This is a genomic window from Pseudomonas campi, from assembly GCF_013200955.2.
GTDB lineage: Bacteria > Pseudomonadota > Gammaproteobacteria > Pseudomonadales > Pseudomonadaceae > Aquipseudomonas > Aquipseudomonas campi.
Genome location: NZ_CP053697.2, coordinates 227,167 through 281,826, shown reverse-complemented (window position 1 = coordinate 281,826; position 54,660 = coordinate 227,167). Strand labels below are relative to the sequence as shown.

The following is a 54,660-nucleotide window of genomic DNA, read 5'->3' as shown; positions in this document are numbered from 1 at the left end:
GGGTGGATGACGCCTTGCTCATCCACCAGAGCGCCGCTCGGTGGATCGATGAAGCGCGATCCACCCTACCGAGGCCCTGTACCATTCGCCCGGCCAATGGTGCTTCTGTTTTACCCCGCCACGCTCTAGCCTGACGTTTTAAGCCCGCATAACCGCCGATGAACAACGACTTCCAACCCGCCTGGTGGCTAGGCAATCCGCACCTGCAGACTCTCTGGGGCTCGCTGTGCCGTCACGCGCCGCTGCTGCAACGCCAGCGCGAACGACTGTGGCTGGACGATGGCGATTTTCTCGACCTCGACTGGCATGGCCCGCACGAAGCCAGTGCGCCGCTGGTACTGGTGCTGCACGGCCTGACCGGCTCCTCCAGCTCGCACTACGTGCTCGGCCTGCAACAGCAGCTAGCGGCCCAGGGCTGGGCCAGCGTGGCGCTGAACTGGCGTGGCTGCTCGGGCGAACCGAACCTGCTGCCACGCGGCTACCACTCCGGCGTCAGCGAAGACGTGGCGCGGGTAATCCAACACCTGCAGGCCCAGCGCCCATTGGCGCCGCTGTATGCGGTGGGCTATTCGCTGGGCGGCAATGTGCTGCTCAAGTACCTCGGCGAAAGCGGCGAAGACTCCGGCCTGCAGGGCGCCGTGGCGGTTTCCGTGCCCTTTCGCCTGGATCACTGCGCCGAACGCATCGATCGCGGCTTCTCCAAGGTCTACCAGGCGCACTTCATGCGCGCCCTGGTCGCCTATGTGCGCGACAAGCAGCAACGCTTCGTCGATGAAGGCCACCACGAGCGCCTGGCGGCGCTGGAAGCTCTCGGCCCACTGGAGGGCATGCGCACCTTCTGGGATTTCGACGGGCGCTTCACTGCGCCGCTGCACGGTTACGCCGATGCCGACGACTACTATCGTCGCGCCTCCAGCCGCTATTACCTGGACCGGATTCGTACGCGCGCGCTGATCATCCAGTCCAGCGACGACCCCTTCGTTTTCCCCCACAGCGTGCCGCAAGCTCACGAACTGTCAGCCAGCACCCAGCTGGAACTGCATGCGCGCGGCGGTCATGTCGGTTTTATCGGCGGCTCATTGCGCCAGCCTGATTACTACCTGGAGCGGCGCATTCCCCTCTGGCTGGCCGGACGCCAGCCTGCGAACTGAAGGCCGGCTAGACCTGGTCAAGTGCCATGCCACACCGGCTCTAGCGGCGCAGCCTGCCTCCTTGATACGTGCAGAGGTCATTCAGCTCACACTTTCAGAAGTGCTGAATCCACATGCGCAGCGTCTGCGGTAATCTCAGCCCAGCACTGCCGGCAGTCTTCAGCCAAGCAGTCAAATCCACCGATTGCTCACGAGCCGGACAGCAGCTGGAAAGACCTGCGCTGCCAACGAACGCACAGGACACGCCACCAGGCCTTTGTCATCCGATTGCAAACAGACAACCTCAGCATGCTCGACGGACAACGGCGCAACCTGTCGATCGAGATCGCCAAGCGCCGCCGATACGCCCTGTTCGGCGCCAGGAAAACCTGTGTGCGGATCCTGCCGGCAACGCCGAGGGGCTTTCTGACCGGTCTGCTCGGACGGTTTCGTGACTGAGGTGCGTGCCTGATGAAGATTGCTATTGCCGGTCTTGGCTACGTCGGCCTGTCCAACGCTGTATTGCTCGCCCAGCAGCATGAAGTGGTCGCCCTGGATATAGACGCGCGCAAGGTCGCAATGCTCAACCGCCGGCAATCACCGATTGCCGACGCCGAGCTGGAGCGCTACCTGCGCGACAAACCACTCAACTTCCGCGCCACTCTGGACAAGCAAGACGCATATGCCGGGGCAGATTACGTGGTCATCGCCACGCCATCGGACTACGACCCGCAGACCGGCTGTTTCAACACCCAGTCCATCGAAACGGTGATCGACGACGTCATGACCATCAACCCTGACGCGGTCATGGTCATCAAGTCGACGGTGCCGGTGGGCTACACCCTGAAAACCAGCCAGCGGCTGGGCTGCGACCAGCTCATTTTCTCGCCGGAGTTTCTCCGTGAAGGGCGCGCGCTGCATGACACCCTGCACCCGTCACGCATCGTGGTCGGCGAGCGCTCCGGCCGCGCCCAGGTGTTCGCCGACCTGCTGCAACAGGGCGCCATCACCCAGGACGTGCCGGTTCTGCTGACCGACGCCACGGAAGCCGAGGCCATTAAGCTGTTCGCCAATGCCTACCTGGCCATGCGCGTTTCCTACTTCAACGAGCTGGACACCTATGCCGCCACCCATGGCCTGGACAGCCGGCAGATCATCGAAGGCGTCGGCCTCGACCCGCGCATCGGCAATCACTACAACAACCCATCCTTTGGCTATGGCGGCTACTGCCTGCCAAAGGACACCAAGCAGCTGCTGGCCAACTACCGCGACATCCCGCAGAACCTGATCCACGCGATTGTCGAGTCGAACAGCACGCGCAAGGAATTCATCACCGAGGACATCCTCAGGCGCCAGCCACGCACCGTCGGGGTCTTCCGCCTGATCATGAAAAGTGGCTCGGACAACTTCCGCGATTCCAGCATCCAGTGCGTCATGCAACGCCTGAAGAGCAGAGGCATCGAGATCCTGATCTACGAGCCGACGCTAGAGCAGGCCGAATACGATGGCTCGCTGCTGATCCGCGATCTCGAGCAGTTCAAGCGCGAGGCTGACGTCATTCTCAGCAACCGCATGACTGCGGCCCTGCAGGATGTGGCCGGGAAGGTCTACACCCGCGATCTGTTTGGCTGCGACTAGCAGGCCTACCTGACGGGCACCCCGTCTCAGCCCAGCACCTGCTCCAGCGGCACATGCAGGCGCTGCAGCAGGGCCGTCACCGCCGGGCGCGCGGCTGGGCTGACGTGACCACTTTCCAGCGCCAGCACCTGATAGATACCGCGCCGCATCAGCTCTTCGCTGAGGTCGCCAGGGTTGCTGCGGATCGAGCAGAGGAAGCGCACCCAGGAGGTGAGGATGATCCAGCTGTTGAAGGTCAGCGCCTCGACCTGCTCATCATTCATGTCCAGGATGCCGCTTTCGACGAAACCTTTGTATACCGAGGTGGCGCTGGCCATGCAGCGGCGGGCGAAGTCCCGGTAGCGCGCGGCCAGCTCGGGGTCGGTTTCCAGCAGGTGTTCCAGGTCGCGATGGAGGAAGCGGTAGTGCCACATCGCCGCCAGCAGCGCTTCCAGGTAGAAGGTCTTGTCCTCCACCGTCAGCGCGCGCCCGTCGGGGCGGCGCAGGAACATGTCGACGCGGCTTTCGTACTGGGCAAACAGCTCGGCGATGATCGCCTGCTTGTTGCGGAAGTGGTAATACAGGTTGCCCGGCGAAATCCCCAGGTGCGCGGCGAGGTGATTGGTGGTCACGCTGCGCTCACCCTGGGCGTTGAACAGCTCCAGGCTGGCTTCGATGATGCGCTCGCGGGTTTTGTTCTTCGGGGCCATGGTTTGGTTCGACAGGCGGAAAGAAAGTAAAAGTACAGGGCTGCGGATCATCTGACGACCGGGCAGCAGACTATTTGACACTTTAGAGCAATTACTCTAGAAATGGCATCTGTCTTTTCACTCCACCTCGTGAGGATACCTTCATGGTTGCCGATATCGCCTACCTTCAGCAGAGCCAGCAACAGATCAACCAGCTGGAACCCCTGCTGGGCGCCCAGCGCGCCGCCTATCGCAGCAACCCGATGCCCGCGGCCGAGCAGCGCCGCGCCTGGCTCAAGGCCCTGCGCGAACAGCTCCTCAGCGAGCAACAGGCACTGATCGATGCCGTCTCCAGTGATTTCAGCAACCGCGCAGCCAGCGAAACCCTGCTGGCCGAGATCATGCCCAGCCTGCACGGCGTCGACTACGCCAGCAAACGCCTGGGCAAGTGGATGAAACCATCGCGGCGCAGTGTTGGCGTGGCCTTCCAGCCGGCCAGCGCCAAGGTGGTGTACCAGCCACTGGGCGTGGTTGGCGTGATCGTGCCGTGGAACTACCCGCTGTACCTGGCCTTCGGCCCGCTGATCGGCGCCCTCGCGGCCGGCAACCGGGTGATGATCAAGATGAGCGAGTCGACCCCGGCCACCTCACAGCTGGTCAAGGACCTGCTGGCCAAGGTCTTCCCCGCCGACCTGGTCAGCGTCGTGCTGGGTGAGGCCGACGTCGGCCAGGCGTTCTCCCGCCTGCCCTTCGATCATCTGGTGTTCACCGGCGCAACCAGCATCGGCAAACACGTGATGCGCGCCGCTGCCGACAACCTGGTGCCGGTGACCCTGGAACTGGGCGGCAAGTCGCCGGCCATCGTCAGTGCCGACGTGCCACTGCAGGACGCCGCCGAACGCATCGCCTTCGGCAAGACCATGAACGCCGGGCAGACCTGCGTGGCACCGGACTACGTGCTGGTACCGCAGGAGCGCGTGGAAGGCTTTATCGCCGCCTACCGCAGCGTGGTGCAGCGCTTCTACCCGACGCTGGCGAACAACCCGGACTACACCGCGATCATCAACGAGCGCCAGCTGAGCCGCCTCAAGGGCTATGTCAGCGACGCCGAAAGCAAGGGTGCGCAGGTCATCCCGCTGCTCGGCGACGATCAGGGCCGGCGCATGAGCCACAGCCTGGTGTTGAATGTCAGCGACGACATGAAGCTGATGCAGGACGAGATCTTCGGCCCCCTGCTGCCGATCGTGCCGTACCAGCGCATCGAGGACGCCTTCGCCTACGTCAACGACCGCCCGCGCCCGCTGGCGCTGTACTACTTTGGCTACGACAAGGCCGAGCAGCAACGCGTGCTGCACGAAACCCACTCCGGCGGCGTGTGCCTCAACGACACCCTGCTGCACGTGGCCCAGGACGACATGCCGTTCGGCGGCATCGGCCCTTCCGGCATGGGCCACTACCACGGCCACGAAGGCTTCCTGACCTTCAGCAAGGCCAAGGGTGTGTTCATCAAGCAGCGCTTCAACGCCGCCAAGTTCATCTACCCGCCCTATGGCACCGGCATCCAGAAACTGATCAACAAACTGTTCGTGCGCTAAGTCACCGGGGTGAAAACAACAATGAACGACACCTCCCTCGCCGCGCCGCAGCTGTCGCGCCGCGGCCTGCTCAAGATCGGCCTGTTCGGCACGGCCGTCCTCGCCACCGCCGGCGTCACTGCCACCCTTAGCGGTTGCTCGGCCAGCGTGCCGGCCAGCGGTTTCCAGGTGCTGCGCGCGAGCGACATGCCATTCCTGCGCGCGCTGATTCCGGTGGTGCTGGAGGGCGCGGTGCCCGCCGACGGCATGCCGGCCGCCATCGAAGGCACCTTGCAAAGCATCGACCTGAGCCTCAGCTACCTGTCGCCGGAACTGCTCAAGCTGACCGTGCAGCTGTTCGACGTACAGGCCATGGCGGTGACCCGCGGCCCGCTGACCGGCATCTGGGGCAGCTGGGAAAATGCCAGCGCGGCCGACATCCGCCACTTCCTCGATCGCTGGCAGAACAGCTCGCTGGACCTGCTGCGCATGGGCCACGCCTCGCTGCTGCAACTGGTGCAGATGGCCTGGTATTCGCGCGCCGAGTCCTGGGGCCATTGCGGCTATCCCGGCCCGCCGCCGTACGCGCTGTAAGCCTGTGCACGCCCTATAACAAGAGAATCGACATGCCCGTACCTGACATTTTCCGTGAAGGCCTGGCCAAAGGCTGGGTCACCTACGACGGCTCGCGCCTGGAAAAAGACCTGCTGCTGGAAGCCGACGTGGCCATCGTCGGCAGCGGCGCGGGCGGCGGCACCACCGCCGAAATCCTCAGTGCCGCCGGGCTCAAGGTGCTGCTGATCGAAGAAGGCCCGCTGAAGACCAGCAGCGACTTCAAGATGCAGGAGGCCGATGCCTACCCGCAGCTGTACCAGGAAGGCATCGGCCGCATGAGCAAGGACGGCGCCATCACCATCATGCAGGGCCGGGCGGTAGGCGGTACCACCTTGGTCAACTGGACCTCCAGCTTCCGCACCCCGGAGCCGACCCTGCAGCACTGGGCCGAGGCGCACAACGTCAAAGGCCATGGCGCCGAAGAGATGGCCCCCTGGTTCGCGCAGATGGAACAGCGCCTGGGCGTCGCTCCCTGGGCCATGCCGCCGAACGCCAACAACGCGGTGATCAGCGCCGGCTGCGACAAGCTCGGCTATGCCTGGAAGATCATCCCGCGCAATGTGCGCGGCTGCTGGAACCTCGGTTATTGCGGCATGGGCTGCCCGGTCAACGCCAAGCAGTCGATGCTGGTCACCACCATCCCGGCGGCCCTGGACAAGGGCGGCAGCCTGCTTTATCTGGCGCGTGCCGAACGCCTGCTGTTCGACGGCGAGCGCGTCGCCGGCCTGGAATGCTTAGGGATGGATGAACGCAGCGTGGCGCCCAATGGCCGCCGCATCATGGTCAAGGCGCGCCACTACGTGCTGGCCGGCGGCGGCATCAACACCCCGGCCCTGCTGCTGCGCTCGCAGGCGCCGGACCCGCATGAGCGCGCGGGCAAGCGTACCTTCCTGCACGTGGTGAACTTCTCCGCAGCGCAGTTCGAACAGGTCATCAACCCCTTCTACGGCGCCCCGCAATCGGTGTACTCCGACCACTTCCAGTGGACGGACGGCGCCACCGGGCAGATGTCCTACAAGCTCGAAGTGCCGCCGCTGCAGCCGGCGATTACCGCCACCATGCTCGGCCGCTTCGGCGTCGACAACGCCCTGCGCATGGAGCAACTGCCGCACACCAACGTGATGCTGGCGCTGATGCGCGACGGCTTCCACCCGGACAGTGCCGAAGGCACGGTGGAGCTGCGCGGCGATGGCACGCCGGTGCTCGACTACCGCATGACCGACTACACCTGGGACGGCATCCGCCGGGCCTTCCACAGCATGGCCGAGATCCAGTTCGCCGCCGGCGCCAAGGCCGTGCTGCCGCTGCACGCCGATGCCGACTACGTGAAAAGCCTGGCCGAGGCGCGCAGCCTGATCGACCGCCTGGATCTGGCGCTGTTCCGCACCCGCCTGGGCAGTGCCCACGTGATGGGCGGCTGCGCCATGGGTGAAGACCCGCGCATAGCAGTCACCGACAGCCTGGGCCGCCATCACCAGCTGGAGAACCTGTCGATCCACGACGGCTCGCTGTTCCCCACCAGCATCGGCGCCAACCCGCAGCTGTCGATCTACGGCCTCACCGCCAAACTTGCCACGCTGCTGGCTGAACGCCTCAAGGCCTGAGGCCGCCCATGAACAAGCTGATCGCCGCCCTGCTGCTGGTCGCCGCTGTCATCCACCTGCTGCCGCTGGCCGGCGTGCTGGGTGGCGAGCGGCTCAACAGCCTGTACGGCCTGACGCTGGACGAAACCAACCTGCAACTGCTGATGCGCCACCGCGCCGTACTGTTCGGCCTGCTCGGCACCTTGCTGGCGACCGCCGCGTTTCTCCCGGGGCTGCGGCCACTGGCCCTGGGCGCCGGCTTGCTCAGCGTACTCAGCTTTCTCCTGCTGGCCTGGGGCGAGCCCGGCTACAACGCGGCCGTGCGCCGTGTGCTGCTGGCCGACTGGATCGCTCTAGCCTGCCTGTTGCCGGCACTCGCCCTGCACCTCTGGCAAGGCCGCACCCTCTCCGGCTAAGAACCTGTTTACGAACTCCTGACTGTCGGCCATACCGCGTTAAAAACGGCCTCGGAATGCTCATTTACAGCCCGTAAACTCCGCTTCCTCGGCCGTTTGATTCGCTGGCGCTCACCCTTCGGGCCAGCCTACGGCTGTTACTCCCGTTGGTCGTTGCGCCTTGTCTGGCTCTAATTCAGAAGCCCGTAAGCAGGTTCTAAGTCCACTGGCTTGGCCCTGGCGACCTGCTGCGCTACCATCCGCGACTCCTACCGCTCCGAACAGGACGATGCGATGAATCGAGTGTTGTACCCGGGCACCTTCGACCCCATCACCAAGGGCCATGGCGACCTGGTCGAGCGAGCCGCGCGCCTGTTCGACAGCGTGATCATTGCAGTGGCTGCGAGCCCGAAGAAGAACCCGCTGTTCCCCCTGGAGCAACGCGTCGAACTGGCCCGCGAAGTCACCAAACACCTGCCGAATGTCGAGGTCATGGGGTTTTCTACCCTGCTCGCACACTTCGCCAAGGAACAGGGCGCCAATGTGTTCCTGCGCGGCCTGCGCGCGGTCTCCGACTTCGAGTACGAGTTCCAGCTGGCCAACATGAACCGCCAGTTGGCGCCGGACGTGGAAAGCATGTTCCTCACCCCCTCGGAAAAGTACTCCTTCATCTCCTCGACCCTGGTGCGCGAAATCGCCGCCCTCGGTGGCGATATCAGCAAATTCGTCCACCCGGCAGTGGCCGAAGCTCTGGCTCAGCGTTTCCCGCTCTGAGACCGACACGGGCGGGGCGGCCACAGGTCGCTCCGCGCATGGCGTACAACCCGCCAATCCGGCACAATTCCCCCTCACTTGCTTAAGAATGTCGCGGCCATGGCCACGGCAGGAGTTGTTCCATGTCCCTGAAGATCACCGACGACTGCATAAACTGCGATGTCTGCGAACCCGAGTGCCCCAACGCCGCCATTTCCCAGGGTGAGGAGATCTACGTGATCGACCCCAACCTGTGCACCGAATGCGTTGGCCATTACGACGAACCGCAATGCCAGCAGGTCTGCCCGGTGGACTGCATCCCCCTCGACGAAGCCCATGTCGAGAGCAAGGACGAACTGATGCAGAAGTACCTGATCATTACCGGCAAGGCCTGATCCCGGTTTGAGCGTCCATACTGAGTGACCGAGGGCCCGCGGGATGCGGGCAGACTGCAATCCCACTCAAGACTTCCCTGCCATGACTTTGCCGATCCGCCTGCTGGCTAGCCTGCTGCTGATCTCTGCGCTGGGCGCCCAGGCCGCCACTGCACCGCAACAAGCAGCCGTCGCCACTGCGCACCCCGCCGCCACCGTCGCCGGCCTGGAAACCCTGGCCCTGGGTGGCAATGCCTTCGATGCCGCCGTGGCCATCAGCGCCGCGCTGGCGGTGGTCGAACCCTACGGCTCGGGCCTGGGCGGTGGCGGCTTCTTCCTCCTGCGCCAGTCCGGCGAGCAGCCGACCTATCGCTTCTTGGATGCCCGCGAGCGCGCCCCATTGGCCGCCCATCCCGATCTCTACCGACGCGATGGCCAGGTGCAGCGCGAACTGTCGCTGAACGGTGCGCTGGCCGCCGCCATTCCAGGGCTACCCGCCGCGCTGGTGGTGCTGGCCGAGCGCTATGGCAAGCTGCCCCTACGCGATTCGCTGGCACCGGCCATCCGCCTGGCCCGTGACGGGGTCGGCATCGACCGGGTCTATCGCGAGCGTGCCGAGTGGCGCCTGCAGGCCCTGCAAGCCGACGCAGAGAGCGCGCGGATCTTCCTTGAACAGGGGCGAATCCCTGCCGAATTCGGCCTGCTGCGCCAGGCGGACCTGGTGCGTACCCTGGAACGCCTGGCCCGTGACGGCCATGCCGGCTTCTACGGCGGGGAAACCGCACAGAAACTGATCGCCGCGGTCCGCGCTGCCGGCGGCATCTGGAGTGCCCGCGACCTGGCCAAGTACCAGGTCGTCGAGCGCCTGCCACTGCGCTACCCGCTGGCTGACGGCCGCGAGCTGATCAGCGCACCACCGCCCTCCGCCGGTGGCGTGGCCCTGGCGCAGAGCCTGGCCATGCTGCAGCAGCTGCCGTGGCGCAAGGCCGGCGAGATCCAGCGCAGCCATTACGTGGTCGAGGTATTGCGCCGCGCCTATCGCGACCGTGGCCAGCTCGGCGACCCTGACTTCGTGCATAACCCACTGCCCCAGCTGCTGGCTCCCGAGTACCTGCAGCGCCTGGCCAAAGGCATCGAGCTGCAGAACGCCACACCCAGCGTCAGCCTGCCAGCGGCGCCGAGCTGGCGCGAAGGCGACCACACCACCCACTTCAACGTACTGGATCGCGACGGCAATGCGGTGGCCGCCACCCTGTCGATCAACCTGCCATTCGGCGCGGCCTTCACCGTGCCCGGCACCGGCATCCTGCTCAACAACGAAATGGACGACTTCGCCGCCGACCCGCAAGGCAGCAACACCTACGGTCTCAGCGGCAGCCAGGCCAACGTCGTGGCCGCCGGCAAGCGCCCGCTGTCGAGCATGAGCCCAACCTTTATCGAGAGTGCGGACGAGCTGGCAGCCTTCGGTACGCCAGGCGGCAGCCGCATCCCCAGCATGGTGCTTCTGGCGATCCTCGACTATCTGGACGAGCGTCCGGTGAGCGAGTGGCCGGCCCGCCCGCGCTACCACCATCAGTATCAGCCGGATGTCATCGAGCACGAGCCGAACGCCTTCAGCGCCAGCCAGATAAGCACCCTGGAAATGCGCGGCTACCAGCTGAAGAAGCTGGAGCGCCGCTATGGCAACCAGCAGGTGCTGCTCTGGCACAAGACTGACGGCAAGGTCGAAGCGGCCAGCGACCCGCGCGGCATCGGCCAGGCACAGTTGTGGGAATAATCGGGCAGCCACAAAAAAGCCGGTCGAATGACCGGCTTTTTTCTGCAGCGAAGAAGGATCAGTCCTTCTTGTAACCGCTCTCGGTGCAGCCCAGGCAACGCACGAAAGCCGCCATGCCCGGCTCGACCACCAGCGCCTGGCCGGCTTCGCCGATATTGCCACCGGCAGCAGTGAACGGCAGGCTGACCAGGAACAGGCCGGCACCGATCACGGTGGCGCCGATTAGCAGCGGACGGGCAACGAGCAGGTCGCCGGCCATGGCATAGCCTTTGGGTGCCTCGAGGGTATAGGTCGGGTCACCGCTGGTATTCTGCTGGACCACTTCCGCCTGGGCCGGCAGTGCCAGCAGGCCAGTGGTCAAAGCCAACACAGCGGCGGAGGTGCGAAACAGATTCATGATTGCGGTCCTTCATTATGTAGTTATGCAGAACGATGCTGGTAACTATAACAGCGCTTGCGCAAATGTCAGCGTGAACGCCGTCAATCGCCGTGGAATGCGTATTCCGGCTTTTTCGGCTCATAGGGACGAAAAAAGGCCAGCAAGACCTTGATGTCCGCCTCGGTATCGCCGGTCGGCTGAAACGGCGCGCCGATCACCACCCGCCGATTACCATAGTCCAGCGCACCGGGAACGATGGGGACGCCGGCCCCGCAGGCGATATGGTAGAAGCCCATGCGCCAGCGCTGCACTTTCTTGCGCGTGCCTTCCGGCGACAGCACCAGGATGAACTCGCGGTGGTCGCGGAAGCCCTGGACCGCCTGCTCGACCATGTTCAAGCGCAGATGGCGCAGGATCGGGATGCCGCCCCAGGCTTTCAGCAGCCCGCTGAAGGGCCAGATAAAGATGCTGTGTTTGCCGAACCAGCGTGCATTCAGGCGCAGGACGAACTTCACGGCGATGAAAATCACGAAATCCCAGTTCGAGGTGTGATGGGCACCAATCACCACGAACTTGTCCAGCGCCGGCATCTGCCCCTCGATACGCCAGCCCATCAGCTTCAACACGCTACGCCCCAGCCACTCCGCGAACGGATTGGCCGGCAGATAATTGCCGTCCATCATGTTTCCTACTGCTTGTTCTTATTCTGATTATGGTGCCTGTTAGCGCTGGCACTTCGGGCAATACACGCTGGCCCGCTGTCCCAGTTTGACCTCACGCAACGTGCTGCCACACTGCTTGCAGAACTCGCCGCCACGCCCGTAGACGAACAGTTCCTGCTGGAAATAGCCCGGCTGACCATCACCACCGACGAAGTCACGCAGGGTGGTGCCGCCACGCTCGATGGCATGGGCGAGGATGCGCTTGATCGCTTCGGCCAGCTTCACATAACGCGCCCGGGAAATCGTCCCGGCCTCGCGGCGCGGGTCGATGCCGGCGGCAAACAGCGCCTCGGAGGCGTAGATGTTGCCGACGCCCACCACCACCGCGTTATCCATGATGAACGGCTTGACCGCCATCGAGCGCCCGCGTGACAGCTGGTACAGGCGCTCGCCATCGAACAGCCCGGTGAGCGGCTCCGGGCCGAGCCTGAGCAGCAATTCATGCTTGAGTGGGTCGCTGCTCCAGAGCAGCGCGCCGAAGCGCCGTGGGTCGGTGTAGCGCAGCGCCAGGCCCGACTCCAGTTCGATATCGACATGCTCGTGCTTGGCCACCGGCGTTCCCACCGGGACCAGGCGCAGGCTGCCGGACATGCCCAGGTGACCGATCAGGGTGCCGCTCTCGGCCTGGATCAGCAGGTACTTGGCGCGCCGCTCGACGCATTCGATGCGCTGCCCGGACAGGCGCACGTCGAGGTCTTCGGGGATCGGCCAGCGCAGGCGACGCTCGCGCACGACCACGCGGCTGACGCGCTGCCCCTCGAGAAAGGGCGCGATACCGCGACGGGTAGTTTCGACTTCAGGGAGTTCAGGCATGGCGAACGACGGATACGGCAGGGGAAAGCGGCCACCTTAGCAGGAAGCCGCAGGGCGAACGCAACCGGTTAACCGGCACCCAGATCGTGGATATTTTCCTTGAGCGTCTGGAAGTCGTACTCGGTCAGGCCGACATACTCCAGCACCTGCTGCTGGATACTGTTCCACTCATGGTCTTCGCTCTGGTTGCCCAGCACCCGGTAGCTGGCGCAGATGTGCTCGGCCATCTTGAGGATGGCCATCAGGGTTTTCAGCTGGGCATCGCGACCGGTGTCGTCCTCGAAGAACGACAGCGCGTTGTGGTGGTTGGCAATCGCCTCGCACAGGTGCAGCGGCAGGTTCCACGACTTGGCGGTGAAGTAGCCGACCACCGCGTGGTTGGTGTTGAGCAGGCGATTCTCGGTATCGACCACGCGCCGCTCGCTGCCGGCATTGAAGTACGCCTCTTCCAGCACCGTCATGTAATCCGGGAAGCGCTTGAGCATCAGCGGGATGCCGCAATTGTGGAACAGGCCGAGGGTGTAGGCCTCGTCCGGCGCCTGGTAGCCGATGCGCTTGGCCAGGGTCAGGCAGGTCATGGCCACATCCTGGGCGGTGTCCCAGAAGCGGTTGAGGGTGACGATGGTTTCATCGCTCATCTCGCCCTTGATCGACTGGGCATTGATCAGGTTGATCACCGAGTTGCAGCCGAGCAGGTTGACCGCCTGCTGGATCGAGGCAATGCGGTTGGCCAGGCCGAAGAATGGCGAGTTGACGATTTTCAGCAGCGCACCGGACAGGCCCGGGTCCTGACTGATCAATCGGGCGATAGTCTTCAGGTCCGGGTTGGGCAGGAACTGCTCCATCTGCAGATCGACCATGATTTGCGGCTGCGGCGGCACACTGATGCCCTGCAACACTTGCTGGATCTGTTCGGCGGAAAGGTCTTGGGCCATGAGCGCGGCAACTGAAATGAGAAAGTCGCCACAGTTTAGCTAAAGCGTTCCCGACTCCACAGCCAACTTTTGTAGGAGTTTTGCTGCCAGGCCGCAAACGGCTGGCGCCAGTGGGTTTGGCCCACGCGGGCGCCGACCAGTGGTCGCTGCCGGGCTCTTTTTCCTGGCATAGGACTGCCGGCAGGGTCTGCGGCTATAATTCCGCTCTTTTTCGCGGAGTAGCCCCGATGTCCCTGCCCAGCCTGCGCCTCAAAGCCAATGCCGATCGCCGCCTGCGCGCCGGCCATCTGTGGGTCTATAGCAACGAGATCGACGTCGCTGCCACCCCGCTGACCGGCTTCCAGGCCGGTGACCAGGCCATCCTCGAGGCCGCCGGCGGCAAGGCCCTGGGCATCGTCGCGATGAGCCCGAACAACCTGATCTGCGCCCGTCTGCTGTCGCGCGACGTCAAGCACATCCTCGACAAGTCGCTGCTGGTGCACCGCCTCAACGTCTGCCTGTCGCTGCGCGATCGCCTGTTCGACCAGCCGTTCTACCGCCTGGTGTACGGCGACTCCGACCTGCTGCCGGGCCTGGTGGTCGACCGTTTCGGCGACTACCTGGTGGTGCAGCTGGCCTCTGCCACCATGGAGCACCACAAGCACGACCTGATCGAAGCCCTGGTGCAGGTGCTCAAGCCACGCGGCATCCTGTTCAAGAACGACTCCAAGGCGCGCGATGCCGAAGGCCTGGCGCGCTATGTCGACACCGTGTTCGGCCAGGTGCCGGAGTGGGTCGCCCTGGAAGAGAACGGCGTGAAGTTCGAAGCCCCGGTGATCGCCGGGCAGAAGACCGGCTGGTTCTACGACCACCGCATGAACCGCGCGCGCCTGGCGCCCTACGTCAAGGGCAAGCGGGTGCTCGACCTGTTCAGCTATATCGGCGGCTGGGGCGTGCAGGCCGCGGCGTTCGGCGCCAGCGAAGTGTTCTGCGTGGACGCCTCGGCCTTCGCCCTCGACGGCGTCGAGCGCAATGCCGCGCTGAACGGCGTGGCCGAGAAGCTCACCTGTGTCGAAGGCGACGTATTCGAGGCACTCAAGGAACTGAAAGCCGCCGAAGAGCGCTTCGATGTGGTGGTCTGCGATCCGCCCGCCTTCATCAAGCGCAAGAAAGACATCAAGAATGGCGAGGCCGCCTACCGCCGCCTCAACGAAACCGCCATGCGCCTGCTCGGCAAGGACGGCATCCTGGTCAGCGCCAGCTGCTCCATGCACCTGGAAGAGGATCACCTGCAAAACATCCTGCTGACCAGCGCGCGCCACCTCGACCGCAATATCCAACTGCTCGAGCGCGGCAGCCAGGGCCCGGATCACCCGGTGCATCCGGCCATCGCCGAGACCCGCTACATCAAGAGCCTGACCTGCCGCCTGCTGCCCAACAGCTAAGGGCCAGCCGGCGCCTCGCGGGGCGCCGGCTCGACTTACTGATATTCCGGCGGCTGCGGCACGTAGAGCGCTCCGCCGACCTGCAGGCTCTGGTAGCGCGGCTTGACCAGCGTCACGCTGCCTTGGCGCGCCGCCTCGATCAGGTCTTCGCTGGAATAGGCCTGCTCGAAGCGGCCAGCCACCTGCCACTCGTCGCGCTCGTTACGGGCGAAGAACAACAGCTCGCTGCCATAGTGCTCGGTCGGTAGCAGCAACACCTCATTGCGCCCGTCGGCATCCATGTCCACGGCCCACAGCAGGCAGCCGGCATGGTCGCATTCATCCTGCAGCGTCTGCTTATCCACCACCCGCTGCGCCTCGTCCTCAGCCGGGCCGATCCAGTCCAGGGTCTCTGCCGGCATGGCCTGCGGATCGACAGCCGCCGCGCCATAAGCCCCTTGCTCGACCAGCTCGTCCATGCGTGCCAATAACGCAGCGCGGGCCGCTGCCTCGAGCAGCTCGCCAGCCTGCAGACGGGCCTTCAACCCATCGAATTGCTGCACACCGGGGCGCCCCAGCTCATGGCGCAGATAGGCCAGCGCGCTGTCTTGCGCACTGATCTTGCCTGCCAGCAGCCGCTGCACCTGGCTGCGCGCGCTGACATCCAGCGCATTCAGCCAGGGGCTGTGCGCCAGTACCAGCAGGACACAGACCAGCAGCGCCAGCGGCGGGTTGCTACGGCGCAGGCTGCCCAGCCAGACCGGCTGGCGCGGACGCAATGCCCACAGCAGAGCCACACTATGCAGCAGCGCCACCAGCACCAGCAGGGCGGCATAGAAACGCTGCGGCGTGACCCCGTACTGGGCAATGCGCAGGTAGGTCGAATAACCGGCCAGCACGGCCAGCACCAGCATGCACAGCACGCTGGCTTCCACCAGACGGCGCAGCAGGCGCGGATACCAGGGTGTCTCGCTGCCGTCCTGGAACACGCCATTGAGCAACAGCAGGTTGATGAAAATCAGGCACAGCAGGATCGCCGTCGAATGCCCGGTCTCCCAGATCGCCTGCAAGCCGGTGAACGGCAGCGCCAGTGTGAACAGCACAGCGATCAATGCACTCAGCGGCAACAGGAAACGGCACAGGACCAGCAGGATGCCGCGCAACAGGCCGATCACTCGTTCGCTTTCACAACCCATGCGCACGCCCACGGCGAACACCAGCAGCGTGCTGATAGCCATAAAGCCTGGCGAGGTGAACAGTTCGCCAAACAGATCGATGCCGAGCATGGCGAACAGGCCGGCCCAGAGGATCAGTAACAGGCAGAACAGGCCGACCAGGAACTGCGCCAGGAGCAGGATGAACACGTTGTTCCAGGCATGCCGGAACAGATCCTCGTAGCGCAGGCGCCCCTGCTCGCGGGTCGGCCAGCTGAGAATGAAGGCAATGGCGATATAGCCCAGCACCTGCGCCCCGACGCTCCAGCTGAGCAACAACCGGGAATCGTCGGAGCGCCCCTCGCCGAGGGCTCTGGTCTGCCAGAACACCCAGCCACTGATGGCCGCCATCAACAGCGCAAGCCCAATCAGCAACGCCAGGGCGCCGCGATCACGGCTGTGCCCGCCGAGCAGCTGCAGGCCCAGCCCGCCGACCAGGCCCAGGGTGATCAGTGCACCCGCCAGGCTGGTCAGCCAGTGCGCCGAGTCGCCCAGGGTCAGGCCCCACCAGAGCAACAGGCCCTGGCACAGGCCGATGGCCAGATAAAAGGGAAGTGAACGAGTGGGGGCAGCGCTCATGCCGGTCATCCTTGCAGGCGGGGTTGTGCGGGGGCGCAGTCTAATCCAGGCGACACGACCACACTGTGCACTACGCCGGCAATTCGCACCCGCTACAACCATTCGGCCTGCGGCCTTTCGTGTTGCCCACGCCTGGGATTAGAATCGCCACTCCCCTGCCACACCCTCAGGCGGGCCAGTGAGCCCCGGCCGGGCCCGCGGCGATCCCGCGGCGCTCCTCTGCCATGTCCACACGCAACGGTGATTTACCGTTTGCCTACGGCGCCTTCTGCGCTCACCCTATGACCATCACCTGAATAGCCTGCAGGAACGCCGCAATGCCCGATTACCGCTCGAAGACCTCCACCCACGGCCGCAACATGGCCGGCGCCCGCGCCCTGTGGCGCGCCACCGGGATGAAGGACGAAGACTTCAAGAAGCCGATCATCGCCATCGCCAACTCCTTCACCCAGTTCGTGCCCGGCCACGTGCACCTGAAGGACCTCGGCCAACTGGTCGCCCGCGAGATCGAAAAGGCCGGCGGCGTGGCTAAAGAGTTCAACACCATTGCCGTCGACGACGGCATCGCCATGGGCCACGACGGCATGCTCTATTCGCTGCCGAGCCGCGAGATCATCGCCGACTCCGTCGAATACATGGTCAACGCCCACTGCGCCGACGCCATCGTCTGCATCAGCAACTGCGACAAGATCACCCCCGGCATGCTGATGGCCGCCCTGCGCCTGAACATCCCGGTGATCTTCGTCTCCGGCGGGCCGATGGAAGCCGGCAAGACCAAGCTGGCCAGCCACGGCCTGGACCTGGTCGATGCCATGGTCATCGCCGCCGACGAAAGCGCCAGCGACGAGAAAGTCGCCGAGTACGAGCGCAGCGCCTGCCCAACCTGCGGCAGCTGCTCCGGCATGTTCACCGCCAATTCGATGAACTGTCTGACCGAAGCCCTGGGCCTGGCCCTGCCGGGTAACGGTTCGACCCTGGCCACCCACAGCGACCGCGAGCAGCTGTTCCTGCAGGCCGGCCGCACCATCGTCGAGCTGTGCAAGCGTTACTACGGCGAGAACGACGAGTCGGTGCTGCCGCGCAACATCGCCAACTTCAAGGCGTTCGAGAACGCCATGATGCTGGACATCGCCATGGGCGGTTCGACCAACACCATCCTCCACCTGCTGGCCGCCGCCCAGGAAGCCGAGATCGATTTCGACCTGCGCGACATCGACCGCCTGTCCCGCGTCGTGCCGCAGCTGTGCAAGGTGGCGCCGAACATCCAGAAGTACCATATGGAAGACGTGCACCGCGCCGGCGGCATCTTCTCCATCCTCGGTTCGCTGGCCCGTGGCGGCCTGCTGCACACCGAGCTGCCGACCGTGCACAGCAAGAGCATGGCCGAAGCCATCGCCAAGTGGGATATCACCCAAACCGACGACGAGGCCGTGCACACCTTCTTCAAGGCCGGCCCGGCCGGCATCCCGACGCAGACCGCGTTCAGCCAGTCGACCCGTTGGGACACCCTGGATGACGACCGCGAGAACGGCTGCATCCGCAGCGTCGAGCATGCCTACTCGAAAGAGGGCGGCCTGGCCGTGCTGTACGGCAATATCGCCCTCGACGGCTGCGTGGTGAAAACCGCCGGTGTCGACGAGTCGATCCACGTGTTCGAAGGCAGCGCGAAGATCTTCGAGAGCCAGGACAGTGCCGTGCGCGGCATCCTCGCCGACGAAGTGCAGGCCGGTGACATCGTGATCATCCGTTACGAAGGCCCTAAAGGCGGCCCGGGCATGCAGGAAATGCTCTATCCGACCTCGTACCTGAAGTCCAAGGGACTGGGCAAAGCTTGCGCCCTGCTCACCGACGGTCGCTTCTCCGGCGGCACCTCGGGCCTGTCGATCGGCCACGCCTCCCCGGAAGCGGCTGCCGGCGGCGCCATCGGCCTGGTGCGCGAAGGCGACAAGATCCTCATCAACATCCACGAGCGCACCATCAACCTGCTGGTCAGCGACGAGGAAATTTCCCATCGCCGTCACGAGCAGGACAAGAAGGGCTGGAAGCCGGTGGAACAGCGTCCGCGCAAAGTCACCACCGCGCTCAAGGCCTACGCCCTGCTCGCCACCAGCGCCGACAAGGGCGCGGTGCGCGACAAGGCGCTGCTGGAAAAGCTGGTGCAGTAAGCAGCACCCGGCACGACGAAAAAGCCCGGCAACAGCCGGGCTTTTTCTTTGCTACACCCTGTTCTTGGCTAACCACTGTAGGAGCCAGCTTGCTGGCGATCGCTTTGTACCGGGCACGGATCGCCAGCAAGCTGGCTCCTACAAAAACACGCAGGAACCTCTATGAAGATCGGCCTGATCTCCGACACCCACGGCCTGCTGCGCCCCGAGGCCCTGGCGGCTTTGCAGGGCTGCGACCAGCTGATCCATGCCGGCGATATCGGCAAGCCGCAGATTCTCGACACCCTGCGCGAGCTGGCGCCGCTGACCGTGGTGCGCGGCAACAACGATAAGGACGACACCTGGGCCGCCGCCATTCCCGGCAGCGTCGTGCTGCGCAGCGCTGGTGTGGGCATCTACGTCAGCCATGAGCTGGCCGATGTGCCGGAGCCATTGCCCGCCGATATCCAGGTGGTGGTCACCGGCCACTCGCACAAGCCGCTGCAGCAAGTGCGCCACGGCGTGCTCTACATCAACCCGGGCAGTGCCGGGCCACGGCGGTTCAAGCTGCCGATCAGCGTCGGCCTGCTGCATATCGACGCTGGTGCAGTGCGCGGCGAGTTGATCGAGCTGGGCTGATCAGCTCACGCCCATATAGCGATCGGCACGGTGATTGATCGCCAGCACCATGTTCAGCGCCACCGCGCCGAGCACCGAGAGAGCGACCTTGTCTGGCGCCACGACGAAGATCGACGCCAGCACGATGGTCGCATCGACGCCCATCTGCACGGCACCGGCGCGCAGGCCGAAGCGCTCCTGGAGAAACAGCGCGAGGATGTTCACCCCGCCCAGGCTGGCGCGGTGGCGAAACAGCATGAGCAGGCCCAGGCCCATGGCGAAGCCGCCGAATACCGCGGCGTAGAGCTGGTTCAGCTCGGCAAACACCACCCAGCGTGGGGTCAGCTCGGCGAGCAGCGACACCAGCGCCACGGCGCAGGCGGTGCGCAGGGTGAACTGCCAGCCCATGCGCCACAGCGCCAGGGCATAGAACGGCAGGTTGAGCAGGAAGAACACCAGGCCGAACGGCCAGCCGGCCAGGTACTTGAGTAGGAAGGCCAGGCCCACCGTGCCGCCGGTGAGCAGCCCGGCATGGCTGTAGAAGGCGATGCCCAGGGCGACCATGGCGGTGCCGAAGAGCAGCGCCAAGGCATCCTCCCAAAGCGGATGGCGGACGAAGATCTCGGCGACCTGTTCGGTGTCCGCGTGATCCGGGATGTGCTCAGTCATGGGGTAACCTCGGCGCCCAGCGTACCGGCACCAGCGTAGGACGGCGCCCCCGCTCGGGAGCGACGCAGATCAGTAAACGGGTGCAATCAGCGGCGCTGCCAGGTCTCGAAGCAGTGCGCCGGCGCCGGCTCGACGGCCGCCTGCGGCTCGCGCTCGATGCACTGCCAGGCCGCTTCGTCGTAGGCCGGGAACCAGGCATCGCCGTCCGGCTGCAGCGCCACGCGGGTCAGGTACAGGCGCTCGGCCTGGGCCAGGCCCTGCTCGTAAAGCTGGGCGCCGCCAATCAGCATCAGCTCGTCGACGCCCTGTTCGCGCGCCCACTGATCGGCGCGCACAATGGCAGCGTCCAGCGACGAGAAGACTTCCGCGCCCTCCAGTGCCAGCCCGGCTTGGCGACTGACCACCAGGTTGAGCCGACCGGGCAGCGGGCGACCCAGCGAGTCCCAGGTCTTGCGGCCCATGATGATCGGCTTGCCGAGGGTCTTGGCCTTGAAGTGTTTGAGGTCCGCCGGCAGGTGCCAGGGCAGTTGGTTGTCGCGACCGATCACGCGGTTGTCGGCGAGGGCGGCGATCAGGCAGAGGGGCAGGGTCGTTTTCATCCGCGCAGGATAACGGCTCGCCCGGCGCGAATGAAGCGCCGCCTCATGCCGGACAGCCCGGCCGCTTGCTCACTACCCGGTTACGCCCCTGCTCCTTGGCCAGGTACAGCGCCACGTCGGCCAGGCGCAGGGCATCTTCCAGATCCTGGTGCGGTTGCGGCAGCAGATAGGCCAGGCCGATGCTGATGGTCACCACACCGGTCGCCTCCGACTGCACATGGGGCAGCGCCAGTGCCTCGATCTCGCTGCGGATGTCTTCGAGGATCTGCATGACCTGGGACTCCTCGATGCCATACCAGAGGCCGACGAACTCCTCACCACCGTAGCGCGCCGTCATCTCCAGTGGGCGCCGCGCCTGCCGACCGATCACCTGGCCCACCGCACGCAACGCCTCGTCGCCAGCGGCGTGGCCATAGTGATCGTTGTAACGCTTGAAGTAGTCGACATCCATCATCACCAGGGCCAACGCCTGCCGCTCACGCTGAGCCTGACGCCAGGTGCGCTCGGCACGCTCGCTGAAGGCGCGGCGATTGAGCAGGCCGGTGAGGAAATCCTTCTCCGCCATATCCTGCAGCAAGCCCTGGGCGAGGAAGTTCTGCCGGCTGGCGTATTCGAGAAAGTAACAGCCAAAACAGCCGATCAGGTTGGCGCTGGCGAGAAATACCGCGTTGTACAGCAGCAGCTCGCCGGGCAGACCGCTGAGGACCTCGACCAGCAAATAGGCGAAAAAGGTCAACCAGCCGCATAGCGCAGCGGTGACGAAGCGCAAGCCGGGAAGAAAGTAGAAGAACACCGTGACCAGGATGATGCCCTCGTAGGGCAACGGAAAATCATGGGCGCGAGCGACCCAGATAATGCCGGCGACACCCAGGCCGCCGGCCAGCGCCGCGCCTCCGACAATTATCTGCAAATAGGGACGCAAGCGGCGCTGGTAGGTGGCCAGCCAGGCGATCAGCAGCGTCGGCACAATCACGCTAAGGCGTATGGCCAGGGTCCGGTTGCGCACGCTCTCCGGCAGGCTGACGGCATCCAGCACCGCGAACAGCAACATCAGCAACATCGCCACCAGCAGTGCCCAGCGCATGCGCACGAGAATCGCGGTGATGTGGTAACGGCTGAAGGCCTGCTCCAACTCATCGTCAAAACTGAGCAAGCGGAAGCCGGCGCGGTGCTGGCGCAGGTAGGGGGAATCCTGGTTGACCCAGTCCAGATTGGGCAACTTCATGGGCGCGCGCTCTTCTAGTTCTTTTGCCCTCAGCCTAGTCTGCCCGTCGCGCATGCCACAAGCCCGGCTTGCCCCGGTGTGGCGCGCAGGGGTTATCCTTGGACTCCGACTCGTCAACGGAATGCCGCGTGACAGACAACCCACTCAAGCGCCTGCAACGCCTCTGGCTGTGTGAAACCCTGCGCCTGCGCGAAGAGCACGCCGGCCCACTGGAAGATGGCGAAGCCAACCGCCTGGCCCGCCAGACCGGCAACGACCTGGCCAGCCGCATCGAGACCCGCGCGCTGTTCCTCGCCAAGCGTGACGGCCAATTGCAGGCCCAGCAGCATTGGCTGCAAGGCGCGCGCCTGGCCCTCGGCCTGCTGCTGGTGCTGGCCGTGCTCAGCGGTGCCGGCCTGGCCCTGGCCGCACTGGGCGATGGCAGCCGCCCAGTGAATGTGTTCTGGGCCCTGGGCAGCCTGCTCGGCCTGCACCTGCTTCTTCTGCTCGGCTGGGCCCTCGGCCTACTGCTGGCCGGCGACCACAGCGCCGGCCTCGGCCGCCTGTGGCTATGGCTCAGCGAAAAGCTGGCGCGCGATGCCAGCGCCGCCCAGCTCGGCCCGGCCCTGGTGTTGCTGTTGCAACGCCGGCGCCTCAACCGCTGGCTGCTCGGCCTGCTGGTACACGGTCTATGGCTGGTGGCGCTGCTGAGCGCCGGGCTGATGCTGCTGATCCTGCTCAGCACCCGCCGTTACGGCTTCGTCTGGGAAACCACCCTGCTCGGCAGCGATACCTTCGTCGCCCTGACCCAGCTGCTCGGTAGCCTGCCCGCGCTGCTCGGTTTGCCCATCCCGGATGCCGAAACCATCCGCGCCAGTGGCGACAGCGCCCTGACCAGCGAGGCCGCACGGCATGCCTGGGCCGGCTGGCTGTTCGGCGTGCTGCTGGTGTTCGGCATCCTGCCGCGCGCGGTGCTCCTGCTGCTGTGCCTGTGGCGCTGGCGACACGGCAGCGCGCGCCTCGCTCTCGACCTCAACCTGCCCGGTTACCGCCTGCTGGGCGAGCGCCTGCAACCGACCAGCGAGCGCCTCGGCGTGCTGGATGCCGCGCCAGCGCAGCTGACTGAAGCACAAGGTGGCAGCACCCGCCTGGACAGCAGCGGCGCCGTGCTGGTGGCCATCGAGCTGGACCCGCAACGCACCTGGCCACCGAGCCTGCCCAAGAGCGTCGCCGATGCCGGCGTGCTGGACAGTCGCGAACAGCGCCAGCAGTTGCTCGACCAGCTCGGCCGCTTCCCGCCGGCACGCCTGGCCATCGCCCTCGACCCGCGCCGCTCGCCAGACCGCGGCACCCTGGCGCTGCTCGGCGAACTGGCACGCACGGCCGCCGCCACCCGTATCTGGCTGCTGCAGCCGCCCCCTGGCGAAGCCCTCGACAGCCAGCGCCTGGGCGATTGGCACAGCGCGCTGCAGCGCCTGCACTTGCCGTTTGCCGACAGCGCGCCGCTGGCCTGGCTGGAGAGCGGTCATGATTGATCCCGTAGCCCGGATGCAATCCGGGACGGAGCTGCCTGCTTCCCGGATTACATCCGGGCTACGGCCTGACGGCCCCCTCTCCCCAACCCTCGGCTTGGGCCTCCTGCGTCGCTCTACCTCCTGCATCCATGCAGTCGTCTCCCATAAATGGGCGAGGGGGCAGTCCGTGTACGCTGCGCCAGGCGCGAGTCACCCCTCGCCCGCTTGCGGGGGAGAGGGGCGAGCATGACCAAGCCACTCAAACTGGCCGTGGTCGGCCACACCAATGTCGGCAAGACCTCGCTGCTGCGCACCCTGACCCGCGACGTCGGCTTCGGCGAGGTCTCCCATCGACCCAGCACCACGCGCCATGTCGAAGGCGCGCGCCTGTCGGTGGCCGGCGAGGCGCTGCTGGAGCTGTACGACACCCCCGGCCTGGAAGACGCCATCGCCCTGCTCGACTACCTGGAACGCCTGCAGCGCCCGGGTGAGCGCCTGGATGGTCCGGCACGCCTGGCGCGCTTTCTCGACAGCGCCGAGGCGCGCCAACGCTTCGAGCAGGAGGCCAAGGTGCTGCGCCAGTTGCTGGCCAGCGATGCCGGCCTCTACGTGATCGACGCCCGCGAACCCGTGCTGGCCAAGTACAAGGACGAGCTGGCCGTGCTGGCCGGCGCCGGCAAGCCGCTGTTGCCGGTGCTCAACTTCAGCGCCAGCGCCCAGCAGCGCGAGCCACAGTGGCGCGAAGCCCTGGCCCGTCTCGGCCTGCATGCGCTGGTGTGTTTCGACACGGTGGCGCCGCCGCTGGATGGCGAACAGCGCCTGTACGAAAGCCTGGCCTTGCTGCTGGAACGCTCGCGCCCGCAACTGCAGCGGCTGATCGACGATCACCAGGCGCAAGCTGCGGCGCGCCACCAGGCCGGTGCGCGGTTGATCGCCGAGCTGCTGCTGGATTGCGCCGCCTGCCGGCGCAGCGTGGCCAATCAGACGACGATCGAACAGGGCGAGATCCGCGCCCTGCACCAGGTCATCCGCCAGCGCGAGCAGGCCTGTGTCGACGCGCTGCTGCGCCTGTATGCCTTCCGCGCCGAGGATGCCCGCGCCGGCGACCTGCCCCTACTGGACGGGCGCTGGGGCGACGATCTGTTCAACCCGGAGACCCTGCGCCAGCTTGGCGTGAATATCGGTGGCGGCATGGCCGCCGGTGCAGCCGCCGGGGCCGGCATCGATCTGCTGGTCGGCGGCCTCACCCTCGGCGCCGCGGCGCTGCTCGGCGCGCTGGCCGGCGGCGGCCTGCAGACCGCACGCAACTACGGCAAACGCCTGCTCGGCAAGCTCAAGGGCCAGCGCGAGCTGACGGTGGATGACCACGTGCTGCGCCTGCTCGCCTTGCGCCAGCGCCAGCTGCTGGCCGCCCTGGATGCCCGCGGCCATGCGGCGACCACGGCGATTCAGCTGGATCAGCCGCAGGACAAGAGCTGGCGCGAAGGCCAGTTGCCCGAGGCCCTGCGCAAGGCCCGCGCGCATCCCGAATGGTCATCACTGAATCCCGGCGCGCGCCTGGAACAGGCCGAACGCCAGGCACAGGTCACGCAGCTGGCGGCAGAGCTGACGTAGCCCGGATGCAATCCGGGAAAGTTCGACGGCGGGTCTCCCGGATTGCATCCGGGCTACACATCAGTGCGCAGGGTCTTACACGGCGACCGGCGCGGCGATATGCGGATGGGCCTGGTAGCCGACCAGCTCGAAGTCCTCGAACTTGAAGGCGAAGATATCCTTCACCGCCGGGTTGAGCTTCATGGTCGGCAGCGGCAGTGGCTCGCGAGTCAACTGCAGGTCGGTCTGCTCGATGTGGTTGGCGTACAGGTGGCAGTCGCCGCCGGTCCAGATGAAGTCGCCGAGCTGCAGGTCGCAGACCTGGGCGATCATCATCGTCAGCAGCGCGTAGCTGGCAATGTTGAACGGCACGCCGAGAAAGATATCGGCCGAGCGCTGGTAAAGCTGGCAGCTCAGCTTGCCGTCGGCCACGTAGAACTGGAACAGCGCGTGGCACGGCGGCAGGGCCATCTGCTCGACCAGCGCCGGGTTCCAGGCCGAGACGATCAGGCGGCGCGAGTCCGGATTCTTCTTGATCATCTCGATCAGCTTGCTGATCTGGTCGATCGACTCGCCGTTAGGCGCCGGCCAGCTGCGCCACTGGTAGCCATAGACCGGGCCGAGGTCGCCGTTCTCGTCGGCCCACTCGTCCCAGATGCGCACGCCGTTGTCCTTCAGGTACTTGATGTTGGTGTCGCCCTGGAGGAACCACAGCAGCTCGTGAATGATCGATTTCAGGTGGCACTTCTTGGTGGTCACCAGCGGGAAGCCATCGGCCAGGTTGAAGCGCATCTGGTGGGCGAAGAGGCTGTAGGTGCCGGTGCCGGTGCGGTCACTCTTGAAGGTGCCGGTCTCGCGCACCAGGCGCATCAGGTCGAGGTACTGTTTCATTGCGCGGCTCCCAGGGCGGCTTGGCGTTTGTAGGCGTAGGCGATCAGACCGAGGCCGCCGAGGATCATCGGCAGGCAGAGGATCTGGCCCATGGTCAGCCAGCCACCGGCCAGGTAACCGAGCTGGGCATCCGGCACGCGGACGAACTCGACGATAAAGCGGAAGATGCCATAGCACAGCGCGAACATGCCGGACACGGCCATGGTCGGGCGCGGCTTGCGCGAGTAGAACCAGAGGATGGCGAACAGTGCGAGGCCTTCCAGGGCGAACTGGTACAGCTGCGACGGGTGACGCGCCAGCTGCTCGGGGTCACTGCCTACAGGAAAGATCATCGCCCAGGGCAGGTCGGTGGCCTTGCCCCACAGCTCGGCGTTGATGAAGTTGCCGATGCGCCCGGCACCCAGGCCGATCGGCACCAGCGGGGCGATGAAGTCCATCAGCTGGAAGAAGCTCTTGTCATTGCGCCGGCCGAACCACCAGGTGGCCAACATCACGCCGAGCAAGCCGCCGTGGAAGGACATGCCGCCCTCCCACACGCGTAGAATCTTCAGCGGCTCGGCAATGTAGGCGGCGAAGTCGTAGAACAGCACATAGCCCAGGCGCCCGCCGAGGATCACACCCATGGCCACCCAGAACACCAGGTCGGAGAGTTTCTCCTTGCTCCAGCTCGCGTCGAAACCGGCCAGCCGGCGCGAGGCCAGCAGCCAGGCGCCACCGATACCGACCAGGTACATCAGGCCGTACCAGTGGATCTTGATCAGGCCCAGGTCGAGAGCAACCGGGTCTATCTGCGGGTAAGGCAGCATTTAAAACTCCTTAGATCAGGAAATTCACGCCCACTATCAACAGCAGTAGGGCGAACAGACGCTTGAGCAGGCGCGGCGACAGTTTATGCGCCAGGCGCGCGCCGAAGCGGGCGAAAAACATGCTGGTGATGGCGATACCGGCCATGGCCGGCAGGTAGACGAAACCCAGACTCCACTGCGGCAAGCCCGGTTCGCTCCAGCCGATCAGCATGAAGCTCAGGGCACTGGCCGCCGCAATTGGCAGGCCGCAGGCCGACGAGGTGGCCACCGCCTGCTGCATCGGCACGCTGCGCCAGGTGAGGAACGGCACGGTCAGCGAGCCGCCGCCGATGCCGAAGATCGCCGAGGCCCAGCCGATCACCCCGCCGGCGGCCGTAAGTCCAGCCTTGCCTGGGACCGTGCGACTGGCCTTGGGTTTCAGCTCCAGGCCCATCTGGATGGCGATGACGATGGCGAATACGCCGATGATCTTCTGCAGCAACGGGCCCTGGATGGCCGCTGCGGTCAGCGCGCCAAAACCTGCACCGAGGAGGATGCCGAGGGTCATCCAGGTGAACACCGGCCACAGCACCGCGCCCTTGCGCTGGTGCTCCAGCACCGAATTGATCGAGGTGAAGATGATGGTGGCCAGCGAGGTGCCGACGGCCAGGTGGGTCAGCACGCTCGGATCGATGCCCTGAGCGGTGAAACTGAATACCAGCACCGGCACGATGATGATGCCGCCACCGACGCCGAACAGCCCGGCCAGCACGCCAGCCGCCGCGCCCAGCAGCATATAGAGCAGGAATTCCATCGATACCCCCGAAAACCAAGCGGCATGGTAACGGATGCGCCCCGCCCCCTCCAGACGAGGGCGACAAGCGCTTGTTAACAGGCCGTTGAAAACGTAGGCGAGGCAGCCAGCGCAAGGCGCAACGTTAGTAACAGCCTCCGGCTGGTCAAAACGGCGAAAAAGCGCAGTTTACGAGCTGTAAATGAGCATTTTGAGCCTGTTTTTAACGCCGCGATGGCAACGCAGGTAGTTTTTCAACGGCCTGGTAGACTCCGGTCACAAGGAGAAGCCCATGTGCCTGATCGTTTTCGCCTGGCGCCCCGGCCATGCCCAGCCACTGCTGCTGGCAGCCAACCGCGACGAATTCTACAACCGCGCCAGCCTGGCCCTGGGCGAGTGGCCAGATGCGCCCGGCCTGTTTGCCGGACGCGACCTGCAGGCCGGCGGCACCTGGCTGGGCGTCAGCGCCGATGGCCGCTTCGCCGCCCTGACCAATATCCGCGACCCGCGCCAGGCCAAGGGCCCGCGCTCGCGCGGTGAGCTGCCGGTGGATTTCCTGCGCAGCACGCTGGATGCCGAGCACTACCTGGCCGAGGTGAGCGAGCGCCTGGAGCAGTACAGCGGCTTCAACCTGCTGCTGGGCAACCGCGACGCGCTGTACTACTTCAACTCCGAGGAAGGCCAGGCGCGGCGCCTGCAAGCCGGTCTCTACGGTCTGTCCAATGCCGAGCTGGATACGCCCTGGCCAAAGGTAGTGCGTGCCAGCGCCGGCCTGGCCGGCTGCCTGGACGACCCGCAACCGCAACGCCTGCTGGAGCTGCTCAGCGACTCGCGCCAGCCGCCGCGCGTGCTGCTGCCAGACACCGGTATCGGCGTGGACTGGGAGCTGCTGCTGTCGAGCATTTTCATCGTCGGCCCCGGCTACGGCACCTGCGCCAGCAGCGCGTTGTTGCTGAATGCCGACGGCAGTCTGCAGCTGGTCGAGCGACGCTTCGATAGTCAGGGCCAGGCCGAGGGCGAAGTGAGTCTGCACCTGCCGGGCCTGTAGTAGCCCGGATGCAATCCGGGACTAAGCGTCTCGCCTGTACGCCGCTCCCGGATTGCATCCGGGCTACTTCAGCACAGGCTCAATCGCTCTGTTGCCAGTCGCAGAAACAGCCCACCGCCAGGTTGCTGTCGGCCCGCACCGGACGACCGGCGCTGAGGGCCTCGAGGATCGGCTCGATAAAGCTGTTGCTCGAGGTGCATTGCGCCCCTTCGCTATAGGGGCCGAAATAGGCGAGGTTGCCTTGCTGATCCCAGATCGCCACCGCCGGACTGGCTGGCAACTGCTCGCTGCCGGCCAGGGCCGCGAGCGGCTGCAAGGCGCGCAGATCCTCCGGCAACTGCCCCTGGCTACCGGCCTTCTGCAGCCCATAGAACTGCACACCGCGCGGGACATAGGTCTGCAGCAGCTCGGCGAGGTGTTGCTGGTTGCCGACATTGCACGGGCAGGCCGGGTCCCAGAAATGCACCACGCGGATTGCCCCGGGCCCGGCCAGTTCGGCCGGCAGACGCAGGGCCGCGCCGGAAAACAGCTCGGTGCGCTCGTCGAACGGGCGGATATAGCGCGCCTCGAACCACCAGAACGCAGCCAACATGGCACCCAGCCAGACGATGGCGAGCAGGCTGGCAAGCAGGACTTTCAGGCGTGAGGCAGGCATGGGGACACTTCGCAGGCGGGCTGCCTTGAGCAGCTATTGTCGAAACAGCGCGTAGCTTGCCACGCCGCGCCGTACAGCTGAATATCAACCACCACCCCGCCGAACGCGCACAGAATCGATGACCAGCATGCCAAGCCCCACCTCAGAGCACTTCCAGGCCGAACGCCTGCGCAGCCACCTGCGACCCTTGGCCGCAGCAACGCAGCCACTGAGTAGCGAGGAACAGGCCTACCAGCGCTATTACGGCCTCGATCTGGCCAGCAGCCGTACGGGCGTGCGCAGCCAGCTGGGCTGCTTCGAACTGGACGGCCTGCGCATCGTCACCCAGCTCTGGCTGCCCGCCGAACCGCAGGCCACGCTGGTGCTGCTGCATGGCTACTACGACCACATGGGTCTGTACCGGCATGTGATCGACTGGGCGCTGAGCCTGAACCTCGCCGTGCTGGCCTGCGACCTGCCCGGGCACGGACTCTCCGCCGGACCGCGCGCCAGCATCGACGACTTCGCCACCTACCAGCAGACTCTGCTCGGCCTGCTCGACCAGGCCGCCAGCCTCGATCTGCCACAACCCTGGCACCTCTGCGGACAGAGCACCGGCGGCGGCATCCTGCTCGATTACCTGCTCAACGGCACACCGCGACCACAGCCCGGCGCCACCATTCTTCTGGCGCCACTGGTACGGCCGCGCGCCTGGGGTCTGTCCAAGCTCAGCTACCACCTGCTCAGCCCGTTCAAGGCGGCCATCCCGCGGCGTTTCTCGGACAACTCCAGCGACAGCGACTTCCTGCACTTCGTCCAGCACCGCGACCCGCTGCAACCGCGCGACCTGCCGACGGCCTGGGTCGGCGCGCTGGCCAAGTGGATTCCGCGCATCGAGTCGGCCCCGCGCAGCACCCAGCGCCCGCTGATTGTGCAGGGCGAGAGCGACATGACAGTAGACTGGCAGCACAACCTGGACGTGCTGCAGGACAAGTTCGACCAGCCGGAGATCCTGCGCCTGCCTGGCGCCCGGCATCACCTAGTCAACGAGAGTGAAGCGCTACGCCGGCAGTACTTCGACTTTCTCGGCGAAAGGCTGCGCTAATGATCCGATCCGAATACGTGTGAAGCGAGTTCACCCACGCAACTCTTGTAGGAGCCAGCTGGCTGGCGATTCCGGGCGTGAAGCGCATCGCCAGCAAGCTGGCTCCTACAATAAATACGCTCAGATGCCCTGCTGCGCTGGCTGCAGCTCGGCACCGCTCTGCCCCACCGCCAGCCCAGCACGCAGGGCGGCCAGGGCCGCCTGGTAATAGGCCTGCCCTGCGCTGGACTGGGCGAAACTGACGAATTCATCCAGCTCCGGATCGGACAGCTCGCGGTAGACATGCAGCAGGGTGTTATCCAGATCGGCGCCGATCTGCTGCATCAGCTGTTCACGCTGGCTGCTGACCAGCGCCTCGGCCTGGCCACCACCGAACAGGCCGGGCAGCATCTGGCTGAGGCTGTCGGCCGCCACGCCGGCCAGGGCCAGGCTGACCTCGGCACCGGCTTCCTGGGCGGGCAGGGCCTGGGCCAGGTGGCGAATCAGCAGACGGCGAGTAGCGCTGGCCTCGCTCGGCGGCAGGCCGTTGGCGTGGGCGGCCAGCTGGTCGCGGCGGGTGGCCAAGGTCTCGGCGGCGATCACCTTGCGCCCCAGCGGCGACTCGAAGAACTGCAAAACTGGCAACGGATCGGCCAGCTGCATACGCAGGGCGGCCTGGGCACGCTGATCCATCGCTTGCGGCTCGAAGCGGCGGTTGCTGTTGTCGACCAGCGCCTGGTACACCGCCGGCGGCAAGGTGTCGCGGTATCGCAGTTGCGCCGCCGCCAGGGCATCGCTGAAATGCGCGCGCTGCTCCGGCCAGCCACCGGCCTGGTACAGGCGGGCGTGCTCATCGGCAAAGGAAGTCAGACTGCACAGCAGTAATACGAAGGCGAACACGACACGCATGGGGGGCTCCTATCTAGCGCGGCCATTTTCCGGGGCCAGGGCAAGCTTGTCGAGGCAACTTATCGAGGCGCAACAGCGACGCTGATAGAATCGCCGGCATGCCTACCGACCTCGATTTACAGCTGCTGCCATTGATCATCGACGACCTCGCCCGCCAGGGTTGGTCGCGGCAGACCGCCGTCCTGCCAGACTCTCTGACCCGTGAACTGGCCAATGAGTGCCGTAGCCGTGGACAAAACGGCGCACTGAACCCGGCGGGCGTCGGCCGCGGTAGCGCGCTGGCGGTGCGCGAGGGCATCCGCGGTGACCAGATCCAGTGGCTGGAAACCGGCCAGCACCCGGCCTGTGACCGCTACCTGGCGGCCATGGACGAGCTGCGCCAGGCGCTGAATCAGGCCTTCTTCCTCGGCCTGGCCGATTACGAAAGCCACTTCGCCCTGTACCCACCGGGCGCCTTCTACCAGAAGCACCTGGATCGCTTCCACGACGACGACCGCCGCACTCTGTCGGCCGTGTTCTACCTGAATGACAACTGGCAAGCTGAGCAGGGTGGCGCCCTGCGCATCTATCCGGCGGACGGCGCCGCGCTCGACCTGCTGCCCGAAGCCGGCAGCCTGGTGCTGTTCCTGTCTGCCGAACTGCCCCACGAAGTCCTGCCCGCCAGCCGTGAGCGTCTGTCGCTGACGGGCTGGTTCAGGCGTCGATAAGCTATTCACCCCCGGATTGCATCCGGGCTACGCGTGCCAGAGGAGTTGCCTGTGGAAAAATTGCTGGTCAGCCGCTGCCTGCTTGGCCACAAGGTGCGCTACGACGGCGGCGCCCATGGCCCGTTCGACCTGCTGCAGCGCTGGCAGGACGAAGGCCGCATCGTCGCCCTGTGCCCGGAAGTGGCCGGCGGCCTGCCGACCCCGCGGCCGCCGGCGGAAATCCCCGGTGGCCAGGGCGCCCAGGTGCTAGACGGCAGCCAGCCGGTGCTGACCAACCTGGGCGAAGACGTTACTGCAGCCTTCGTCGCCGGCGCCGAGATCGCTCTGCAACTGGTCCGCCAGCATGGCCTGCGAGTAGCGGTGCTCAAGGCGCGCAGCCCGTCCTGCGGCAACACGCACAACTACGACGGCAACTTCAGCGGCACGCTGGTCGAGGGCGAAGGGGTCACCGCCGCCCTGCTGCGCCGCGCCGGGGTCAAGGTGTTCAACGAAAGCCAGCTGGCCGAGGCAGCTGCCGAGCTGGCGCGCCTGGAACAGTGCAGCTGATCGGTTCGCGCCACGGAACCCACCGCCTCACCTAAGGTCAGTGCTGGACACCCCGAAAAGGAGCCTGCCATGACCATCTTGCGCCCACTCGCCCTCGCCACCCTGTTCTGCATCAGCCCACTCGCCGCCCTGGCGGAAATGCCGCGCACGGCAGCCCCGGCTGGCGCCGAGGTGTACTTCATCGAACCGGCCGACGGCGCCACGGTCGGCCAGACCTTCACCGTCAAGTTCGGTCTCAAGGGCATGGGCGTGGCCCCGGCCGGGGTCGACATGCCCGCCACCGGCCATCACCACCTGCTGGTGGATGGCACGCAGCTGCCGGCGATGGACATGCCATTGCCGACCACCGACCAGGTCCGCCACTTCGGCAAGGGCCAGACCGAAACCGAAGTGACCCTGTTGCCCGGAAAGCACACCTTGCAGCTGCTGGTCGGCGACAAGAACCACGTGCCGCTCGATCCGCCGGTGATTTCAGAGCAGATCAGCATCACCGTGAAATAAACGGACGGAAACGAAAAAGGGAGGCCGAAGCCTCCCTTTTTTTGCAACGCGCGGTTCTTAGAACAGAACGCGGCTGCGGATGGTACCGGTGACATGCTGCAGCTTTTCCAGGGCCAGGTCGGAGTACTCGGCGTCGACGTCGATCACCACGTAGCCGACCTTTTCGTTGGTCTGCAGGAACTGGCCGGAGATGTTGATGCCGTTGTCGGCGAACACCTTGTTGATCTCACTCATCACGCCCGGCACGTTCTCGTGGATGTGCAGCAGGCGATGCTTGCCCGGGTGCGCCGGCAGGGCGACTTCGGGGAAGTTGACCGACGAAACCGAAGTACCGTTATCGCTGTACTTGACCAGCTTCTCGGCCACTTCCAGACCGATGTTGGCCTGCGCCTCGGCAGTCGAACCACCGATGTGCGGAGTCAGGATCACGCGATCCAGACCACGCAGCGGGCTTTCGAACTCCTCATCGTTGGATTTGGGCTCGACCGGGAATACGTCGATGGCGGCGCCGATCAGGTGCTCGTCCTTGATCGCTTCAGCCAGCGCTTCCAGCACCACCACGGTGCCGCGGGCGGCGTTGATCAGGATGCCGCCCTTCTTCATGGCGCGGATTTCCTTCTCGCCGATCATCCACTGAGTGGAAGCCAGCTCCGGCACATGCAGGGAAACGATGTCGGCCATGCCCAGCAGCTCGTGCAGGTTGCCGACCTGAGTGGCGTTGCCCAGCGGCAGCTTGGTCACGGTGTCGTAGAAGAACACCTGCATGCCGAGGGCTTCGGCGAGTACCGAGAGCTGGGTGCCGATCGAGCCGTAACCGACGATACCCAGCTTCTTGCCGCGGATTTCGAAGGAGTTGGCCGCCGACTTGATCCAGCCACCACGGTGGCAGGAGGCGTTTTTCTCGGGGATGCCGCGCAGCAGCAGGATGGCCTGGGCCAGCACCAGTTCGGCGACCGAACGGGTGTTGGAGAACGGTGCGTTGAACACGGCGATACCGCGCTCGCGGGCTGCATTCAGGTCGACCTGGTTGGTGCCGATGCAGAAGCAACCCACAGCGACCAGGCGCTTGGCGCAGTCGAAGACCTCAGCGGTCAGCTGGGTGCGCGAGCGGATGCCGATGAAATGGGCGTCGGCGATCTTTTCTTTCAGCTCGTCGTCGGACAACGCGCCTTTGAGGTACTCGATGTTGCTGTAGCCGGCGGCCTTCAGGGTGTCGACGGCATTCTGGTGCACGCCTTCCAGCAGAAGGAACTTGATCTTGCTCTTGTCGAGAGAGGTCTTGCTCATCGGAGTACCTGTTGTCCCACGAATAGTGTCAGGAGAAGCGTCAGCAGCGTTGCTGACCGGGCCCGCAGATCGGCGCGGGGGCACGATTCACGGGGGGCGTATGCTAGCATACGAGCCCCGCGAAAGACCCACCCCTGGCCGATGAAGCGTGCTCAGGGTGACCATGAATTGTTTGAGAGTTCCCCAGATGACCAATCCTGCCCTGATTGAAGCGCTGAAGACCCTGGTCGAGCCCGGCAAGGTGCTCACCGACGCCGACTCCCTCAATGCCTACGGCAAGGACTGGACCAAACATTTCGCCCCGGCGCCCAGCGCCATCGTCTTTCCCAAGACCACCGAGCAGGTGCAGGCCATCGTCCGCTGGGCCAACGAGCACAAGGTCGCCCTGGTGCCGTCGGGCGGCCGCACCGGCCTGTCCGCCGCCGCCGTCGCCGCCAATGGCGAAGTGGTGGTGGCCTTCGACTACATGAACCAGATCGTCGAGTTCAACGAATTCGACCGCACCGTGGTCTGCCAGCCGGGCGTGGTGACCAAGCAACTGCAGCTGTTCGCCGAGGACAAGGGCCTGTACTACCCGGTGGACTTCGCCTCTGCCGGCTCCAGCCAACTTGGCGGCAACATCGGCACCAATGCCGGCGGGATCAAGGTCATTCGCTACGGCATGACCCGCAACTGGGTGGCCGGCCTGAAAGTGGTCACCGGCACCGGCGAACTTCTGGAGCTGAACAAGGACCTGATCAAGAACGCCACCGGCTACGACATGCGCCAGCTGTTCATCGGCGCCGAAGGCACCCTCGGTTTCGTGGTGGAAGCGACCATGCGCCTGGAACGCGCGCCGAAGAACCTCACCGCGATGGTGCTCGGCACCCCGGACTTCGACTCGATCATGCCGGTGCTGCACGCCTTCCAGAACAAACTGGACCTAACCGCCTTCGAATTCTTCTCCGACAAGGCCCTGGCCAAGATCATGGCCCGTGGCGACGTACCGCCGGCCTTCGACACCGATTGCCCGTTCTATGCCCTGCTGGAATTCGAAGCCAGCACCGAGGAGGTCGCCGAACAGGCGCTGGCTACCTTCGAACATTGCGTCGAGCAGGGTTGGGTGCTGGACGGCGTAATGAGCCAGAGCGAGCAGCAACTGCAGAACCTGTGGAAGCTGCGCGAGTACATCTCGGAGACCATCAGCCACTGGACCCCGTACAAGAACGACATCTCGGTCACCGTCGGCAAGGTCCCGGCCTTCCTGCACGATATCGACCGCATCGTCGGGGAAAACTACCCAGACTTCGAAGTCATCTGGTTCGGCCACATCGGCGACGGCAACCTGCACCTGAACATCCTCAAGCCGGAGAGCCTGTCCAAGGACGAGTTCTTCGCCAAGTGCGCCATCGTCAATAAGTGGGTGTTCGAGACCGTGCAGAAGTACAACGGCTCGATCTCGGCCGAGCACGGCGTGGGCATGACCAAGCGCGATTACCTGCACTACAGCCGCTCGGAAGCCGAGATCGGCTACATGAAGGCGATCAAGGCGGTGTTCGATCCCAACGGGATCATGAACCCCGGCAAAATCTTCCCCGTCTGAAGCTATTGCGGGCTTCGCGCGCCATGCTTCGTTGGCGTTCGAAGCCTTAACTCGCAACGCTTTAAACAGCGCTTCGTAATGGAGAAGCCGCAATGAGCTACCAGCACCAGTACACCGACGGCACGCCGATCCACTTCCCGCTGGGCAAGGTGGTCTGCGTCGGGCGCAACTACGCCGAGCACGCCGCTGAGCTGAACAACCCGATCCCCAGCGAGCCGCTGCTGTTCATCAAGCCAGGCAGCTGCACGGTGGCGCTGAACGACAGCTTCGCCATCCCGCAGGATCGCGGCGTGGTGCACTACGAGGCGGAAATCGCCGTGCTGATCGGCAAGCCGCTGTCGAAGAAGCCCTCGGTAGAAGAAGTGCGCGATGCCATCTCTGGCTTCGCCCCGGCCCTGGACCTGACCCTGCGCGACGTGCAGGCCAAGCTCAAGGAAAAGGGCCTACCGTGGGAGCTGGCCAAGTCCTTCGACGGTGCCTACGTGCTGGCGCCGTTCGTCGCCGGCGATGCCTACCCGGATCTGGCCGATATCGGCATCCGCCTGTCGATCAATGGCGAGCTGCGCCAGGACGGTAACAGCAGCGCCATGCTTAACCCGATCATCGGCCTGATCCAGCACATCGCCGGGCACTTCAGCCTGCAGCCAGGCGACGTGATCTCCACCGGCACGCCGGCTGGCGTCGGCCCGTTGGCCAGCGACGACCAGCTGGAAATCGCCCTGGGTGGGCAAGCCGCATTCACCACGCGGGTGCTCTGAAATCCCGCACCGGCCTTGCCGGTGCGGTCAGGTGCAAGCGCACTGACACAGCTTTCACCTGCGTTTCACAGAACTTTCATCGCCGCTGCGTAGTCTCAAGGGCTTGATTCAGCCGAGCAGCCCCCGATGCACTCCCTCGCCCTTCCCCGCCGCCCCTGGCTGTCACTGGCCCTGGCCGGCAGCCTGGCCGCCGCCGTTGCCGCCATCAACTTCCTGCACTGGGATGACCGCAGCCTGCTCTGGTTCAAGGAGCACAACCTGCCCAGCGCCGAGCGCGCCGCCAGCATCTGGCTGCCCGGCTACCGAGCCACCCTGCAGGGCAAGGCACTGGCCGGCCTGGAAGCCGGTGAAACCTCGGACCTGGCCTACAACCCGATCACCGGCACCCTGTTCACCGTCACCGGCAAGCAACCCACGCTGGTGGAAATCAGCCGCCAGGGCGACGTGCTGCGGCGCATCAGCCTGAAGGGCTTTTCCAACCCGGAAGGCGTGGCGGTGCTGGAAAACGGCAACGTCGCGGTGATCGACGAGCGCCGGCGCAACCTGTCGATCTTCGAACTGAACCCGCTGACCCGCGAGCTCAACCTGGCCGACGGCAAGCCGTTCGACCTGGGATACCCGGACGCCGGCAACAAGGGCTTCGAGGGGATCGCCTGGGACCCGACCCAGCAGCGCCTGCTGCTGGGCAAGGAGCGCAACCCGATTGCCATGTTCAGCCTGGCCAGTAATGGCAAGCAGCTGCTGTCCTCGGTCCTGCAACTACTGCCCGACCATGGCCTGGACATGCGCAACCTTTCGGCCCTCAGCGTCGACCCGCAGACCGGGCACATCCTGGCGCTGTCGGCGCAGTCTTACCTGTTGCTGGAGCTGGACGAACACGGCCAGGCGCTCAGTTTCATTAGCCTGCAGGGCGGCCTGAACGGCCTGAACAAGCGTATCCCGCGCGCCGAAGGGGTGGCCATGGACGAGGACGGCACCATCTACATGGTCAGCGAACCGAACCTGTTCTACGTATTCAACAAGGATGGCCAAGCCAAGGCCGACAAGGGCTGAGCCGCACCCAGATCGACGACGCCCCGCAATTTGCGGGGCGTCGTCGTTTCAGGGGCGCGTGCGGGCTGGGTCGGTCAGACTGCAGTCACGCTATCGAAGCCCTGCAGCACATTGATCGCGTTGATACCTATCTCCTCCACCGCATAGCCACCCTCCATGACAAACAGGGTCTGCACGCCGAGCCGGCCGATGATCTCGCCCATGCGCAAGTAGTCCGGGCTGTCCAGCTTGAACTGCGAGATCGGGTCTTCCTTGAAAGTGTCCACGCCCAGCGACACCACCAGCACATCCGGCGCGTAGGCGGCGATCTGCCGGCAAGCGGCGGCTAGCGCCAGGCTCCACACGGCCCAGTCGCTGCCGGCGGCCAGCGGATAGTTGAAGTTGAAGCCCTGGCCGACGCCCACGCCCTTCTCGTCGGCATAACCGAGGAAGAACGGGTACTCGAAGCGCGGGTCGCCGTGGATCGAGGTGAACAGCACGTCGGCGCGGTCATAGAAGATGTCCTGGGTGCCGTTGCCGTGGTGGTAGTCGACATCGAGGATAGCCACCCGCGCGGCGCCCTGGTCCAGGCAGGCCTGGGCGGCGATGGCGGCGTTGTTCAGGTAGCAGTAGCCGCCCATGTAATCGGCAGCGGCGTGGTGACCCGGCGGCCGGCACAGCGCGAACACCCCGCGCGCGCCCTTGACCAGCTCGGCCTGGCCGGTCAGCGCGACGTTGGCCGAGGCACTGATGGCCTTCCAGCTGCCAGCGGTGATCGGCACGCCAGCGTCGAAGCTGTAGTAGCCGAGCTTGCCGTCGATGCAGTCCGGGATGGTCTGGCGCAGGCGCCGATTGGGCCAGGTAAAGGGCAGCATGTCGTGGCTGCGACCGAGGGCCGACCACTCGCTCCAGGCATTGCGCAAAAAGTGCACGAAGCCTTCGTCATGCACCCGCAGCACCGGCTCCAGGCCGAACTCGCGCGGCGTGGCCACTTCACCCAACTGCACAGCCTGGGCGCGCGCCAGGACCATATCGGCACGGCTGGGCTTCTCGAAACAGGGGGTGAGCTGGCCATCGATCAGCTCGTACTTGCCGTGGTGCAGATGATGGTCGTCGCTGTAGATCGTCAGCATAAGGGACTCCCCGGACTCCGGCGGAGCCCGTCATAGGCAGAAGGTCAGGGAGAGCGGCGGATACGCCGCCCCCTCACCGGTCAAGTCGGTCACGGTGCGAGCAAGGAGGCCGCGTAAAGCGCCTGCATAGCGCAGCCCCAGAGCGCCGAACGCCATACTCAGGGCTGCTATAGACATCGCCAAAAACCATCCAAATAACTCACAACCAATTGTTTTTATTGATCTTTATAAGAAAACCAAAGCCACCAGCGGCTTTCGACTGATTCTCTCAGCGGCCCGGGACAGGCAGAACGATAGTTCCGGTCAGAAGGGGATAATTGCGGCCAAGTTACCCCGCAGGCGTTCCAGCAGGCCGCATTCCCGGATTACATCCGCGCTCCGCAGGAGTCGATTTCAGCGGCGGAAGTCGCTCGGCGCCAGGCCGCTCCAGCGCTGGAAGGCGTGGCGGAAGCTGGCCGCTTCGCTGTAGCCGAGCTGTTCGGCGATCAGGTAGATCGGCAGGTCGGTCTGCTGCAGCAACTGCCGCGCCTTGTCGTAGCGCACCTCGTCGAGCAGGTGCTGGAAGCTGGTGTTGAGCTGTTGCAGATGACGGCGCAGAGTGCGCGCGGAACGGTGCAGGCGGCCCGCCACCTGCTCCAGGCTGACGCAGCCGGCCAGATCGCCATTGAGTTGCTGGCGGATCTGCTCGCACAGATCCTGGCGGCTGTGGAACTGCGTTTCCAGCTGCAGGCACTGCTGCAGGCCGTGTTGGTGACTGACCGGATCGGCCAGCGGCAGGGGCCGTTCGAGCAGTGCCGGGTTGAAGCACAGGGCATTGCTGCCGGCGCCGAACTCCACCGGACAGCCGAGCTTTTCGCCATAGCTGGCGCCATGCGCTGGGCTGCGATAGGCCAGCAGCAGACGGCGCGGGCGCACCGACTCGCCAAGCAGGTCCTGCACTACGGTGAGCAGCGAGGCCAGGCACAGCTCGGTATTGAACACTTCCATTTGCGAGGCGTAGCGGTAGCCGGCAGCGGTCAGCCGGACTTCGTCATCGGTCGCCAGCAGATTGAGCTGGAAGTAGGTGCCGAGCAGCGCCGGATGGGCGATGGCCAGGCGCAGCGCCTCGCCCAGGGTGCGGCTGGCGAGCATGGTATAGCCGAGGATGCCGTAAGCCGAAACATGCATGCGCTTGCCCAGGCTCAGGCCCAGCGCCGAGTCGCGGTTATACGCACAGGCATTGGCCAGCACACGCAGCTCCTGGGCATGGCTGATCAGGCGCGCCGGGTTGTCCAGCTCGCTGGCGCTGATGCCACTGCCGTCCAGCACCAGCTCGGCCGCGACGCCGCCATGACCGAGGGCCTGCACTGCCAGCGCCACGGTGTGCAGAGTGGTGAGAACGCGCTGTTCGGGTAACACTGACATGCCTGCGGGTTCCATGCCGGTAGACTTCGGTAACTCTCTTTAAGCTTGGCTTCAGCTCCGCTGTGTTATTCATGCTGGCCCCTGATCAACAAGGTGACCCCATGCGACGCCTGACCCAAGCCCGCTTCTTCGTGCCGGCGCTGCTGCTGGCCGCTCTGCTGCTCGCTGCAGTGGCCGCCCAGTATTTGCGCCTGTTCGAAAGAGGCTGGTTTCTGGTGCAAGAATGGCGCCATGCCGCCGAGTGGCGCGAACAGTCGATCTGGCTGCCGGACTATGTCGCCACCCTGCAGGCACAACCGATCGACGGCCTGGACGCCGATGTCTCGGCGCTGACCTACGATCCGGATCGCCGCAGCCTGTTCACCGTGACCAACAAAAAATCCGAGATCATCGAGCTGAGCCTCGACGGTCGGGTGCTGCGGCGCGTGCCCATCGTCGGCTTCGGCGACCCGGAGGCGATCGAGTACATCAGCCCCGGCATCTACGTGGTCACCGACGAGCGCGAGCAGCGCCTGTTCCGCGTACACCTCAGCGAGGACACCGCCTTCGTCGACGCCGCTGACTCCGAACAGCTGTCTCTGGGCATCGGCCGCAACGGCAACAAGGGTTTCGAGGGGCTGGCGTACGACGCAGCCAACCAGCGTCTGTTCGCCGCCAAGGAGCGCGACCCGGTGCAGATCTTCGAGATTCACGGTTTCCCCCACAGCAACCCGGACAAGCCCTTTGCCGTGCATGTGGTCGACGATCCCGAGCGCGATGCCGGGCTGTTTGTGCGCGACCTGTCCAGCCTGCAATACGACGAGCGCAGCGGGCACCTGCTGGCGCTGTCCGACGAATCGCGCCTGGTGCTGGAGCTGAATGTCGACGGCAAGCCGATCAGCATGCTGTCCCTGGTCGGTGGCCGGCACGACCTCAAGAAGGGAGTGCCGCAGGCCGAAGGAGTGGCCATGGACGACGATGGCAACCTGTACGTGGTGAGCGAGCCGAACCTGTTTTACGTGTTCAAGAAAAAGGCCGGGGAATAAGTAGCCCAACGCGGGCCTCGCCCCTCTCCCCCGGCCCCTCTCCCACAGGTGGGAGAGGGGAGATCAATCAGCTGTCGTCCTGCAGGCTCGCGTCCGGCGCACTCCTCTTCACCGACTCGCAACCGGCCTCTGCGCCGGCTTCGCTGGCATACATCTGGCTCTGGCCGACCACCTGGCCATTGCTGGCCTTGAGCACGAAATGGAACTTGCCGCCGGCGGCCGCCTTGATCTCGAAGGCGCCCTCGCGCTGCGCGTTCTTGCGCACCGACTCGATACCGTCCAGGGCCGATTGCTTGGCCTTGTACTGCTCACTATTGAGGATGCTCTCGCCGTTGCCGGCGTGCAGATTGAAGTGGAACTGACCATTGCTGGCGGTCTTCAGAACGAACTTACTAGCCATTGGCTGACTCCGGTGTGTGGGTGGGAAAGCCCCGCTAAGCTTAGACGCTCGTACCCCGCCGGTCAGTTCAGCACGCCAGCACCTACTCACTTTCGCGGGGGCGGCTCTTGCGCGGGGTGCGCCGCGCGCACCGAAGTCCCCTGGGTGGGCAGACACCTCAGCCTGCGTGGGGTAAGTCCGCGAAGATCCTTATCTCCCCGCATAAGGACGCTCCTTACGAAACACCGACTTGCATCAACAGTTACCGGGTACAGGACATAAAAAAACCGGCCTGGGCCGGTTTCTTCTACGCAGGCAGCTAGCCAGGCATCAGGCGTTCTTCAGCGTCTTCACACCTTCGGAGGTGCCGAGCAGCAGCAGGTCGGCCGGACGCGCGGCGAACAGGCCGTTGGTGACCACGCCGACGATGGCGTTGATCTGGGTTTCCAGCTCCACCGGGTCGGTGATGCTCATGTTGAACACGTCGAGGATGATATTGCCGTTGTCGGTCAGCACGCCCTCACGGTACACCGGGTCGCCGCCCAGCTTGACCAGCTGGCGGGCCACATGGCTGCGGGCCATGGGGATGACTTCCACCGGCAGCGGGAAGTTGCCGAGTACCGGCACCAGCTTGCTGGCGTCGGCGATGCAGATGAAGGTCTTGGCCACCGCCGCGACGATCTTCTCGCGGGTCAGCGCGGCGCCGCCGCCCTTGATCAGGTTGAGGTGCTCGTCGCTCTCGTCGGCGCCGTCGATGTAGAACTCCAGCTCGCTGACGCTGTTCAAGTCGTACACCGGGATGCCATGGCCCTTGAGGCGCGCGGCGGTGGCTTCGGAGCTGGCCACGGCGCCGTCGAAGGCCATCTTGTGCTGGGCCAGGGCGTCGATGAAGCAGTTGGCGGTGGAGCCGGTGCCGACGCCGATCACACTCTTGCTGTCGAGAAAGGGAAGGATATGGTCGACGGCGGCCTGGGCCACGGCCTGCTTGAGCTGATCCTGGGTCATCACGGGGTCTGCGCCTGGGGAGTACGGGAAGGGGCGAATTATAGCCTCGCCACCCGGCCCAGCGGCTGTGTTTTATCGCCACGCCCTACTGTTCTGGGCTTTGCGCCGGTGGCCGCCGGTCGGAGCGCTGGGGTAGACTCCGGAATCCGTGAAAAGCCCGCCAGTGAAGCCGTGATGCTCGAACAGTACGTCAAGAAGATCCTCACCTCGCGCGTCTATGACGTCGCCGTGGAAACCCCGCTGCAACCTGCCCGCCAGCTTTCCGAGCGCACCGGCAACCAGATTCTGCTCAAGCGCGAAGACCTGCAGCCGGTGTACTCGTTCAAGATTCGTGGCGCCTACAACAAGCTGGCACACCTCACGGCCGAGCAACTGGCCTGTGGTGTGGTCACCGCCTCGGCCGGCAACCATGCCCAGGGCCTGGCCCTGGCCGCCAAGCACATGGGGGTCAAGGCCACCATCGTGATGCCCAAGACCACCCCGGAGATCAAGGTCAACGGCGTGCGCTCGCGCGGCGGCAAGGTGGTGCTGCACGGCGACAGCTTCCCCGAGGCGCTGGCCTATTCGCTGAAACTGGTGGAAGAAAAGGGCTACGTCTATGTGCACCCCTATGACGACCCGGACACCATCGCCGGCCAGGGCACCGTGGCCATGGAGATCCTGCGTCAACAGCCGGGCCAGCTGGACGCCATCTTCGTCCCGGTCGGCGGCGGCGGGCTGATCGCCGGCATCGCCGCCTACGTCAAATACCTGCGCCCGGATATCCGCGTGATCGGCGTCGAGCCGGACGATTCCAACTGCCTGCAGGCCGCCATGGCCGCCGGCTCGCGCGTGGTGCTGCCGAGCGTCGGGCTGTTCGCCGATGGCGTGGCGGTGGCGCAGATCGGCCAGCACACCTTCGACGTCTGCAAGGACTATGTCGACGAGGTGATCACCGTCAGCACCGACGAGATCTGCGCGGCAATCAAGGACATCTACGACGACACCCGTTCGATCACCGAGCCGGCCGGCGCCCTCTCGGTGGCCGGGATCAAGAAGTACGTCGAGCGCGAAGGCTGCAGCGGCAAGGTGCTGGTTGGCATCGACTCCGGCGCCAACGTCAACTTCGACCGCCTGCGCCATGTCGCCGAGCGCGCCGAGCTGGGCGAGAAGCGCGAAGCGATCATCGCGGTGACCATCCCCGAGCAGCCGGGCAGCTTCAAGACCTTCTGCGAGGCGATCGGCAAGCGCCAGATCACCGAGTTCAACTACCGCTACCACAGCGACGGCGAGGCGCACATCTTCGTCGGCGTGCAGACCCACCCGGAGAGCGACCCGCGCGCGGCCCTGGTGCAGGGCCTGCGCGACCAGGGCTTCCCGGTGCTCGACCTGACCGACAACGAACTGGCCAAGCTGCATATCCGCCACATGGTCGGCGGCCACGCGGCGGCGGTGCCGGACGAATGCGTGTTCCGCTTCGAGTTCCCGGAGCGCCCGGGTGCGCTGTTCAACTTCCTCAACAAGCTCGGCGGGCGCTGGAACATCAGCATGTTCCACTACCGCAACCACGGCGCCGCCGACGGCCGCGTGCTGGCCGCCCTGCAAGTGCCGGTGAGCGAGCGCCCGCTGATCCCGGCCACCCTGGATGCCATCGGCTATCCCTACTGGGACGAGAGCGACAACCCGGCCTACAAGCTGTTCCTCGGCAAATAACTCGAATAACTCGAATACAGGACATCCGTGATGGAACACTACCAGCTGCTGAAATTCGCCCACCTGATTCCGGCCGTGCTGATCCTGGCCGGCTTCATTGCCCACTGCTTCATGCTGTGGAAAGCCAACAAGGGCGGCGATGCAGCCGTACTGACGCGCAAGCTGCGCGTCACCCGCCTGTACAGCCTGCCGGCCCTCGGCGTGCTGGCCCTGAGCCTGCCGGTCAGCGGCTGGTGGCTGGTGCACACGGTTGGCCTGCCGCTGGGTGCCAGCTGGCTGCTGTACAGCGCCATCCTGTTCGCCCTGCTGATCCTCTTCGGCCTGCTCCTGCACGGCCGCCTGGGCACCTGGCAGACCGCAGTCGGCGGCGCAGTGCCGGTCAAGCTGCTGCGTTTCGTCATCGCCTATGGCGTGCTGATGCTGGTGCTGCTGCTGGCGATCTTCGCCCTGATGGGGGCCAAGCCGGCCTGATGCGTATTCTGCTGGTAGGCGCCACCGGCTTTATCGGGCGCCATCTGCTAGTTGCCCTGACCCAAGCAGGGCACCAGATCGTGGCGACCAGCCGACAGGTTGTCGAACGACCGCTACCCGGCGTCGCATGGCAACGCCTGGATTTGCGCGAGCTGGCTGATGAGCCGACGAGCTTCACCTGGCCACCCGCTATCGACTTGCTGATCAATGCCGCTGGTGAACTGTCCAGCGACCTGGCCGGCATGTGCCGGTTGCAGACCGCAGGCACGTGCGCCCTGTTCGATCTGGCCAGCCAGCATGGCGTACGAGTGCTGCAGATTTCTGCCCTCGGTGCAGGCATGCAGGCCGATGTACCTTTTCTCGCCAGCAAGGCACGGGCCGACGACTATCTGCTGCAGCTCGGTCGACCCGCCGTAGTGCTGCGCCCGTCGCTGGTCCTGGGCCCCGGTGGAACCAGCAGTGCCTGGTTGCAACGCCTGTCCCCCTGGCCAGTGATACCTCTGCTGAACAACCGCGCGCAGCTGCAGCCGTTACATGTCGATGACCTCTGCGGCGCCGTGCTGGCGCTGCTGCGTAACTGGCCCGTGCAGTCGACCGTGCTACCGCTGGTTGGCCCGCAGGCCATGACCCAGGGACAATTGCTCGATCAGTTACGGCACGCCCAGGGTTGGCCAGCAGCGCGTTACTGGGTACTGCCGGCAGCACTGTCCCGACTGGGCGCCATTCTCGGCGAACGCATGGGCTGGGCGGCGCTGAACCCACAGACCTTGCGCCTGGCGCAACGCGACAATCTGGCCGGTGGCGATGCCCTGGCCAGCACCTGCGGCTTCCGCTGCGCGCCTCTGAGCAGTCGCCTGCACGACTGGCCACAGGCGGCACAGAGCTGCGCCATGGCCTTGCAACCCCTGGTGCTGGCAGTGTTGTTGCTGATCTGGTTGGGTACTGCGTTGGTGTGCCTGGGCCCCGGTTTCGACTGGGGTCTGCGCATCATGGCCGAAGCGGGTATCACCGGCTGGCCAGGCAAGCTGGCCGTCATCAGCGGGGCCCTGCTCGACGCCGCGCTGGGTTTCGGCCTACTGCTGCGACGCTGGCGGCAGCCAATACTGCACGCCCAGATCGGGCTGATGCTGGCCTACAGCCTGACCATCAGCCTGTGGTTACCGCACTACTGGTTTGACCCTTACATGGCCGTCGGCAAGAACTTCGCCGTGCTACTGCTCAGTCTCTGGCTGCTGTGGCTGTCCCCTCCACCTGACAAGAGGCACGGATGAGTCTGTACCTGCTGCTCAAGACCCTGCATATCCTCTCCGCCACCCTGCTGTTCGGCACCGGCCTGGGCTCGGCCTACTACGCCCTGCGCGCCTGGCGCAGCGGTGAAGTGCCGGTGATCGCCGCGACCTTCCGCCATCTGGTCACCGCCGACTGGCTGTTCATTGCCACCAGCGCGGTGTTCCAGCCACTCAGCGGCCTGGCCCTGGCGAAGATCGCCGGCTGGCCGCTGAGCCAGTTCTGGCTGCTGTGGAGCGCGGGCTTGTTCGTCTTCGCCGGGCTGTGCTGGCTGCCGGTGTTGTGGCTGCAGATCCGTGTACGCAATATGGCCGTCCAAGCGCTGCGCGATGGCACGCCGCTGCCGGAACTGGCCAACCGCTACATGCGCATCTGGTTCGTGCTGGGCTGGCCGGCGTTCCTGGCGTTTATCGCGATCTTCTGGCTGATGGTGGCCAAGCCGCTGTGATTGCGTAGGGCGGGTGAAACCCGCGTAGAGGGTTACGCGGGTTTCACCCGCCCTACAGAACACTCTTCAACGCAGCGAGAGCACCGGCCAGCCGCGCTCGCTGGCGATGGCGCGCAGGGTGTCGTCCGGGTCCACCGCTACCGGGTGGTCCACCTGTTCCAGCAGCGGCAGGTCGTTGCGCGAGTCGCTGTAGAAGTAGCTGTCGTCCAGGCTGTAGCCGGTTTCTTGCAACCACTCGCCGAGGCGCACCACCTTGCCACCCTGGTAACAGGGAACCCCAGTGATCTGCCCGCTGTAGCGGCCATCCTGCATGCCGCATTCGGTGGCCAGCAGGGTGTCGACGCCCAGGCGCGCGGCAATCGGCGCGGTGACGAAGCGGTTGGTCGCGGTGATGATCACCAGCTTGTCGCCGGCCGCGCGGTGCTGCGCCAGCAGCGCCTCGCCCTTGGCCAGGATGATCGGCTCGATCACCTCGCGCATGAATTCGGCGTGCCACTGCGCCAGTTGCGCCATGTCGGTACGGCCGAGAATCGCCTGGCTGAAGTTCTGGTAGGCCACCACATCCAGCTTGCCGGCGCAGTAGTCGGCATAGAAGGCATCGTTGCGCGCCTGGTACGCCACGGCGTCGACCAGGCCGCGCTGGCAGAGGAATTCACCCCAGCTGTGGTCGCTGTCACCGGCGAGCAGGGTGTTGTCGAGGTCGAAGAGGGCAAGGCGCACGTCGTTTCACCTGAGTCGGGATGGCCGAAAAGGGCGCCAGAATAGCCGCTTTTGGCTCCAGTGCCCATTCGCCGAGCCGCGCGTTTGCTGCGCCCGCGGCCTTTGTGGAACAATGCGGACACATGCGTTTGTAAGGTGTTATGTCGTGATCGATTCCGATGGTTTTCGCCCTAATGTCGGCATCATTCTGACCAACGATGTTGGCCAGGTGCTCTGGGCACGGCGGATCAACCAGGATGCCTGGCAGTTCCCGCAAGGCGGGATCAATCCGCAGGAGTCACCAGAGCAGGCGCTGTACCGAGAACTGAATGAAGAAGTCGGTCTCGAAGAGCAGGATGTGAAGATTCTCGCCTGCACCCGGGGCTGGTTGCGGTATCGTCTGCCGCAGCGCCTGGTGCGCACGCACAGCCAGCCGCTGTGCATCGGCCAGAAGCAGAAGTGGTTTCTCCTACGCCTGACCGGCGACGAGAACCGGGTGCGTATGGATCTGACCGGCAAGCCGGAGTTCGACGGCTGGCGCTGGGTCAGTTATTGGTACCCGCTGGGTCAGGTCGTCACGTTCAAGCGCGAAGTCTATCGTCGCGCCCTCAAGGAATTAGCCCCGCGCCTGCTGGCGCGCGACTGACGGAAAGCAAGCATGCTCAACACGCTGCGCAAGATCGTCCAGGAAGTGAACGCCGCCAAGGATCTCAAGGCGGCGCTGACGATTATTGTGCAGCGGGTGAAAGAGGCCATGGGCAGCCAGGTCTGCTCGGTCTACCTGCTCGACCCGGAGTCCAACCGCTTCGTGCTGATGGCCACCGAAGGCCTCAACAAGCGCTCCATCGGCAAAGTCAGCATGGCACCCAACGAGGGCCTGGTCGGCCTGGTCGGCACCCGCGAGGAGCCGCTCAACCTCGAGAACGCCGCCGACCACCCGCGCTACCGCTACTTCGCCGAGACCGGTGAGGAGCGCTACGCCTCCTTCCTCGGCGCGCCGATCATCCACCACCGGCGGGTGATGGGCGTTCTGGTGGTGCAGCAAAGGGAGCGCCGCCAGTTCGACGAGGGCGAAGAAGCTTTTCTGGTCACCATGAGCGCCCAGCTCGCCGGGGTTATCGCCCATGCCGAAGCCACCGGTTCGATCCGCGGCCTGGGCAAACAGGGCAAGGGCATCCAGGAAGCGCGCTTCGTCGGCGTGCCGGGTGCGCCGGGAGCCGCCGTGGGTACCGCGGTGGTGGTGCTGCCGCCAGCCGACCTGGACGTGGTGCCGGACAAGGCCGTCGCTGACATCGAGGCCGAACTCAAGCTGTTCAACAATGCCCTGGTCGGCGTGCGTGCCGACATGCACGCGCTGTCGGCCAAGCTCGCCACCCAGCTGCGCAAGGAAGAGCGCGCGCTGTTCGACGTCTACCTGATGATGCTCGAAGACGCCGCCCTCGGCAGCGAAGTGACCACCATCATCAAGACCGGCCAGTGGGCCCAGGGCGCCCTGCGCCAGGTGGTCAACGAGCACGTCAACCGCTTCGAGCTGATGGATGACGCCTACCTGCGCGAGCGCGCTGCGGATGTGCGCGACCTCGGCCGGCGCCTGCTCGCCTATCTGCAGGAAGAACGCAAACAAAGCCTGGTGTACCAGGACAACACCATTCTGGTCAGTGAGGAGCTGTCGCCGGCGATGCTCGGCGAGGTGCCGGAAGGCAAGCTGGTCGGCCTGATCTCGGTGCAGGGCTCGGGCAACTCGCACGTCGCCATCCTCGCCCGCGCCATGGGTATTCCCACGGTCATGGGCGTGGTCGACCTGCCCTACTCCAAGGTCGACGGCATCCAGCTGATCGTCGACGGCTACCACGGCGAAGTCTTCACCAACCCCAGCGAACTGCTGCGCAAGCAATATGCCGAGGTGGTCGAGGAAGAACGCCAGCTGTCCCAGGGCCTCGATGCCCTGCGCGAACTGCCGTGCGAGACCCTCGACGGCCAGCGCATGCCGCTGTGGGTCAACACCGGCCTGCTGGCCGATGTGAAGCGCGCCCAGGAACGCGGCGCCGAAGGCGTCGGCCTGTACCGCACGGAAGTGCCGTTCATGAATGGCGAACGCTTCCCCAGCGAGAAGGAACAGCTGGCCACCTACCGCGAGCAGCTGGCCGCCTTCCATCCGCTGCCGGTGACCATGCGCACCCTGGATATCGGTGGCGACAAGGCGCTGAGCTACTTCCCGATCAAGGAAGACAACCCCTTCCTCGGCTGGCGCGGCATCCGCATCACCCTCGACCACCCGGAAATCTTCCTGGTCCAGGTGCGCGCCATGCTCAAGGCCAGCGAGGGCCTGAACAACCTGCGCATCCTGCTGCCGATGATTTCCGGCATCCAGGAGCTGGAAGAAGCCCTGCACCTGATCCACCGCGCCTGGGGCGAAGTGCGCGACGAAGGCGTCGACGTACCGCTGCCACCGGTCGGCGTGATGATCGAGATTCCCGCTGCGGTCTACCAGGTGCGCGATCTGGCGCGCCAGGTCGACTTCCTCTCGGTCGGCTCGAATGACCTGACCCAGTATCTGCTGGCCGTGGACCGCAACAACCCGCGGGTCGCCGACCTCTACGACTTCCTCCACCCGGCCGTGCTGCATGCGCTGAAACTGGTAGTCGACGGCGCCCACGCCGAAGGCAAACCGGTGAGCATCTGCGGCGAGATGGCCGGCGATCCAGCCTCTGCCGTGCTGCTGCTGGCGATGGGCTTCGACAGCCTGTCGATGAACGCCACCAACCTGCCGAAAGTGAAATGGCTGCTGCGCCAGGTCAGCATGAGCAAGGCCAGCGAGATCCTCGACCAGCTGCTGCGCATGGATAACCCGCAGGTGATCCACAGCACCCTGCACCTGGCCCTGCGCAACCTCGGCCTGGGCCGGGTGATCAATCCGGCGGCGACCATCCAGAGCTGAGCCGCCGCGCTCCGGACAAGGACAGTTCATGCGCCCCTTCCTGTTTCTCCTGGCACTCGCCGCACTGCCGGCCAGCGCCGGCGAAATCGTCAACGACGTCACCGGTCTCAACCCGATCGAGGTTGAGCGCGTGCTTGCGCCGACCCAGCTGCAGCAGATCATCGACGCGGTGCGCCAGCACGCCGGGCCTATCAGCATCGCTGGCGGGCGCTACAGCATGGGCGGGCAGACCGCTAGCGCAGGCGCGCTGCAGCTCGACATGCGCGACTTCGACAAGGTCCTGGCGTTCTCCGCCGAGCGCCGGGAGATCCGCGTGCAGACCGGTATCAGCTGGCGCGAGATCCTCGAGTACATCGACCCGTACGACCTGTCGCCGCAGATCATGCAGTCCTACGCCAACTTCAGCGTCGGCGGCTCGCTGTCGGTCAACGTGCATGGTCGCTACGTCGGCGAAGGGCCGCTGGTGGGCTCGGTGCGCGCCCTGCGCCTGGTACTGGCCGACGGCAGCCTGATCGAGGCCACGCCGAACCACAACCGCGAGCTGTTCTACGGCGCCATCGGCGGCTATGGCGGCCTCGGCGTGATAGTCGAGGCCACCCTCGGCCTGGCCGAGAACAGCCGCATCGCCCGCGAGAGTCAGGTCATGCCGCTGGCCGAATACCGCTCCTGGTTCTCCCGCGAAGTGCAGGGCCAGGCGGATCTGGTGCTACACAACGGCATCCTCTACCCGGACGATTTCGACACGGTGCGCGCGGTGTCCTACCGGCGCAGCGAACAGCCGCTGAGCGAGAGCGCGCGGCTGACTCCGGTCGAACGCAGCTACCGTCTGCAGCAGACGGGTATTCGCCTGAGCAGCAGCGGCGAGGCCGGGACCAAGCTGCGCGAGGCGGCCATCGACCCGCTGCTCTTTCGCGGCGCCAAGGTGCAGTGGCGCAACCACGAGGCCAGCCTGGATGTGCGCGAGCTGCAGCCGATTTCCGGGCCGGACTTCAGCTATGTGCTGCAGGAGTACTTCGTGCCGCCGGCGCAGCTGGAGCGCTTCGTCGGCGAGCTGGCGCGGCTGACCGACAAGCACCAGGCCAACCTGCTAAATGTCTCGATCCGCCACGCCAAGGCCGACCCCGGCACCCTACTGGCCTGGGCCCCGGAGGAAGTCTTCGCCCTGGTGCTGTACTACCGCCAGGGCACCTCCGCTGCAGAACGCGAACGCGCCGCCGCCTGGACCCGCGCGCTGATCGACGCCGCCCTGGCCTGCGGAGGGCGCTACTACCTGCCCTACCAGATCCACGCCAGCCGCGAGCAGTTCCTCGCCGCCTACCCACGCGCGCCGGAATTCTTCGCCCTCAAGCGGCGCCTGGACCCCGGCTACAAGTTCCGCAACGCGCTGTGGGATGCCTACTACCCGCCCGCACCCTAGTCATTACCTCACTCAAGGAAGAGTCCATGCACAGCCACTATCTCGAACTGTCCGATGCCGCCAGCGGCGAACACAAGTTCTATCAGCTGCAGGTCGATGGCAGCCTGTTGACCATCCGCTATGGCCGCATCGGCACCAACGGCCAACAGCAGCAACTGAGCTTCGCCAGCCCCGAGGAAGCGCTGGAAGCGGCCGAGAAGAAGCTGCGCGAGAAAGCCCGCAAGGGCTACCAGCCCGCCGAGCCGGGGCAGACGGAGAAGCGCGAAACCCGCCATGCACGCCAGCTCAAAGCGGTCAGAACCCTCTACGGCCTGATCGCGCTGGACAACCAGACGCTGGCCGACGAGTGCTTCCAGCTGTTCAAGCAGCACTTGCAGGACGAGGATGCCAAAGAGGAATTCGAGGACGACCCCGAAGGCTTGCAGGATTACGCCATCCAGTTTGGCGCCACTTCGAGCCTGATTTTCAGCGTCGACTGGAAAGACGGCGTCAGCCTGCTGGAGGAGTTCGATGTCCTGCTCAGCAACATCGGCCATCAGGTCACCTTCTCCTGGCCCTGCGCCGACCCCGGCGAGGAAATGCCAGTCGCCCAGCTAATGGCACTGGCGCACCAGCAACTGGCCCCGCACGGGCTGCAGCTGTGGTTCTGGGACACGGGCTGCGACAGCTACCAGGGTTGGCTAGGGCGCACGGCGGATGCCGAGCAGATCTACGCCATCACCGCCGAACTCGATTTGAACGCCTCTTACCCCGAGCACGCCTAGACCAGCCGCGCCGCCGGCGCACATTCAGCAGCCCCCTCACCAGGAACTATGGCGCAAAAGCAAAAGGGCCACCGAAGTGACCCTTTTGCAGTATTGCCGGCGAGACTCAGGCGGCTTTGGCCGACCAGGTTTCGCTGGTGGTTTCTTCCATGGCCTGCTGGATCGCACGCTTGCGCTTTTCCTCGGCACGGCGGGCGAAGTACCAGGCGAAGAAGGTGAAGATCGACACGGTCAGCAGGATCAGGCTGGCCACCGCGTTGATTTCCGGCTTCACGCCCAGGCGCACGGCGGAGAACACTTCCATCGGCAAGGTGGTGGAGCCCGGGCCGGAGACGAAGCTGGCCAGCACCAAGTCGTCCAGCGACAGGGCGAAGGACATCATGCCGCCCGCCGCTAGCGATGGCGCGATCATCGGGATGGTGATCAGGAAGAACACCTTCCACGGTTTGGCGCCGAGGTCCATGGCCGCCTCTTCGATGGACAGGTCCAGCTCACGCAGACGCGCCGACACCACTACCGCCACATAGGCCGAGCAGAAGGTGGTGTGGGCGATCCAGATGGTCAGCACGCCACGCTCGGCCGGCCAGCCGATCAACTGGGCCATCGCCACGAACAGCAGCAGCAGCGACAGACCGGTGATCACTTCCGGCATCACCAGCGGTGCGGTGACCAGGCCACCGAACAGGGTGCGACCCTTGAAGCGGGTGACCCGGGTCAGCACGAAGGCCGCCACGGTGCCCAGCGCCACCGCGGCGATCGCCGTGTAGCAGGCGATTTCCAGGGAGCGCAGCACCGAGCCCATCAACTGATTGTTGTCGAGCAGGCCGGCATACCACTTCAGCGACCAGCCCCCCCACACCGTCACCAGTTTGGAGGCGTTGAAGGAGTAGATGACCATGATCAGCATGGGCAGGTAGATAAAGGCCAGGCCGGCCCAGAGCATGAAGTTGGAGAAGCTGAAGCGTTTCATGCGCGGCCCTCCATCTCTTTAGCTTGGTTACGGTTGAACAGAATAATGGGCACGATCAGGATCGCCAGCATGACCACTGCCAGGGCGGACGCCACCGGCCAGTCGCGGTTGTTGAAGAACTCCTGCCACAGCACCTTGCCGATCATCAGGGTCTCCGGGCCACCGAGCAGCTCGGGAATGACGAACTCGCCGACCACCGGAATGAACACCAGCATGCTGCCGGCGACGATGCCGTTCTTCGACAGCGGCACGGTGATTTTCCAGAAGCTGTTGAAAGTGCTCGAACCCAGGTCCGATGCGGCTTCCAGCAGGCTATGGTCGTGTTTAACCAGGTTGGCGTAGAGCGGCAGGATCATGAACGGCAGGTACGAATAGACCACGCCGATATAGACCGCCAGGTTGGTGTTGAGGATCTGCAGCGGCTCGTTGATGACCCCGAGCATTTGCAGGAAGCCATTGAGCAGGCCGTTGTTGCTGAGGATGCCCATCCAGGCATAGACGCGGATCAGGATCGCGGTCCAGGTCGGCATCATGATCAGCAGCAGCAGGGTGGTCTGCATTTCCTTGCTGGCGCGGGCAATCGCATAGGCCATCGGATAGCCGATCAGCAGGCAGAGCAGCGTGCTGATGGTGGCCATCTTCAGCGAACCCAGGTAGGCCGCCAGGTACAGCTCATCCTCGCTGAGGAAGATGTAGTTACCCAGGTTGAGCACGATCTGCAGCTGGTTTTCCGCCCAGCTGTATATTTCCGTGTAGGGCGGAATGGCCACGTCGGCTTCGGCGAAGCTGATCTTCAGGACGATAAAGAACGGCAGCAGGAAGAACAGGAACAGCCAGAGGAACGGCACGCCGATCACGACATGCCGCCCTCTGGGCAGATAGCGTTTCAGTTTGCCGATTTTCATGATTGCAGTACCACGCCGCTGTCGTCTTCCCAGTACACCACCACGGCGTCGTCCCAGGTCGGACGCTTGCCGCGGCGCTCGGCGTTGGCGATGAAGCACTGCACAATCTGCCCGGAAGTCAGTTTGACGTGGTACACCGAGTGACCGCCGAGGTAGGCGATGTCATGCACGGTACCGTTGCACCAGTTGTATTCCGGGTGCTCGTGGTCGGCCGGCAGCGTGGTCGCCATCAGCAGTTTTTCCGGACGCAGGGCGTAGCTGACCTTCTTGTCTTCGGCGCGGGTGGTCACGCCGTGGCCGATGTAGATCGGCTTGTCCAGCTGCGGGCAGTTGATGATGGCGTGGTCGGTTTCGTCGGTGGTGATCACCCCGTCGAACAGGTTGACGTTACCGATGAACTCGCAGACCAAACGGCTGGCCGGGGTCTCGTAGATGTCGATCGGGCTGCCGGTCTGGGCGATCCAGCCGAGGTGCATGATGGAAATGCGCTGGGCCATGGTCATGGCCTCTTCCTGGTCGTGGGTCACCATGACGCAGGTTACGCCAACCCGCTCGATGATCTCGACAAGCTCAAGCTGCATCTGCGAACGCAGCTTCTTGTCCAGAGCACCCATCGGTTCGTCGAGCAGCAGCAGCTTGGGACGCTTGGCCAGCGAACGGGCCAGGGCCACGC

55 protein-coding genes (1 of these 55 only partly in view) are annotated in these 54,660 nt (G+C 65.2%); 32 read left to right on the top strand and 23 right to left on the bottom strand.

Features of this window, described 5'->3' with window-relative positions; all coding sequences use genetic code 11:
• Positions 1 to 158 precede the first annotated feature (158 nt).
• The 3 genes from HNE05_RS01300 (at position 159) to HNE05_RS01290 (ending at position 2,768) form a co-directional block, all read left to right on the top strand.
• Positions 159 to 1,151 (top strand): hydrolase, encoded by a 993-nt coding sequence (locus HNE05_RS01300; protein WP_173211294.1) that lies wholly within the window; start codon positions 159 to 161, stop codon positions 1,149 to 1,151.
• Positions 1,152 to 1,439: 288 nt separating this feature from the next.
• Positions 1,440 to 1,589 (top strand): hypothetical protein, encoded by a 150-nt coding sequence (locus HNE05_RS01295; protein ID WP_173211292.1) that lies wholly within the window; start codon positions 1,440 to 1,442, stop codon positions 1,587 to 1,589.
• 12 nt (positions 1,590 to 1,601) lie between these two features.
• A complete protein-coding gene (locus HNE05_RS01290; RefSeq protein ID WP_173211290.1) occupies positions 1,602 to 2,768 on the top strand; it encodes a nucleotide sugar dehydrogenase in 1,167 nt (388 codons plus the stop codon).
• Between the two features lie 26 nt (positions 2,769 to 2,794).
• Here the strand turns inward: HNE05_RS01290 and HNE05_RS01285 are convergent, their stop codons facing one another.
• Positions 2,795 to 3,457, bottom strand: a complete 663-nt coding sequence (locus HNE05_RS01285) for a TetR/AcrR family transcriptional regulator (protein ID WP_173211288.1) — start codon at positions 3,455 to 3,457, stop codon at positions 2,795 to 2,797.
• 143 nt (positions 3,458 to 3,600) lie between these two features.
• On the opposite strand from HNE05_RS01285, the gene HNE05_RS01280 reads away from it, so the two are divergent.
• From HNE05_RS01280 to ggt, 7 genes are all read left to right on the top strand, one after another.
• Entirely contained in the window at positions 3,601 to 5,031 is a 1,431-nt protein-coding gene (locus tag HNE05_RS01280) for a coniferyl aldehyde dehydrogenase (RefSeq protein ID WP_173211286.1), read from the top strand.
• A gap of 21 nt (positions 5,032 to 5,052) precedes the next feature.
• Positions 5,053 to 5,604: a twin-arginine translocation pathway signal protein gene (locus tag HNE05_RS01275; RefSeq protein ID WP_173211284.1), complete on the top strand. Its 552-nt coding sequence runs from the start codon at positions 5,053 to 5,055 to the stop codon at positions 5,602 to 5,604.
• 32 nt (positions 5,605 to 5,636) lie between these two features.
• Complete coding sequence (locus HNE05_RS01270; protein ID WP_173211283.1) at positions 5,637 to 7,229, top strand: GMC family oxidoreductase; 1,593 nt, start codon at positions 5,637 to 5,639, stop codon at positions 7,227 to 7,229.
• A gap of 8 nt (positions 7,230 to 7,237) precedes the next feature.
• Positions 7,238 to 7,624: a phosphopantetheine adenylyltransferase gene (locus tag HNE05_RS01265; RefSeq protein WP_173211280.1), complete on the top strand. Its 387-nt coding sequence runs from the start codon at positions 7,238 to 7,240 to the stop codon at positions 7,622 to 7,624.
• A 273-nt stretch (positions 7,625 to 7,897) separates the two neighbouring features.
• The gene (gene coaD, locus HNE05_RS01260) at positions 7,898 to 8,377 is read left to right on the top strand and encodes a pantetheine-phosphate adenylyltransferase (protein ID WP_173211278.1); all 480 of its coding nucleotides are present in this window, start codon (positions 7,898 to 7,900) and stop codon (positions 8,375 to 8,377) included.
• A 122-nt stretch (positions 8,378 to 8,499) separates the two neighbouring features.
• Positions 8,500 to 8,751 carry a YfhL family 4Fe-4S dicluster ferredoxin gene (locus tag HNE05_RS01255; protein ID WP_173211276.1) on the top strand — a complete coding sequence of 84 codons (252 nt, stop codon included), beginning with the start codon at positions 8,500 to 8,502 and terminating at the stop codon, positions 8,749 to 8,751.
• Positions 8,752 to 8,833: 82 nt separating this feature from the next.
• Entirely contained in the window at positions 8,834 to 10,507 is a 1,674-nt protein-coding gene (gene ggt / locus HNE05_RS01250) for a gamma-glutamyltransferase (protein WP_173211274.1), read from the top strand.
• Between the two features lie 58 nt (positions 10,508 to 10,565).
• Here the strand turns inward: ggt and HNE05_RS01245 are convergent, their stop codons facing one another.
• From HNE05_RS01245 to HNE05_RS01230, 4 genes are all read right to left on the bottom strand, one after another.
• Positions 10,566 to 10,904, bottom strand: coding sequence for a multidrug transporter (locus HNE05_RS01245; RefSeq protein WP_173211272.1), 339 nt, complete (start codon positions 10,902 to 10,904; stop codon positions 10,566 to 10,568).
• An 83-nt stretch (positions 10,905 to 10,987) separates the two neighbouring features.
• Complete coding sequence (locus HNE05_RS01240) at positions 10,988 to 11,566, bottom strand: lysophospholipid acyltransferase family protein (protein WP_173211752.1); 579 nt, start codon at positions 11,564 to 11,566, stop codon at positions 10,988 to 10,990.
• A 42-nt stretch (positions 11,567 to 11,608) separates the two neighbouring features.
• Complete coding sequence (gene mutM / locus HNE05_RS01235; RefSeq protein ID WP_173211270.1) at positions 11,609 to 12,421, bottom strand: bifunctional DNA-formamidopyrimidine glycosylase/DNA-(apurinic or apyrimidinic site) lyase; 813 nt, start codon at positions 12,419 to 12,421, stop codon at positions 11,609 to 11,611.
• A 68-nt stretch (positions 12,422 to 12,489) separates the two neighbouring features.
• The gene (locus HNE05_RS01230; protein WP_420826983.1) at positions 12,490 to 13,356 is read right to left on the bottom strand and encodes an HDOD domain-containing protein; all 867 of its coding nucleotides are present in this window, start codon (positions 13,354 to 13,356) and stop codon (positions 12,490 to 12,492) included.
• 227 nt (positions 13,357 to 13,583) lie between these two features.
• Here HNE05_RS01230 and HNE05_RS01225 point away from each other — a divergent pair, with 227 nt between their 5' ends.
• Positions 13,584 to 14,780, top strand: coding sequence for a class I SAM-dependent rRNA methyltransferase (locus HNE05_RS01225; protein ID WP_173211268.1), 1,197 nt, complete (start codon positions 13,584 to 13,586; stop codon positions 14,778 to 14,780).
• A gap of 35 nt (positions 14,781 to 14,815) precedes the next feature.
• On the opposite strand, the gene HNE05_RS01220 is transcribed toward HNE05_RS01225, so the two are convergent.
• Positions 14,816 to 16,552 carry a DUF4153 domain-containing protein gene (locus tag HNE05_RS01220; protein ID WP_173211266.1) on the bottom strand — a complete coding sequence of 579 codons (1,737 nt, stop codon included), beginning with the start codon at positions 16,550 to 16,552 and terminating at the stop codon, positions 14,816 to 14,818.
• Positions 16,553 to 16,869: 317 nt separating this feature from the next.
• Between HNE05_RS01220 and ilvD the strand changes: the two genes are divergently transcribed.
• Positions 16,870 to 18,717, top strand: coding sequence for a dihydroxy-acid dehydratase (gene ilvD, locus HNE05_RS01215; protein WP_173211264.1), 1,848 nt, complete (start codon positions 16,870 to 16,872; stop codon positions 18,715 to 18,717).
• Positions 18,718 to 18,879: 162 nt separating this feature from the next.
• Positions 18,880 to 19,335, top strand: a complete 456-nt coding sequence (locus HNE05_RS01210; protein WP_173211262.1) for a metallophosphoesterase family protein — start codon at positions 18,880 to 18,882, stop codon at positions 19,333 to 19,335.
• Here the strand turns inward: HNE05_RS01210 and HNE05_RS01205 are convergent, their stop codons facing one another.
• The 3 genes from HNE05_RS01205 to HNE05_RS01195 all read right to left on the bottom strand — a co-directional run bounded on the left by HNE05_RS01205 (position 19,336) and on the right by HNE05_RS01195 (position 21,807).
• Positions 19,336 to 19,983 (bottom strand): YitT family protein, encoded by a 648-nt coding sequence (locus HNE05_RS01205; RefSeq protein WP_173211260.1) that lies wholly within the window; start codon positions 19,981 to 19,983, stop codon positions 19,336 to 19,338.
• A gap of 86 nt (positions 19,984 to 20,069) precedes the next feature.
• On the bottom strand, positions 20,070 to 20,582 hold the full coding sequence (locus HNE05_RS01200; protein ID WP_173211257.1) for a dihydrofolate reductase: 513 nt from the start codon (positions 20,580 to 20,582) through the stop codon (positions 20,070 to 20,072).
• Positions 20,583 to 20,625: 43 nt separating this feature from the next.
• Entirely contained in the window at positions 20,626 to 21,807 is a 1,182-nt protein-coding gene (locus tag HNE05_RS01195; RefSeq protein WP_173211255.1) for a GGDEF domain-containing protein, read from the bottom strand.
• A 128-nt stretch (positions 21,808 to 21,935) separates the two neighbouring features.
• Here HNE05_RS01195 and HNE05_RS01190 point away from each other — a divergent pair, with 128 nt between their 5' ends.
• Both HNE05_RS01190 and HNE05_RS01185 read left to right on the top strand, forming a co-directional pair.
• Entirely contained in the window at positions 21,936 to 23,321 is a 1,386-nt protein-coding gene (locus HNE05_RS01190; protein ID WP_173211253.1) for a DUF2868 domain-containing protein, read from the top strand.
• A gap of 225 nt (positions 23,322 to 23,546) precedes the next feature.
• Positions 23,547 to 24,914, top strand: a complete 1,368-nt coding sequence (locus tag HNE05_RS01185) for a GTPase/DUF3482 domain-containing protein (protein ID WP_173211251.1) — start codon at positions 23,547 to 23,549, stop codon at positions 24,912 to 24,914.
• A 75-nt stretch (positions 24,915 to 24,989) separates the two neighbouring features.
• On the opposite strand, the gene HNE05_RS01180 is transcribed toward HNE05_RS01185, so the two are convergent.
• Genes HNE05_RS01180 through HNE05_RS01170 form a run of 3 tightly spaced genes read right to left on the bottom strand, consistent with a single transcriptional unit; the run spans position 24,990 to position 27,383 of the window.
• Positions 24,990 to 25,784 (bottom strand): thymidylate synthase, encoded by a 795-nt coding sequence (locus HNE05_RS01180; protein ID WP_173211249.1) that lies wholly within the window; start codon positions 25,782 to 25,784, stop codon positions 24,990 to 24,992.
• The gene (lgt, locus tag HNE05_RS01175) at positions 25,781 to 26,590 is read right to left on the bottom strand and encodes a prolipoprotein diacylglyceryl transferase (RefSeq protein WP_173211247.1); all 810 of its coding nucleotides are present in this window, start codon (positions 26,588 to 26,590) and stop codon (positions 25,781 to 25,783) included. Before lgt ends, HNE05_RS01180 begins: the two co-directional genes overlap by 4 nt.
• 10 nt (positions 26,591 to 26,600) lie before the next feature.
• Positions 26,601 to 27,383, bottom strand: coding sequence for a sulfite exporter TauE/SafE family protein (locus HNE05_RS01170; RefSeq protein WP_173211245.1), 783 nt, complete (start codon positions 27,381 to 27,383; stop codon positions 26,601 to 26,603).
• A gap of 271 nt (positions 27,384 to 27,654) precedes the next feature.
• On the opposite strand from HNE05_RS01170, the gene HNE05_RS01165 reads away from it, so the two are divergent.
• Positions 27,655 to 28,410 carry an NRDE family protein gene (locus HNE05_RS01165; RefSeq protein WP_173211243.1) on the top strand — a complete coding sequence of 252 codons (756 nt, stop codon included), beginning with the start codon at positions 27,655 to 27,657 and terminating at the stop codon, positions 28,408 to 28,410.
• Between the two features lie 79 nt (positions 28,411 to 28,489).
• Here the strand turns inward: HNE05_RS01165 and HNE05_RS01160 are convergent, their stop codons facing one another.
• Positions 28,490 to 29,065 (bottom strand): DUF6436 domain-containing protein, encoded by a 576-nt coding sequence (locus tag HNE05_RS01160; RefSeq protein WP_173211241.1) that lies wholly within the window; start codon positions 29,063 to 29,065, stop codon positions 28,490 to 28,492.
• Between the two features lie 127 nt (positions 29,066 to 29,192).
• On the opposite strand from HNE05_RS01160, the gene bipL reads away from it, so the two are divergent.
• Entirely contained in the window at positions 29,193 to 30,149 is a 957-nt protein-coding gene (gene bipL, locus HNE05_RS01155) for a phospholipase BipL (protein WP_173211239.1), read from the top strand.
• Positions 30,150 to 30,269: 120 nt separating this feature from the next.
• On the opposite strand, the gene HNE05_RS01150 is transcribed toward bipL, so the two are convergent.
• A complete protein-coding gene (locus HNE05_RS01150) occupies positions 30,270 to 31,037 on the bottom strand; it encodes a DUF2059 domain-containing protein (RefSeq protein ID WP_173211237.1) in 768 nt (255 codons plus the stop codon).
• A 98-nt stretch (positions 31,038 to 31,135) separates the two neighbouring features.
• Here HNE05_RS01150 and HNE05_RS01145 point away from each other — a divergent pair, with 98 nt between their 5' ends.
• The 3 genes from HNE05_RS01145 (at position 31,136) to HNE05_RS01135 (ending at position 32,791) form a co-directional block, all read left to right on the top strand.
• Positions 31,136 to 31,744, top strand: coding sequence for a 2OG-Fe(II) oxygenase (locus tag HNE05_RS01145; protein WP_173211235.1), 609 nt, complete (start codon positions 31,136 to 31,138; stop codon positions 31,742 to 31,744).
• Between the two features lie 51 nt (positions 31,745 to 31,795).
• Positions 31,796 to 32,290: a 2-thiouracil desulfurase family protein gene (locus HNE05_RS01140; RefSeq protein WP_173211233.1), complete on the top strand. Its 495-nt coding sequence runs from the start codon at positions 31,796 to 31,798 to the stop codon at positions 32,288 to 32,290.
• Between the two features lie 138 nt (positions 32,291 to 32,428).
• Positions 32,429 to 32,791 (top strand): DUF4399 domain-containing protein, encoded by a 363-nt coding sequence (locus HNE05_RS01135; RefSeq protein WP_240008874.1) that lies wholly within the window; start codon positions 32,429 to 32,431, stop codon positions 32,789 to 32,791.
• A 57-nt stretch (positions 32,792 to 32,848) separates the two neighbouring features.
• On the opposite strand, the gene serA is transcribed toward HNE05_RS01135, so the two are convergent.
• On the bottom strand, positions 32,849 to 34,078 hold the full coding sequence (serA, locus tag HNE05_RS01130) for a phosphoglycerate dehydrogenase (RefSeq protein WP_173211229.1): 1,230 nt from the start codon (positions 34,076 to 34,078) through the stop codon (positions 32,849 to 32,851).
• A gap of 187 nt (positions 34,079 to 34,265) precedes the next feature.
• On the opposite strand from serA, the gene HNE05_RS01125 reads away from it, so the two are divergent.
• From HNE05_RS01125 to HNE05_RS01115, 3 genes are all read left to right on the top strand, one after another.
• Positions 34,266 to 35,660, top strand: a complete 1,395-nt coding sequence (locus HNE05_RS01125) for an FAD-binding oxidoreductase (protein WP_173211227.1) — start codon at positions 34,266 to 34,268, stop codon at positions 35,658 to 35,660.
• Between the two features lie 92 nt (positions 35,661 to 35,752).
• The gene (locus tag HNE05_RS01120; RefSeq protein ID WP_173211225.1) at positions 35,753 to 36,418 is read left to right on the top strand and encodes a fumarylacetoacetate hydrolase family protein; all 666 of its coding nucleotides are present in this window, start codon (positions 35,753 to 35,755) and stop codon (positions 36,416 to 36,418) included.
• Positions 36,419 to 36,544: 126 nt separating this feature from the next.
• On the top strand, positions 36,545 to 37,471 hold the full coding sequence (locus tag HNE05_RS01115) for an SdiA-regulated domain-containing protein (protein ID WP_173211223.1): 927 nt from the start codon (positions 36,545 to 36,547) through the stop codon (positions 37,469 to 37,471).
• Between the two features lie 74 nt (positions 37,472 to 37,545).
• On the opposite strand, the gene HNE05_RS01110 is transcribed toward HNE05_RS01115, so the two are convergent.
• Entirely contained in the window at positions 37,546 to 38,583 is a 1,038-nt protein-coding gene (locus tag HNE05_RS01110; protein WP_173211221.1) for a histone deacetylase family protein, read from the bottom strand.
• Between the two features lie 393 nt (positions 38,584 to 38,976).
• Positions 38,977 to 39,987: an AraC family transcriptional regulator gene (locus tag HNE05_RS01105; RefSeq protein WP_173211219.1), complete on the bottom strand. Its 1,011-nt coding sequence runs from the start codon at positions 39,985 to 39,987 to the stop codon at positions 38,977 to 38,979.
• Between the two features lie 101 nt (positions 39,988 to 40,088).
• On the opposite strand from HNE05_RS01105, the gene HNE05_RS01100 reads away from it, so the two are divergent.
• The gene (locus tag HNE05_RS01100; RefSeq protein ID WP_173211217.1) at positions 40,089 to 41,012 is read left to right on the top strand and encodes an SdiA-regulated domain-containing protein; all 924 of its coding nucleotides are present in this window, start codon (positions 40,089 to 40,091) and stop codon (positions 41,010 to 41,012) included.
• A gap of 67 nt (positions 41,013 to 41,079) precedes the next feature.
• On the opposite strand, the gene HNE05_RS01095 is transcribed toward HNE05_RS01100, so the two are convergent.
• Positions 41,080 to 41,412 (bottom strand): YegP family protein, encoded by a 333-nt coding sequence (locus HNE05_RS01095; RefSeq protein ID WP_173211214.1) that lies wholly within the window; start codon positions 41,410 to 41,412, stop codon positions 41,080 to 41,082.
• A 309-nt stretch (positions 41,413 to 41,721) separates the two neighbouring features.
• On the bottom strand, positions 41,722 to 42,396 hold the full coding sequence (rpiA, locus tag HNE05_RS01090; RefSeq protein ID WP_173211750.1) for a ribose-5-phosphate isomerase RpiA: 675 nt from the start codon (positions 42,394 to 42,396) through the stop codon (positions 41,722 to 41,724).
• 174 nt (positions 42,397 to 42,570) lie between these two features.
• On the opposite strand from rpiA, the gene ilvA reads away from it, so the two are divergent.
• Genes ilvA through HNE05_RS01070 form a run of 4 tightly spaced genes read left to right on the top strand, consistent with a single transcriptional unit; the run spans position 42,571 to position 46,294 of the window.
• Complete coding sequence (gene ilvA / locus HNE05_RS01085) at positions 42,571 to 44,088, top strand: threonine ammonia-lyase, biosynthetic (RefSeq protein ID WP_240008795.1); 1,518 nt, start codon at positions 42,571 to 42,573, stop codon at positions 44,086 to 44,088.
• A 30-nt stretch (positions 44,089 to 44,118) separates the two neighbouring features.
• Positions 44,119 to 44,559, top strand: coding sequence for a DUF2269 family protein (locus HNE05_RS01080; RefSeq protein WP_173211211.1), 441 nt, complete (start codon positions 44,119 to 44,121; stop codon positions 44,557 to 44,559).
• Complete coding sequence (locus HNE05_RS01075; protein ID WP_173211210.1) at positions 44,559 to 45,830, top strand: SDR family oxidoreductase; 1,272 nt, start codon at positions 44,559 to 44,561, stop codon at positions 45,828 to 45,830. Before HNE05_RS01080 ends, HNE05_RS01075 begins: the two co-directional genes overlap by 1 nt.
• The gene (locus HNE05_RS01070) at positions 45,827 to 46,294 is read left to right on the top strand and encodes a DUF2269 family protein (RefSeq protein WP_173211209.1); all 468 of its coding nucleotides are present in this window, start codon (positions 45,827 to 45,829) and stop codon (positions 46,292 to 46,294) included. The genes HNE05_RS01075 and HNE05_RS01070 overlap by 4 nt, the downstream gene beginning before the upstream one ends.
• Positions 46,295 to 46,360: 66 nt before the next feature.
• On the opposite strand, the gene HNE05_RS01065 is transcribed toward HNE05_RS01070, so the two are convergent.
• Positions 46,361 to 47,014, bottom strand: coding sequence for a histidinol-phosphatase (locus HNE05_RS01065; RefSeq protein ID WP_173211208.1), 654 nt, complete (start codon positions 47,012 to 47,014; stop codon positions 46,361 to 46,363).
• A gap of 145 nt (positions 47,015 to 47,159) precedes the next feature.
• Here HNE05_RS01065 and HNE05_RS01060 point away from each other — a divergent pair, with 145 nt between their 5' ends.
• From HNE05_RS01060 to HNE05_RS01045, 4 genes are read left to right on the top strand one after another with little or no spacing between them, the layout of a single operon-like run.
• Complete coding sequence (locus tag HNE05_RS01060) at positions 47,160 to 47,639, top strand: RNA pyrophosphohydrolase (RefSeq protein ID WP_173211207.1); 480 nt, start codon at positions 47,160 to 47,162, stop codon at positions 47,637 to 47,639.
• 12 nt (positions 47,640 to 47,651) lie between these two features.
• Entirely contained in the window at positions 47,652 to 49,931 is a 2,280-nt protein-coding gene (gene ptsP / locus HNE05_RS01055) for a phosphoenolpyruvate--protein phosphotransferase (RefSeq protein WP_173211206.1), read from the top strand.
• A gap of 28 nt (positions 49,932 to 49,959) precedes the next feature.
• Positions 49,960 to 51,348, top strand: a complete 1,389-nt coding sequence (locus HNE05_RS01050) for an FAD-binding oxidoreductase (protein ID WP_173211205.1) — start codon at positions 49,960 to 49,962, stop codon at positions 51,346 to 51,348.
• 26 nt (positions 51,349 to 51,374) lie between these two features.
• On the top strand, positions 51,375 to 52,112 hold the full coding sequence (locus tag HNE05_RS01045; RefSeq protein ID WP_173211204.1) for a DUF6630 family protein: 738 nt from the start codon (positions 51,375 to 51,377) through the stop codon (positions 52,110 to 52,112).
• 106 nt (positions 52,113 to 52,218) lie between these two features.
• On the opposite strand, the gene HNE05_RS01040 is transcribed toward HNE05_RS01045, so the two are convergent.
• The 3 genes in view from HNE05_RS01040 to potA are tightly spaced (each overlapping or abutting the next) and all read right to left on the bottom strand, a layout consistent with a single transcriptional unit that may run on beyond the window.
• Positions 52,219 to 53,082, bottom strand: a complete 864-nt coding sequence (locus HNE05_RS01040; RefSeq protein ID WP_173211203.1) for an ABC transporter permease subunit — start codon at positions 53,080 to 53,082, stop codon at positions 52,219 to 52,221.
• The gene (locus tag HNE05_RS01035; RefSeq protein WP_420826982.1) at positions 53,079 to 53,987 is read right to left on the bottom strand and encodes an ABC transporter permease subunit; all 909 of its coding nucleotides are present in this window, start codon (positions 53,985 to 53,987) and stop codon (positions 53,079 to 53,081) included. The genes HNE05_RS01040 and HNE05_RS01035 overlap by 4 nt, the downstream gene beginning before the upstream one ends.
• Positions 53,984 to 54,660, bottom strand: the 3' portion of a protein-coding gene (gene potA, locus HNE05_RS01030) for a polyamine ABC transporter ATP-binding protein (RefSeq protein WP_173211202.1). The gene runs 478 nt beyond the window's last position; 677 of the gene's 1,155 nt are visible here — the last part of the coding sequence; the start codon falls outside the window, past its right edge — the gene reads right to left on this strand; the stop codon is at positions 53,984 to 53,986. The genes HNE05_RS01035 and potA overlap by 4 nt, the downstream gene beginning before the upstream one ends.

Excerpts from the sequence above, each read along its gene's own strand:
- HNE05_RS01300 (WP_173211294.1), top strand. The coding sequence starts at position 159 with ATGAACAACGACTTCCAACCCGCCTGGTGGCTAGGCAATCCGCACCTG.
- HNE05_RS01295 (WP_173211292.1), top strand. The coding sequence starts at position 1,440 with ATGCTCGACGGACAACGGCGCAACCTGTCGATCGAGATCGCCAAGCGC.
- HNE05_RS01290 (WP_173211290.1), top strand. The coding sequence starts at position 1,602 with ATGAAGATTGCTATTGCCGGTCTTGGCTACGTCGGCCTGTCCAACGCT.
- HNE05_RS01285 (WP_173211288.1), bottom strand. The coding sequence starts at position 3,457 with ATGGCCCCGAAGAACAAAACCCGCGAGCGCATCATCGAAGCCAGCCTG.
- HNE05_RS01280 (WP_173211286.1), top strand. The coding sequence starts at position 3,601 with ATGGTTGCCGATATCGCCTACCTTCAGCAGAGCCAGCAACAGATCAAC.
- HNE05_RS01275 (WP_173211284.1), top strand. The coding sequence starts at position 5,053 with ATGAACGACACCTCCCTCGCCGCGCCGCAGCTGTCGCGCCGCGGCCTG.
- HNE05_RS01270 (WP_173211283.1), top strand. The coding sequence starts at position 5,637 with ATGCCCGTACCTGACATTTTCCGTGAAGGCCTGGCCAAAGGCTGGGTC.
- HNE05_RS01265 (WP_173211280.1), top strand. The coding sequence starts at position 7,238 with ATGAACAAGCTGATCGCCGCCCTGCTGCTGGTCGCCGCTGTCATCCAC.
- coaD (WP_173211278.1), top strand. The coding sequence starts at position 7,898 with ATGAATCGAGTGTTGTACCCGGGCACCTTCGACCCCATCACCAAGGGC.
- HNE05_RS01255 (WP_173211276.1), top strand. The coding sequence starts at position 8,500 with ATGTCCCTGAAGATCACCGACGACTGCATAAACTGCGATGTCTGCGAA.
- ggt (WP_173211274.1), top strand. The coding sequence starts at position 8,834 with ATGACTTTGCCGATCCGCCTGCTGGCTAGCCTGCTGCTGATCTCTGCG.
- HNE05_RS01245 (WP_173211272.1), bottom strand. The coding sequence starts at position 10,904 with ATGAATCTGTTTCGCACCTCCGCCGCTGTGTTGGCTTTGACCACTGGC.
- HNE05_RS01240 (WP_173211752.1), bottom strand. The coding sequence starts at position 11,566 with ATGGACGGCAATTATCTGCCGGCCAATCCGTTCGCGGAGTGGCTGGGG.
- mutM (WP_173211270.1), bottom strand. The coding sequence starts at position 12,421 with ATGCCTGAACTCCCTGAAGTCGAAACTACCCGTCGCGGTATCGCGCCC.
- HNE05_RS01230 (WP_420826983.1), bottom strand. The coding sequence starts at position 13,356 with ATGGCCCAAGACCTTTCCGCCGAACAGATCCAGCAAGTGTTGCAGGGC.
- HNE05_RS01225 (WP_173211268.1), top strand. The coding sequence starts at position 13,584 with ATGTCCCTGCCCAGCCTGCGCCTCAAAGCCAATGCCGATCGCCGCCTG.
- HNE05_RS01220 (WP_173211266.1), bottom strand. The coding sequence starts at position 16,552 with ATGAGCGCTGCCCCCACTCGTTCACTTCCCTTTTATCTGGCCATCGGC.
- ilvD (WP_173211264.1), top strand. The coding sequence starts at position 16,870 with ATGCCCGATTACCGCTCGAAGACCTCCACCCACGGCCGCAACATGGCC.
- HNE05_RS01210 (WP_173211262.1), top strand. The coding sequence starts at position 18,880 with ATGAAGATCGGCCTGATCTCCGACACCCACGGCCTGCTGCGCCCCGAG.
- HNE05_RS01205 (WP_173211260.1), bottom strand. The coding sequence starts at position 19,983 with ATGACTGAGCACATCCCGGATCACGCGGACACCGAACAGGTCGCCGAG.
- HNE05_RS01200 (WP_173211257.1), bottom strand. The coding sequence starts at position 20,582 with ATGAAAACGACCCTGCCCCTCTGCCTGATCGCCGCCCTCGCCGACAAC.
- HNE05_RS01195 (WP_173211255.1), bottom strand. The coding sequence starts at position 21,807 with ATGAAGTTGCCCAATCTGGACTGGGTCAACCAGGATTCCCCCTACCTG.
- HNE05_RS01185 (WP_173211251.1), top strand. The coding sequence starts at position 23,547 with ATGACCAAGCCACTCAAACTGGCCGTGGTCGGCCACACCAATGTCGGC.
- HNE05_RS01180 (WP_173211249.1), bottom strand. The coding sequence starts at position 25,784 with ATGAAACAGTACCTCGACCTGATGCGCCTGGTGCGCGAGACCGGCACC.
- lgt (WP_173211247.1), bottom strand. The coding sequence starts at position 26,590 with ATGCTGCCTTACCCGCAGATAGACCCGGTTGCTCTCGACCTGGGCCTG.
- HNE05_RS01170 (WP_173211245.1), bottom strand. The coding sequence starts at position 27,383 with ATGGAATTCCTGCTCTATATGCTGCTGGGCGCGGCGGCTGGCGTGCTG.
- HNE05_RS01165 (WP_173211243.1), top strand. The coding sequence starts at position 27,655 with ATGTGCCTGATCGTTTTCGCCTGGCGCCCCGGCCATGCCCAGCCACTG.
- HNE05_RS01160 (WP_173211241.1), bottom strand. The coding sequence starts at position 29,065 with ATGCCTGCCTCACGCCTGAAAGTCCTGCTTGCCAGCCTGCTCGCCATC.
- bipL (WP_173211239.1), top strand. The coding sequence starts at position 29,193 with ATGCCAAGCCCCACCTCAGAGCACTTCCAGGCCGAACGCCTGCGCAGC.
- HNE05_RS01150 (WP_173211237.1), bottom strand. The coding sequence starts at position 31,037 with ATGCGTGTCGTGTTCGCCTTCGTATTACTGCTGTGCAGTCTGACTTCC.
- HNE05_RS01145 (WP_173211235.1), top strand. The coding sequence starts at position 31,136 with ATGCCTACCGACCTCGATTTACAGCTGCTGCCATTGATCATCGACGAC.
- HNE05_RS01135 (WP_240008874.1), top strand. The coding sequence starts at position 32,429 with ATGCCGCGCACGGCAGCCCCGGCTGGCGCCGAGGTGTACTTCATCGAA.
- serA (WP_173211229.1), bottom strand. The coding sequence starts at position 34,078 with ATGAGCAAGACCTCTCTCGACAAGAGCAAGATCAAGTTCCTTCTGCTG.
- HNE05_RS01125 (WP_173211227.1), top strand. The coding sequence starts at position 34,266 with ATGACCAATCCTGCCCTGATTGAAGCGCTGAAGACCCTGGTCGAGCCC.
- HNE05_RS01120 (WP_173211225.1), top strand. The coding sequence starts at position 35,753 with ATGAGCTACCAGCACCAGTACACCGACGGCACGCCGATCCACTTCCCG.
- HNE05_RS01115 (WP_173211223.1), top strand. The coding sequence starts at position 36,545 with ATGCACTCCCTCGCCCTTCCCCGCCGCCCCTGGCTGTCACTGGCCCTG.
- HNE05_RS01110 (WP_173211221.1), bottom strand. The coding sequence starts at position 38,583 with ATGCTGACGATCTACAGCGACGACCATCATCTGCACCACGGCAAGTAC.
- HNE05_RS01105 (WP_173211219.1), bottom strand. The coding sequence starts at position 39,987 with ATGTCAGTGTTACCCGAACAGCGCGTTCTCACCACTCTGCACACCGTG.
- HNE05_RS01100 (WP_173211217.1), top strand. The coding sequence starts at position 40,089 with ATGCGACGCCTGACCCAAGCCCGCTTCTTCGTGCCGGCGCTGCTGCTG.
- HNE05_RS01095 (WP_173211214.1), bottom strand. The coding sequence starts at position 41,412 with ATGGCTAGTAAGTTCGTTCTGAAGACCGCCAGCAATGGTCAGTTCCAC.
- rpiA (WP_173211750.1), bottom strand. The coding sequence starts at position 42,396 with ATGACCCAGGATCAGCTCAAGCAGGCCGTGGCCCAGGCCGCCGTCGAC.
- ilvA (WP_240008795.1), top strand. The coding sequence starts at position 42,571 with ATGCTCGAACAGTACGTCAAGAAGATCCTCACCTCGCGCGTCTATGAC.
- HNE05_RS01080 (WP_173211211.1), top strand. The coding sequence starts at position 44,119 with ATGGAACACTACCAGCTGCTGAAATTCGCCCACCTGATTCCGGCCGTG.
- HNE05_RS01075 (WP_173211210.1), top strand. The coding sequence starts at position 44,559 with ATGCGTATTCTGCTGGTAGGCGCCACCGGCTTTATCGGGCGCCATCTG.
- HNE05_RS01070 (WP_173211209.1), top strand. The coding sequence starts at position 45,827 with ATGAGTCTGTACCTGCTGCTCAAGACCCTGCATATCCTCTCCGCCACC.
- ptsP (WP_173211206.1), top strand. The coding sequence starts at position 47,652 with ATGCTCAACACGCTGCGCAAGATCGTCCAGGAAGTGAACGCCGCCAAG.
- HNE05_RS01050 (WP_173211205.1), top strand. The coding sequence starts at position 49,960 with ATGCGCCCCTTCCTGTTTCTCCTGGCACTCGCCGCACTGCCGGCCAGC.
- HNE05_RS01045 (WP_173211204.1), top strand. The coding sequence starts at position 51,375 with ATGCACAGCCACTATCTCGAACTGTCCGATGCCGCCAGCGGCGAACAC.
- HNE05_RS01040 (WP_173211203.1), bottom strand. The coding sequence starts at position 53,082 with ATGAAACGCTTCAGCTTCTCCAACTTCATGCTCTGGGCCGGCCTGGCC.
- HNE05_RS01035 (WP_420826982.1), bottom strand. The coding sequence starts at position 53,987 with ATGAAAATCGGCAAACTGAAACGCTATCTGCCCAGAGGGCGGCATGTC.